Source organism: Enterobacter sp. 5-4, assembly GCF_000612205.1.
Taxonomy (GTDB): Bacteria; Pseudomonadota; Gammaproteobacteria; order Enterobacterales; family Enterobacteriaceae; genus Enterobacter; species Enterobacter roggenkampii.
This window is the reverse complement of record NZ_JFHW01000001.1, coordinates 1-56918: the sequence shown is the minus strand read 5'-3', so window position 1 is coordinate 56918 and position 56918 is coordinate 1. Positions and strand designations below refer to the sequence as shown.

Sequence of the window (56918 nt, the reverse complement as noted above, 5' to 3'; positions counted from 1 at the left end):
AGATGGAGCGTGGAGAAGTCCAACTGCTGGAACTCTTTGTTATTAAGCAGCGCGTTAAACAGGGTATTTACCCCGGTCATGGCGGTGAACGGGTATTTTGCCAGCTCTTTCACCAGCCCCGGTATATCACGCGGGTTAGTAATCAGCACGTTTTGACCGCCGAGCTCAATAAACAGCAGGCAGTTCATGGTCAGTGCGAAAATGTGGTACAGCGGCAGCGCCGTAATGACCAGCTCTTTGCCGGGATGCAGCAGCGGCCCGTAGGTGGCATTGACCTGCTCAAGGTTCGCCAGCATGTTGCGGTGGGTCAGCATTGCGCCTTTCGCCACGCCGGTGGTACCGCCGGTATACTGCAGGAACGCGAGATCTTCTGAGACCACTTCCGGCTTAACGTACTGCATACGATAGCCCGCATGCAGCGCGCGGCGGAAGGAGATAGCGTCCGGCAGATGGTATTTTGGCACCAGACGTTTGACGTATTTGACGACAAAGTTAACCAGCGTGCCTTTGGCGGTGGAGAGCTGGTCCCCCATGCGCGTCAGGATGACGTGTTTCACCTGGGTTTTGTCGACCACTTTTTCCAGCGTATGGGCAAAGTTGGACACAATGACGATCGCAACCGCGCCGCTGTCGTTCAGCTGATGCTCCAGCTCGCGCGGGGTGTACAGCGGGTTGACGTTAACGACAATCATCCCGGCACGCAGGATACCGAACAGCGCCACCGGGTATTGCAGCAGGTTCGGCATCATTAGCGCGACGCGGTCCCCTTTTTGCAGCCCCAGCCCTTCCTGCAGGTACGCCGCAAACGCCCGGCTGCGCTCCTCCAGCTTACGGAACGTCATCACCTCGCCCATATTCACAAATGCGGGCTGGTCCGCGTAGCGCCTTACCGAGTGTTCAAATAATTCCACCAGGGATTGATAACGGTCAGGATTGATCTCAGCAGGAACATCTGCGGGATAACGGTTAAGCCAAACCTTCTTCAATGCATCACCTCTGAAATGAGTGTTCGTCGTCATCACAACCCCGATAATAAACAGTTTGTTAACATTATATTAACTCAGCGTACCAGTTTATTAATTGTTCAGATTTAAGGTTGCGAAGCGCGTCACTCTTTTTTTTCGTTTTATCCGTAAAAAAACAGAGACAGCGGCTGAGCCGCTGTCTCTTTTCTAGCAATAACAGTAAGTTACTCAGTAACGATCGTCTGTACCTGTGCAGGCCCCGGGTTATACCAGCCCCAGCCCGGGTAGCCGTAACGATAAGGATGTGGACCCCACATCCACGGATCGATCGGCTGAGGCGGCATGATCACCTGCTGTGCCAGCCGCCAGCGCTTGTAGCCGTTCACCTGCATGGTCATAAATTTATACGGCGTGCTGCCGATTTTGCCCTGTACGGCGCCGATAATCGGCCCGACGACGGTCACCAGCTGTCCGCGAAAATCGACCGGATCGAGGAACCCGCTGACGTCCGCATAGATACGTCCCCGGGAGGCCTCGCCCAGTACAGGCCGCGCGCCGCTGTCCAGCGGAACGGTGGCGATCTCCAGACGGGTTTTCCCCTGCTGGTTTTGTACGTCTATGACCTTACCGCCGAAGCGCGCTTCCTGGCCGACGTACAGCTCAGGTGCATTCATCACCCGAACCAGATCCTGCTGTGGCGTCGGGCTGCTGCCCTTAATCGCATCAGGAACGGAAACGCATCCGCTCAGTGCTATGGCAACCGCGCCTGCCATAATAAGGCGTACTACTTTAGTCTGAACCGCCATGATGCGACTCCTTTTTCTCAGTTCCTGTTACTGAGATTCACTCGCGGCCCGGAAGTTTCTTCCACGCGACGGTGTTTCGCAAATAAACCGGTTCCGCGTGTTCAACGGCCACGGTTTTGCCTGCTGCGAGCAGCTGGCTGGCAATCGGAAGCATATCTTCCGCAGTTGGCAGAAGCATGTTGCCGTCCACCAGCGTCAGCCCGGTGCCGTTCGCCATCTCAGGCCACGCTGGCCAGCCCGTACCGACGGTCGCCCACTCGCCGGACAGCTGCTTCAGCCGTTCCGTCACCGCTTCCGGCTTAAGCACGGCTTCCGTCTCTTCACCGTGCCACACGCCCTGCTCGTCGCGGGTGTATTCGGCCCAGTAAACTTCGCCCATGCGGGCATCTATTGCGGCCAGGACGCGCGTTGCCCCGGTCATGCGCCATGCGCCCTGCGCCATGGTGGCGAGGGTTGAGACGCCGATCATCGGCAGTTCGGCGCCCAGCGCCAGCCCTTGCGCAATGCCAATCCCGATGCGTACGCCCGTAAAGCTGCCGGGGCCGCGGCCAAAGGCCAGCGCGTCGAGGTCGGTTAAGGAGGTGTTGCCCTGGGTTAAAATGGCTTTTACCAGGGGGAGAATGCGTTGGGTGTGTTCCCGTGGGCACTCTTCGAAATGGGCAGAAACAGCACCGTCGTTCAACAGAGCAACAGAGCAAGCCTCTGTCGCGGTATCAATAGCCAGAATTCGCATCAGTCGTCGCGCTCTCGCAAGGGTCAGTCACAAAATGGCGCGCATCTTAGCACACTCCGGGGTAAATTACTCCGCCGTTGGGTTTGCCAGGAAACGCACCGCGCGTTTTATGTCCCGCGTCCGCGGTGCGGGCGGCAGGCTTGCAAGGAAGGTTGCCCCGTAAGGACGCATCACCAGCCGGTTATCGCAGATGACCAGCACGCCGCGATCGGTGACGTCACGGATTAAGCGCCCTACCCCTTGCTTAAGCGTAATGACCGCATCCGGCAGCTGAACCTCGTCAAACGGATCGCCGCCGCGCAGGCGGCAGTCTTCCATCCGCGCCTTCAGCAGCGGATCGTCCGGGGAGGTAAACGGCAGCTTATCAATGATCACCAGCGAAAGCGTGTCGCCGCGCACGTCCACCCCTTCCCAGAAGCTGCTGGTTGCGACCAGCAGGGCGTTACCGGCGCTAACGAACTGCTGCAGCAGCTGGCCTTTGCTGGTTTCGCCCTGCAGCAGCACCGGTAGCGTCATGGTGGCGCGGAACTGTTCGGCGAGGTCGCGCATCATGGCGTGGGAGGTGCAGAGCATAAAGCAGCGGCCGTTATTGGCCTCGATCATCGGCTTCAGCATCGCCGCCAGCAGCCGGGCCGCACCCGGCTGGTTGGGAAGCGGCAGATTGCGCGGCACGCAGAGCAGCGCCTGCTTTTCGTAATCGAACGGGCTGGGCAGAAGCAGCGATTCCGCCTGCTCAATACCGAGGCGCTCGGTGAAGTGGTGCAGGTCGTCATTCACCGACAGGGTTGCCGACGTGAAGATCCAGCTGCCCGGCTTTTGCGCCATCACCTCTTTAAATTTATCCGCCACCGTCAGCGGCGTGAGCGCCAGGGTAAAGTGGCGCGAGGTGCATTCATACCAGTAGCTGTAACCCGGCTGGTTAATCTCTTTCAGCCGTTTCAGCCGCCCGCGATAGAGCGTGGCGCGCTCGAAGGCCGCGTCGAGCAGCGCGGAGCGGCCGAGCGACAGTTTCGCCACGTCATAGCAGAGCTCAAGCGCATCATCAAGCAGCAGCAGCGCGCGCTGGATGTTTTTGTCCGCCAGCAGCTCGCGCAGGTTTCCGCGATAGCCCGGCTCGCCAAGCTGTAAACGAAAATCCTGCGCGCTCTGCGCCAGACGGTCGGCGCACTTCTGCAGCTGCTGGGTATCTTTGAGTTCGGTCCGGTATGCAATGGTGAAATCTTTCGCCAGATCCTGCAGCTGGCGGCTGGAGAGCGACTGCCCAAAATACTGGCTGGCGATATCCGGCAGCTGGTGGGCTTCGTCGAAGATCATCACGTCCGCCTCCGGGATCAGCTCACCAAAGCCGCTGTCCTTAACCACCATATCCGCGAGGAACAGATGGTGGTTCACCACCACCACATCCGCATCCATCGCCGTTTTGCGCGCTTTCACCACGAAGCAGTCTTTATACAGCGGGCAGTCGCTGCCGAGGCAGTTGTCGTTGGTGCTGGTCACCAGCGGCCAGGCGGGAGAGTCTTCCGGCACGCTCGCGCAGGTGCTGATATCGCCCTCTTCGGTCTGGTTCGCCCAGGCGCGAAGGATAATGACGTCGCTCAGGGTTTGCACCGGCAGGTCGCCGCCCGCCAGCGCCTGCTGCTCAAGGCGTTCCAGGCAGAGATAGTTGGAGCGCCCCTTCAGCAGGGCCAGACGGCCTTTGTATTTCAGCGCCTTTGCCACCGTGGGCAAATCGCGGCTGTAGAGCTGGTCTTGCAGGGCTTTCGAACCGGTGGAGATAATCACCTTTTTTTTCGCCCGCAGCGCTGGCGCAAGGTAAGCATAGGTTTTACCCGTGCCGGTACCCGCTTCGACCACCAGCGGCTGAGCCTTATCGATGGCGCGTGCAACGGCATGCGCCATCTGTCGCTGAGGCTCACGGGGTTTGAAGCCGGGGATAGCCTGCGCTAATTGACCTTCAGGGGAAAAATCGTCTGCCACGGTGCTCTCTCACTGTATTTTTGCACAGGGATTATGTCAGCCCATCCTCTCCTGTGCCACCCCAAATAGTGACGACACGAGAACAATATGGCAGTCTTGCCGCCTGATGACGAAAAATAACGAGGAAACGTTTATGACAATTGTGCGCATTGATGCCGAAGCCCGCTGGTCTGATGTGGTGATCCACAACCAGACGCTCTACTACACCGGCGTCCCGGCGAACCTTGACGCGGATGCGTTTGAGCAGACGGCCAATACCCTGGCGCAGATTGACGCGGTGCTGGAAAAACAGGGCAGCGACAAATCCCGCATTCTGGATGCGACGATTTTCCTGGCGAACAAAGATCACTTCGCGGCGATGAACAAAGCCTGGGACGCGTGGGTGGTGGCGGGTCACGCGCCTGTACGTTGCACCGTACAGGCCACGCTGATGAAGCCGGAATACAAGGTTGAGATTAAGATTATCGCGGCGGTTTAAGCCCGATCACTCTTCATCTTCATCCTCGAAACGCGCCACGATCCGCTCGCCGGTATGCGTGGCGCGCAGCTCTTCCGCCACCTGGGAAATCGCCTGTCCGCTGCTCATCCCCTGGGACATCAGCTCCTGAATTCGCTCAACCGCTTTCTGCTGCTGTTCATGGCTCAGAGAAGGTAAACCTGCAAACATCGTCAACTCCTGCTAAATTATTCGCGCTAATTATTTCACGCTGCCCGGTAGTATGCCACACATGAACATGCGCTTCCCCACTGTTATTACCCTGCCCTGGCGGACAGACGCCGCTGAATACTGGTTTTCCCGCCTGAGCCATCTTCCGTTTGCGATGCTGCTGCACTCCGGCCATGCGGACCATCCCTACAGCCGCTTTGATATTCTGGTCGCCGATCCGCTGAAGACGCTGACAACCGATGACCTGTCGCTGACGGACGATCCGCTGGCGCAGCTTCAGCACGATATTAACGCGCTGGGCTTATCCGCTACGCCAAACCCGGACCTTCCCTTTCAGGGAGGCGCGCTGGGCCTGTTTGGTTACGACCTGGGCCGCCGTTTCGAAACGCTGCCCGAGCGTGCGCAGGCTGATATTTCTCTGCCAGACATGGCCGTGGGGCTGTATGACTGGGCGTTAATCGTCGATCACCAGAAAAAAACGGTTTCCCTGCTGAGCCATCGTGACGTCCAGGCGCGTCTGGACTGGCTTGAGGCGCAACAGGCTGCACCGGCACAGACGTTCACGCTCACCTCCGGCTGGCGCTCAAATATGAGCGCTGCGGAATATGGCGAAAAATTCTCGCGCGTTCAGGCGTATCTGCAAAGCGGCGACTGCTACCAGGTTAACCTCGCTCAGCGCTTCCAGGCGACCTATCGGGGAGATGAGTGGCAGGCGTTTACCCGCCTAAATGCCAGCAATAAGGCGCCGTTCAGCGCATTTGTCCGTCTGGAACAGGGGGCGATCCTCAGCCTGTCGCCCGAGCGCTTTATTCACCTGGCGGAGGGGACCATTCAAACCCGCCCGATTAAGGGCACGCTTCCACGCCTTGCCGATCCCGACGCCGACCGTCAGCAGGCGGAAAAGCTGGCCGCCTCGCCGAAAGACCGCGCCGAAAACCTGATGATTGTCGATCTGATGCGCAACGACATTGGCCGGGTGGCCGTGCCGGGCAGCGTCCGCGTGCCGGAACTGTTTGTCGTCGAGCCTTTCCCTGCGGTGCATCATCTGGTCAGCACCATTACCGCGCAGTTGCCAGACTCGCGCACGGCCTGCGACCTGCTGCGCGCCGCGTTCCCGGGCGGCTCCATCACCGGTGCGCCGAAGGTGCGGGCAATGGAGATCATTGATGAACTGGAGCCCCACCGGCGCAATGCCTGGTGCGGCAGCATCGGCTATATCAGCCTGTGCGGCACGCTGGATACCAGCATTACCATCCGCACGCTGACCGCCTGCAACGGAAACCTTTACTGTTCGGCCGGGGGCGGGATTGTTGCCGATAGTCAGGTCGATGCGGAATATCAGGAAACCTTTGATAAAGTTAACCGTATCCTGAAACTACTGGAGTAATCACGGGTGGAAAAAGAGAACCTGACGCTGGATGACTTTTTATCGCGTTTTCAGCTACTAAGACCGCAGGTGAGCCGCGAGGCGCTGAATCAGCGTCAGGCGGCCGTGCTGATCCCGGTCGTGCGTCGCGCGAAGCCGGGCCTGCTGCTCACCCAGCGTTCCGCCCATTTACGTAAGCATGCCGGTCAGGTCGCTTTTCCGGGGGGCGCGGTAGACAGCTCCGACGCCTCGCTGATTGCCGCCGCGCTGCGCGAAGCGCAGGAAGAGGTGGCCATTCCGCCGGAGGCCGTTGAGATCATCGGCGTGCTGCCGCCCGTCGACAGCGTTACCGGTTTCCAGGTCACGCCGGTGGTGGGCATTATCCCGCCGGGTCTGCAGTATCACGCCAGCGTTGATGAAGTCTCTGCGGTGTTTGAAATGCCGCTGGATGAAGCCCTTCGACTGAGTCGTTACCACCCGCTGGATATTCAGCGTCGTGGGCATGACCATCGGGTCTGGTTGTCCTGGTATCAGCATTATTTTGTCTGGGGCATGACGGCGGGCATCATTCGTGAACTGGCGCTGCAGATCGGCCTGAAACCTTGACTATACTTTACATTCCGCCCTCTTCTGCCAGGTTTGCGATCTGCGTCGCGCTATTAGCAAAACCCATCGTTAACCATTAGTTTAATTCATGTGAATAGTTAAGCCGAGGTCGGTGTTCCCTCTTACACTATGCGCAGTTATAACATCGTTACTGGAACCCCGGTAACCCTGTCAGGAGTGTGAAAGTGATTAGTATATTCGACATGTTCAAAGTGGGAATTGGCCCTTCGTCTTCCCATACTGTTGGCCCGATGAAGGCCGGTAAACAGTTCGTCGATGATCTGGTCGAAAAAGGATTACTGGAAAGCGTTACCCGTGTCGCCGTGGATGTTTACGGCTCGCTGTCATTAACGGGTAAAGGCCACCACACCGATATCGCCATTATTATGGGTCTGGCAGGCAATATGCCGGATACCGTTGATATTGATGCCATTCCGGCATTCATCCGCGACGTGGAAACACGTGGCCGCCTGCTGCTGGCAAACGGCCAGCAGGAAGTCGATTTCCCGCAGGATGACGGCATGCGTTTTCGCAGCGACAACCTGCCGCTGCATGAAAACGGCATGACCATTCACGCTTATAGCGGTGAAAAAGAGATCTACAGCAAAACGTACTACTCCATCGGCGGTGGTTTCATCGTGGATGAAGAGCATTTTGGCAAAGACAGCGTCGGCGACGTCAGCGTGCCGTACCCGTTCAAATCGGCGACCGAGATGCTGGGCTACTGCAAACAGACCGGTCTTTCCCTCTCCGGCATGGTGATGCAGAACGAACTGGCCCTGCACAGCAAACAAGAGATTGAAGACTATTTTGCCAACGTCTGGCAAACCATGCGCGCCTGTATCGATCGCGGGATGAACACCGAAGGCGTTCTGCCGGGTCCACTGCGCGTGCCGCGTCGTGCCTCTGCTCTGCGCCGTATGCTGGTAACCACGGACAAATTCTCCAACGACCCGATGAACGTGGTCGACTGGGTGAATATGTTTGCGCTTGCGGTTAACGAAGAGAACGCCGCCGGGGGCCGCGTCGTGACGGCGCCAACCAACGGCGCGTGCGGCATTGTTCCTGCGGTGCTGGCGTATTACGACCACTTTATTGAGCCCGTGACGCCGGACATCTATATCCGTTATTTCCTGGCGGCAGGTGCCATCGGCGCGCTGTACAAGATGAATGCCTCCATCTCCGGTGCGGAAGTGGGCTGTCAGGGTGAAGTCGGCGTGGCCTGCTCCATGGCGGCGGCGGGTCTGGCAGAGCTGTTGGGTGCAAGCCCTGAGCAGGTCTGCGTGGCGGCTGAAATCGGTATGGAACATAACCTCGGTCTGACCTGCGACCCGGTCGCGGGCCAGGTGCAGGTGCCGTGCATTGAGCGTAACGCGATTGCCTCGGTGAAAGCCATCAACGCCTCTCGTATGGCGATGCGCCGTACCAGCGAACCTCGCGTATCGCTGGATAAGGTGATTGAAACCATGTACGAAACGGGCAAAGACATGAACGCGAAATACCGCGAGACGTCCCGTGGTGGCCTGGCCATTAAGGTGCAGTGCGACTAATACTGCCTTTCGCCCATCTGCAACGGATGGGCGAATTTCCCTCTTCTTCCTCGTCTCCTTCTGCTTTCCCCACTACACTTTTACTGTTGCGTCCGGCTTTTGTGGCTGGTGGCTTATCAGGCGACCGTTCATGCAAACTGCACAAACGATCATTAAAAATTATCGCCGAAAACGCGTTATCGTCTGCGTGACGGTTGCGCTCCTCACGCTCATCCTGACGCTAGGCATTCGCTTTATCTCCCAGCGCAACGTTAACCAACAGCGGATCCTCGATTTTACCAGCCATACCGTTCGCGCCCTTGATAACGTTCTGCTTTCCCTGGAAAACCACCGCAACGTGCTGCAGCCGCTGGTGGGGCAGCCCTGCCTGCAGGTGCAACTGGCACTGCGGCAGCAGGCAGCCATTTTGCAGACGGTACGCTCCATTGCCCTGATCGAAGACGGTATCCTGTACTGTTCGAGTATTTTCGGCAGCCGCAGCGAGCCTGTGCGTGACGTCCTTCAGGAGCTCCCTGCCAGCACGGCGAAGCTGATTTTATCGACCGACCAGTGGCTGCTTAAGGGTAGCCCTGTTTTGATCCAGTGGTATCCCGTCTCTCAGGACGGTGAAGATGGCGTCGTCGAGATTATCAATATCGACCTGATCGCCAGAATGATCCTCGAGCCCCAGCGTCCGCTCATCAATGACGTGGTGCTGACAGTCGGCAATCGCTTTTTACGCTACGGTCAACGCGTCACCGACAGCCTGACGTTTGATGAGGAGAGCGCCCTTTTCCAGCAGTCTTCAACCCAAAATCCTTTCACGATTACGGTCGGCGGACCTGGCCCCGGAGAGTTAGCCTTAAAAAGCCTGCCCGCCCAGCTGCCGCTGGGACTGATGCTCAGCCTGCTGCTGGGCTATCTCGCCTGGCTGGCGACGGCAAACCGGATGAGCTTTACGTGGGAGATCGATATGGGCATTGCGGCGCGGGAATTTGAGCTTTTCTGCCAGCCGCTGGTGAATGCCCGCACCCAGGCGTGCACTGGCGTGGAGATCCTGCTGCGCTGGAATAACCCCCGTCAGGGTTGGATCACCCCGGAGGTGTTTATCCCTCTGGCAGAAGAACATAACCAGATTGTCCCCCTGACCCGCTACGTCATCGCCGAAACGGTGCGCCAGATAGGCTACTTCCCGTCCAGCCCCGGTTTTCACATCGGCATTAACGTCGCCGCCAGCCATTTCCGCCACGCAGTATTGATACAGGATCTGAACCGTCTCTGGTTCAGCGCCTGTCCGCGCCAACAGCTGGTAATTGAACTCACGGAACGGGATGCGCTGCTGGACGCGGATTATCGCATCGTGCGTGAACTGCATCGCAAAGGCGTGAAGCTTGCTATCGACGATTTCGGCACCGGGAACAGCTCCCTCTCCTGGCTTGAAAAGCTGCACCCGGACGTTCTGAAGATTGACCAGTCTTTTACGACCGCCATCGGCACCGACGCCGTGAATTCAACGGTGACGGATATGATTATTGCGCTGGGCCAGCGGCTGAATATCGAGCTGGTGGCGGAAGGGGTTGAGACTGAGGAGCAGGCGCGCTATTTACGCCGTCACGGCGTACCTGTGCTGCAGGGATTTTTCTATGCGCGGCCGATGCCGCTGCGGGACTTTCCAGACTGGCTGGCGGGAAGTGCTCCCCCGCCAGCGCGTCATAACGGGCACATCGTGCCCTTAATGCCGCTGCGTTAAGCAGACTTACTCATCTTCATCGTGGGCAGATTGTTCTTTAACAATGCGGACCATATCAACACGATAGTCGTTGGCTTCGACAATGGTAATGTGCAGCGGCGGCAGCTCAATCACATCGCCGACGCGCGGGATCTGCCCGTTCACGGCGATAACCAGACCGGCAACGGTCGCGATGTCTTCTTCATCGTTGACCACGTTTTCCAGCCCCAGCGTGTGCGAGAGCGCGTGCAGGTCGGTCGTACCTTTAACCAGCCAGCCTTCGCCGTCGGCAACAATTTCCGGCGTTTCGTCTTCATCCGGGAATTCACCGGCAATCGCTTCCAGCACGTCCAGCGGCGTCACCAGCCCCTGCACCACGCCAAACTCGTTGGTGACGATAACAAAGCTACCGCGCGCGCGGCGCAGCACACCGAGCAGGTTGATCGGATCCAGCGTTTCCGGCACCACAATCGCAGGCGATGCGGCAGCAACGGCTTCGACGTTAACGCCTTCTTCCAGAGCGACCAGCATCTCTTTTGCCCTGACCACGCCGATGATCTCATCCAGCTCGCCGCGACACACCGGGAACAGGCTGTGCGGTGAAGAGAGCAGCTGCTGGCGAATTTCATCCACGCTCAGGTTAGCATCGACCCAGCTGATCTCCCCGCGCGGCGTCATGATGCCGCGCAGCGAACGGGAGGCCAGAGAGAGCACGCCGTTAATCATGTAGCGTTCCTGTTCCACAAACGCCCCTTCCGGCACCGGAACCGGGTTGTGGTTTTCGGAATCAGACTGAACGTTCACCTGACGACGACCGCCCATCAGGCGAAGAATGGCATCCGCGGTACGGGCGCGCAGCGGCTGATTTGACTGCTGCTTAATAAAGTTACGACGCGCAATCTGGTTGAACAGCTCGATCAGGATCGAGAAGCCAATCGCAGCGTACAGGTAGCCTTTCGGAATATGGAAGCCAAAGCCTTCCGCCACCAGGCTCAGACCAATCATCAGCAGGAAGCTCAGACACAGCACCACCACCGTCGGATGCTGGTTCACGAAACGCGTCAGCGGTTTCGACGCCAGCAGCATGACCGCCATCGCAATAACCACCGCCGCCATCATGACCGGCAGGTGGTTCACCATGCCGACCGCCGTGATCACCGCATCCAGCGAGAAGACCGCATCCAGCACCACGATCTGCAGCACCACTACCCAGAAGCTGGCATACCCTTTACCGTGACCATCATCGTGCTGCCGGTTTTCCAGCCGCTCATGGAGCTCTGTCGTCGCTTTGAAGAGCAGGAATATCCCCCCGATCAGCATGATCAAATCACGGCCGGAGAAGGTGTAATCCATGACGGAGAATAACGGTTTGGTCAGCGTGACCATCCACGAGATAACGGAGAGCAGACCCAGTCGCATGACCAGCGCCAGCGAGAGACCAATCAGACGCGCTTTATCACGCTGTTTTGGGGGCAGCTTATCCGCAAGGATGGCGATAAACACCAGGTTATCGATGCCGAGAACAATCTCCAGCACCACCAGCGTGAGCAATCCTACCCAGATTGACGGGTCCATTAAGAATTCCATGACAAGCTCCTGCTAAAGGAATGACGAAACGGTGCCCCACTCAACGTGGGCAAAACAGAGGCAGACAGAGTCGATACGTGGCGAGGATCGCCGGTGAAAAAGGCGCGAAATGGCCTGAAAGATGACTGACGTCGGTGACGGTCCATATAGTGGGCTGTAGCCCTATACTCCTGAACAATTAAACGGAGGCTAAACATATCAGACACAATGCATTTTTAGCAAAGATTTACGTTCCTTTGCAAAGATCTGTAACACAGTGGCTGTAACCTTAAGATAATTCTGTCGCGCGTGGCTAAATTACGGATCTTCATCACATAAATTATTTTTTCACTATCTAAAATAATTCGCGGAAGTCTTAGTTTTTTGAACTCTAACCCTTATCTGAATCGATTCGGTTCGCCAATACGATTCTCAGTACGACTGCCCGGCAGGCGTATTAATGATAATAAAAGGAGGTAGCAAGTGACCATTGCTATTGTCATAGGCACACATGGTTGGGCTGCTGAGCAGCTACTCAAAACGGCAGAGATGCTGTTGGGCGAGCAGGAAAACGTCGGCTGGATCGATTTCGTTCCCGGTGAAAACGCCGAGACGCTGATTGAGAAGTACAACGCTCAACTCGCGAAGCTGGATACCAGCAAGGGCGTGCTGTTTCTCGTTGATACATGGGGCGGCAGCCCGTTCAATGCTGCCAGCCGCATTGTCGTCGATAAAGAGCACTATGAAGTTGTCGCCGGGGTCAATATCCCCATGCTGGTGGAAACCTTCATGGCGCGCGACGACAATCCGTCTTTCGACGAGCTGGTGGCCCTGGCCGTTGAAACGGGCCGTGAAGGGGTGAAAGCCCTGAAAGCACAGCCGGTGGAAAAACCTGCCCCTGCGCCCGCAGCGGCACCGAAAGCGGCAGCGCCGGCAAAACCGATGGGTCCGAATGATTACATGGTGATTGGCCTTGCGCGTATTGATGACCGCCTCATCCACGGTCAGGTTGCCACGCGCTGGACCAAAGAGACCAACGTTCAACGCATTATCGTGGTCAGCGACGAAGTGGCCGCCGACACCGTTCGTAAAACCCTTCTGACACAGGTTGCTCCGCCTGGCGTTACCGCGCACGTCGTGGATGTCGCCAAGATGATCCGCGTTTACAACAACCCGAAATATGCGGGCGAACGCGTAATGCTCCTGTTCACTAACCCGACAGACGTTGAGCGCATTGTTGAAGGCGGCGTGAAAATCACCTCCGTTAACATTGGTGGTATGGCCTTCCGTCAGGGCAAAACGCAGGTCAACAACGCCATTTCAGTTGATGCGAAAGATATCGAGGCATTCAACAAGCTGAATGCGCGCGGTATTGAGCTGGAAGCCCGTAAGGTTTCCACGGATCAAAAACTGAAAATGATGGATTTGATCGGCAAAGTTGGGAAATAAGCCCGCGCCGGTTCTCACATAAAGTTTATGTAATAGGAGAAGTGCAATGGAGATTACCACTCTTCAGATTGTACTGGTGTTCGTCGTCGCATGTATTGCGGGTATGGAATCCGTACTTGATGAATTTCAGTTCCACCGCCCTCTGGTGGCCTGTACGCTGATTGGGGCCGTTCTGGGTGACATGAAAACCGGTATCATCATCGGTGGTACCCTGGAAATGATCGCCCTGGGCTGGATGAACATCGGTGCGGCAGTTGCGCCTGATGCCGCGCTGGCCTCTATCATTTCGACCGTTCTGGTTATTGCCGGTCACCAGAGTATTGGTGCAGGTATCGCCCTGGCGATCCCGCTGGCTGCCGCAGGCCAGGTTCTGACCATCATTGTTCGTACTATCACCGTAGCCTTCCAGCACGCAGCGGATAAGGCCGCCGAAAACGGCAACCTCACGGCACTGTCGTGGATCCACGTTTCTTCCCTGTTCCTGCAGGCGATGCGTATCGCGATCCCGGCGGTTATCGTGGCGATCTCCGTCGGTACCAGTGAAGTCCAGAGCATGCTGAACGCCATTCCTGAAGTGGTCACCGGCGGTCTGAACATCGCGGGCGGCATGATCGTGGTCGTTGGTTATGCGATGGTCATCAACATGATGCGCGCAGGCTACCTGATGCCGTTCTTCTACCTCGGCTTCGTGACCGCTGCCTTCACCAACTTCAACCTGGTTGCACTGGGTGTGATTGGTGCGGTAATGGCGATTCTCTACATCCAGCTCAGCCCGAAATATAACCGCGTCGCGGGTGCCCCAGCGCAGGCTGCTGGTAACAACGATCTCGATAACGAACTGGACTAACAGGTGAGCGACATGGTTGATATGACAAAAACTACCACCGAGAAAAAACTCACTCCGGGTGATATTCGTGGCGTGTTCATCCGTTCTAACCTGTTTCAGGGTTCATGGAACTTCGAACGTATGCAGGCGCTGGGTTTCTGCTTCTCCATGGTTCCGGCGATCAAACGCCTGTATCCGGAAAACAACGAAGCGCGCCGTCAGGCCATCAAGCGTCACCTGGAATTCTTTAACACCCATCCTTACGTTGCGGCGCCCGTTCTGGGCGTAACGCTGGCGATGGAAGAGCAGCGTGCGAACGGTGCAGAGATTGACGACGGTGCCATCAACGGTATCAAAGTCGGCCTGATGGGCCCGCTGGCCGGCGTTGGTGACCCTATCTTCTGGGGTACCGTTCGTCCGGTCTTCGCCGCACTGGGCGCCGGTATCGCGATGAGCGGCAGCCTGCTTGGTCCTCTGCTGTTCTTCATCCTGTTCAACGCCGTGCGTCTGCTGACCCGTTACTACGGCGTGGCCTACGGCTACCGTAAAGGGGTGGACATCGTTAAGGACATGGGCGGCGGCTTCCTGCAGAAACTGACTGAGGGGGCGTCAATCCTCGGCCTGTTTGTCATGGGGGCACTGGTTAACAAGTGGACGCACGTGAACATCCCGCTGGTGGTATCGACCATCACCGGACAGGATGGTCAGACCCGCGTCACCACCGTGCAGACGATTCTGGACCAGCTGATGCCGGGCCTGGTCCCGCTGCTGTTGACCTTCGCCTGTATGTGGCTGCTGCGTAAGAAAGTGAACCCGCTGTGGATCATCGTTGGCTTCTTCGTCATCGGTATCGCGGGTTACGCCGTCGGCCTGCTGGGTCTGTAATGCAATAACGTTAGACGCCGGGGGCTTGCCCCCGGTTTTTTATTGGTTATCTGGAGGAAGAATGACTGCCACGGACATCGTACTGGTTTTATTTATTATTGCCCTTCTGGCTTATGCGATCTATGACGAGTTCATCATGCCGCGCCGTCACGGCGAGACGCTGCTCTCCCTTCCCCTGCTACGACGCGGGCGCGTGGATGCCTTTATCTTCGTGGGCCTCATCGCCATTCTTATTTACAATAACGTCACCAGCCATGGTGCATTATTAACCACATGGTTATTATGTGCGCTGGCATTAATGGCGATTTATCTGTTCTGGATCCGCATACCAAAAATCATTTTTAAATCCCACGGATTCTTCTTCGCCAATGTATGGATAGAATATAACCGTATTAAAGAGATGAATTTATCCGAGGACGGCGTGCTGGTGATGCAATTAGAACAACGCCGCCTGCTTATTCGGGTGAAGAATATTGATGACCTGGAAAAGATATACAAATTACTCGTTAAGACTCAATGAGTTAGATATATAGCAATGGCTATAACTTGTCTTTATTTTGCGCAGGAAATATAGCCAAAGCTATATCCACACCGTTAATTTTATCTCTATTTGTTAACGATATTTTCACGCTTAAAGACAAATGAAAATCGTTATCAACAAACGATTTAAATAATGCCTCTTCATTGTTGTTTTATATTCTCAAAATATGTTAAGGTTGCGCCCGTCGTTGGGGAGTAGCCGATTTCCTGTTCGCAGGAAATGTACGTGTCAACATACTCGTTGAAAAACGTGGCACGTACGGATCGCTTACCGCATGTCTTATGTGCGTTGCGATCAGGCGAGACCATAGATACATCAACTGCTGTTTACTGGGGGCAGTGATGTGTCATATGGATATCCCCGGTCTGGACGCTGTTATGAATATCTCCGCTACGATCCTTCTCGCTTTTGGCATGTCCATGGACGCATTCGCTGCTTCCATCGGGAAAGGCGCCACGCTCCACAAACCTAAATTCTCAGAAGCCCTGCGTACCGGCCTGATTTTTGGCGCTATCGAAACGCTGACCCCGCTTCTCGGCTGGGGACTTGGCATGCTCGCCAGCCAGTTCGTGCTGGAGTGGAACCACTGGATTGCCTTCGTCCTGCTGGTGTTTCTCGGTGGCCGAATGGTCATTGAAGGTTTTCGCGGCGGCGATGATGAAGACGAGGAGCCGCAGCACCGCCACGGCTTCTGGCTGCTGGTCACCACGGCCATTGCCACCAGCCTTGATGCGATGGCCGTCGGCGTCGGTCTGGCTTTTTTGCAGGTCAATATTATCGCCACCGCGCTGGCTATTGGCTGTGCAACCCTGATTATGTCCACGCTGGGCATGATGGTCGGACGGTTTATCGGCCCGCTGCTGGGTAAACGCGCCGAGATCCTCGGGGGAATTGTGCTGATTGGCATTGGTGCCCAGATCCTCTGGGCACACTTCGCCGGTTAATCTTCGCGCTGCCAGACGTGGATGCTGAAGTCCGTCTGGCAGCGAAATGTTGAGTGTGCCGCTAACGTTTCCCATACCTCAGGTTTTGCCCGCCACGCGAACGGCGTCATCTGCAATAACGCGACGGCCTCTTCCCCTTTCAGCATCATTTCGTACGCCACCGATTCCGCCTGCTTCAGGGTAAAACCGGCCAGCTTTTCAGAATGAGGGGCATGGAGACGCACTTCGTCGTAGATCAGCCCTTTCAGCTCCATCAGATGACGCGGACCTGGCGTCACGGTGACCACCCATCCGCCCGGTTTCACGACGCGCGCCAGCTCCTCCGCCTTACACGGCGCGTAGATGCGGATAACAGCGTCCATGCTGGCATCGTCAAACGGCAGCCGGTGGCTGGACGCCACGCAGAACGTCACGTCGGTATAACGTTTTGCCGCCGCGCGAATGGCCACTTTCGACACGTCCAGACCGAATGTCTGTGCGCCCTTCTCACGAGCAACCTCCGCAAACCGTGCGGTGTAGTACCCTTCCCCACAGCCGATATCGAGCATGGCGGTGGCGGAAGCCGACAGAATGTCATTCAGCCTCTGCGCGACGGTCTCCCGCAGCGGCAGATAATGCCCGGCATCGAGAAACGCGCGGCGCGCCCGCATCATCTCTGCACTGTCGCCAGGATCGCGCGAGCGCTTATGCTGCACCGGCAGAAGATTCACGTAGCCTTCTTTTGCCTGGTCAAACTGATGCCCCTGCGGACAGGTATAACGTTTATCTGAGTAGGTCAGGGGGGCGTGACAAAGGGGACAGCTGAAGGACATGGCTACTCCGGAGCATAATCAAAGGGCGAAGTGTACCGCTATTCGCCCCTGTTATAAACGCCCGGTTAGCGCATGACGATAAGGTGTTCGGACCCCGCCGGTAATCCGTCAGGTTTGATATTCTCCAGACGCAGCACGTTACCCATAATCTCGCTGAAGACTGGCGCGGAGACGGCACCGCCGTAGTAGGCCCCGTTTTGCGGATCGTTAATCACCACCACCAGAGCAAAACGCGGATTGCTGGCAGGCGCAACGCCCGCGGTGTAGGCGACGTATTTATCGACATACTTCCCGCTATCGTCAATTTTCTTCGCCGTGCCGGTTTTCACCGCCACCCGGTAATCACGCACGGCAGCCTTGACGCCACCGCCGCCCGGCAGCGCAACGCTCTCCATCATGTGCTCCACTTCGTGCGCAATCTCTTCCGGCATGACGCGGTGCCCGATAACGGGGGGATCGATGCGGGTGATGGAGAGAGGACGCTCAAGCCCGAACCCGCCAATCGTGGCGTAGACGTGGGCCAGCTGGAGCGGCGTGACCATCAGCCCGTAGCCGAAGGCAAAGGTCGCGCGATCGAGCTGGCTCCAGTATTTACGCTGTGGCAACAGCCCTGAACTTTCCCCCGTTAAGCCAAGCCCCGTATTGGTGCCAAAACCAAAGTTTCGATAGGTATCAATAAGGTGCTGAACGGGCATCGCCAGAGAAAGCCGGGAAACGCCGGTGTCGCTCGATTTTTGCAGGATCCCGGTCATCGTCAGCTCAGGGTAATAGCCCACGTCGCGAATGCGATGCCCGTCAAGGGTATACGGATGGGTGTCAATCACGCTGTCCGGCTGGACCAGGCCCTGCTGCAGGGCCGTCATCAGCACCAGCGGCTTGACGGTCGAACCGGGTTCGAACGTATCGCTGATCGCGCGGTTGCGGAAATCATTTATCGTCGCGCCTTCCCGATTATTGGGATTGAAATCCGGATAGCTCGCCATCGCGAGTATTTCCCCGGTTGGGATATTAATTAATACCGATGCCCCCGACTCGGCCTTGTTCCAGGCCACAGCATTGTCGAGCGCATCTTCGGTGATGGTTTGCAGCCGCTCGTCAATACTTAACTGAATGTTATGCGCCGGTGAGGGCGCGATTTCAGTCAGGTTTTCAACCACGCGCCCGTAGCGATCTTCCCTCACCTGACGCACGCCCGGCTTGCCGGTGAGTTGGGCGTTGAAGCTCTTTTCCACACCTTCAATGCCCTGCCCGTCAATATTGGTGAAACCAATCAGGTTCGCTGCCACATGGCCAGCAGGATAAAAACGGCGGGACTCGTCGCGTAAATTGATGCCGGGCAGATTCAGTTTATCGATCCACTTTGCCTGTGCCGGATCGACCTGGCGGGCAAGGTAAATAAAACGACCCTGCGGGTTGGCGTTGATGCGTGCCGAGAGCGTGCCGAGGGAGAGATGCAGCGCGCTGGCCAGCGCCTGCCAGCGCTCATCAAGGTTGACGCCCCCTTTTGCCAGCACCGTCTTAGGATCGGCCCAGACGGCCTGGACAGGCACGCTCACCGCCAGAGGGCGGCCCTCGCGATCCATTATCATGCCGCGCGGCGCATCAATCGCCAGCTGGCGGAGGGATCGCATATCTTCCTGCTTCACCAGATTGTCAGGCTTAATGATTTGCAGCCAGGCAACGCGGCCCAGCAGAAAAGCCAGACTACAAAAAATAGCTAAACAGAGCAGCACAAAACGCGCCGGCGTGAAATTTCCGACGGTCGCTATCGATTTCTTCTTCACCTGAACCCCAGGACTGTAAAACAACGCACTGATTTAACGGGAAAAGATGGGTTTAGGGTGGCAAAACAGTGCTACTAACCTCGCAGCTTTGCAACAAGTTACTAACAAGACCGTGGATGGTAATATTTTGAAAGATAAGGGACATAAAAAAGCCCCGCGACAAGCGAGGCTTTATGTCTGAGAGTGAAGTGCAGGGCACTTCAGTCAGCAGCGGTTCGATCAGATAGCAGTTACGTTAACTGCAGCTGGGCCTTTCTGGCCGTCCTGAATTTCGAACTCAACGTTCTGGCCTTCAGCCAGAGTTTTGAAGCCGTTACCCTGGATTGCAGAGAAGTGTACGAACACGTCTTTGCTGCCGTCAGCAGGAGTAATGAAACCAAAACCTTTAGACTCGTTGAACCACTTAACTTGACCTTTAATCTTTGCCATTTTGCAAAATTCCTTAGAGTGTTTTCTTAGCCCGCAGGCATTAACTGAGATAAAACTGAGACATTACTGCATGAGGCACTAATATAAGGTTCGGCAGAGAAGCGGTATTCAACGACAACGTGTTTACTCAGGACTTCTTTACTGAAAATGCCACACATAAACAGAACTGTACCTCGTTTGACCCAAAACGTGTTATCACACACTATGTTTAATATGGCAAGCCATTTTTAAACATGTCTCGATCCGCCGCACAAATTCGAACAGTGCCTGTCAGGTTTTGCACAATTATGCGCATCGCGTACAGACAGCCCTGCTGCGTAACAAAGACCCAGCATTGCTTGCACAACCGCTGTAATCTAAGACTTTTTTAACATAGCTCATTCATTACGAACCGTCCAGCAACCAGGAAAAGAAATCTTTCGTCCTGATTGAGTTAGAACAATTTGTGAAAAGTTATGCTTAAATCATTGTAACGCGACCAAATTGTTTCAGAGAAAAAACACTGTTAAAAACCCGCGCCCAGCTGTATTAAAATGCACCAGCGAATAAACAGCGTTATGCACCAAAATAATGAAATTTTTATGACTCTGCATCAAAAGAAGGCAAGCAAAACGTTTCGATAAAAATAAAACATTCCTGCGCGCGTTTACATCAAGAATATATGCAACAATTTATCGCTTCGTTTAGAAGGATAAATATTCACCAATTTTCAGTATCCTGAAAGAATGATTAACTGGTGCTAAATTATCGAGCGCGTCAGTTAACTCCTGCACAGGTTCATCTAAAGCTTCATCTGCCAGTTCAAACACGCCCCAGTGAATGGGAAACGCCAGAGGGCAACCCAACTGCTGCCACAATGCCACCGCTGATTGCGGATCCATATGATGAACAGCCATGAACCATCGTGGGGCATAGGCACCAATCGGCAACGCGGCGGCATCTATCTGGCCCAGGCGTTCAGGAATCAACAACAGCTCAGGCGAATAGCCGGTATCACCGCTGAACCAGAAACGATGATGCCGTCCTTCCATCACCCAGCCGCACCATAAGGAACGATTGCGGTTCCATGGCGTGCGCATGCTCCAGTGCTGCGCCGGCACGGCGGTCAGCGTCATCCCCTGCCAGGTGAAACTCTGCCACCAGTCGAGTTCGACCACGCGTTTTGCTCCCCGGCGACGAAACCAGTCGGCCAGGCCCAACGGAACGAAACAACAGACGTCGGGAAAGCGCTTGAGGATTCTGCGAATGGTTGCGTCATCAAGATGATCGTAATGATTATGGGAGATGACAACCGCATCAAGCTGATGAAGTTGGTCGACAGACAGTACGGGAGGCGTTTTGCGCTGGGGTCCCAGGAAAGGCAGCGGAGAAGCACGTCGTGAAAACACCGGATCGGTAAGGATGATATTGCCGTCCAGCTGCAGCAACACGCTCGCGTGTCCGAGCCACCACACCCCATCTTCATGAGATGCCGCAAGCTCAACGGGTTGCCACCACTGGCGGATGAAATCGTCATAACCCAGCGCGGGCGGCTTCGGTAAACCGGCCTCTTTGCGCGCTTTACGCCAACGTTCAAGGTCACCGGGTTGATGTCCGACAGGAAGGGTATTACGAAAACCGTTCGGGGTATGATGTTTCAGGGAGGGGTCATACCAGGGATTTTTCCAGACCACAGCCACCTCCCAGGACTAAAAAGATTAACGCTCAGCCACCAGGCGGATAAAGTCGTCTTCGTCTTTGTTATCTTCAGCGACCGCGTCTTTCGGCGCGTCTTTCTCTTCCGGTTCGTTAGCCTCGCAAAGACGGCGTAGCAATGCATTCTGGCGTTTTTGCTGATCGAGCAGCGCTTCCAGCAGTTCGATCTGCTCATTTGTACGCGAACTGGCCCGATTCACGAAAAACCAGATGACCAGCCCCACAAGCAGAACCACCAAAGAAATCATCAGGGATGCCATATTCAGCAACCCTGAATTCAGTAACTCACCCATTTCACCACCTCAATAAAAACGTCTATTTTACCACTGGCGTGAAGGAAGGAAATCACGTTGAGAAAAAATGTGTATTACCACGGAATAAATTTGTTGATTGCGCAAACGCCGCTAAAAAACTGTACATCCTGATCGCACATCACATTGATCGTCTGCGTCCATAACACCACGCACGCTATCAGTACGATAATCAGAATTACCCAGCGTATTTTTTTCACTCCACACTCCGTCTAAGGACCTGATGTAACGAGATTATCACGCTTATCTTAAACAAGGGCTAACTGCGCCTCCATCGCGGTTTTTAAGAATGCTGCACTTGTTTCATTGCGTAAACACGTTACGCTAGCATTACGATAACAACGATAAAAGAGGTAATAATGCGATTCATCATTCGAACAATTATTGCACTGGCCCTTGTCTGGATTGGCCTTCTGTTAACGGGCTATGGTGTGCTTGTGGGGAGCACAGAAAACGCAGCCGGGTTAGGCATTCAGTGTAAATACCTAACCGCACAAGGAATGAGCACCACCCAGTATCTGCATACTGACAGCGGGATCATTGGCTTAACCCAATGTCCTGTACTGCGTAAAACCTCCGTCGTGATTGATAACGGCTAATCAGCCAGGTTCATGAGGCATAAAAAACGCCGCATCAGATGCGGCGTTTTATCATTTCAGCAGGGATTAAAACGGGTAGTCGTGATAGCCCATCTGTTCAGAAATTTTACGTGCGGCAGTGTGCAGAATAGACACATACTCATGAAGACGCTCTTCGGAGAAACGTAAGGTTGGGAAAGAGATACTTAAGCCCGCAATCACCACCCCAAAGCGGTCAAATACCGGGACGCCGATACAGCGCAGCCCCTCTTCCTGCTCTTCGTTATCTTCGCCATACCCTTGCTCGCGCACGCGGTCGAGCACCGTCAGCAGCGCTTCCGTACTGGTAATGGTTCGTTCCGTGCTGCGTTTGTATTCCACGCCGTCGAGGATCTGCTCCACTTCCTCGCGATCGCGCCACGCCAGCAGAACTTTACCAATCGCGGTACTGTAGAGCGGGTTGCGGCGCCCAATGCGCGAATACATGCGCAGATTGTACATGGAGTCGATTTTATGGATGTAAACGATGCTGTCTTCATCCAGCGCACCGAGATGAATGGTCTCTTTGGTCAGGCGAGAGATTTCACGCATCTGAATGTCCGCGCTGCGGATCAGGTCAACATTTTGTAGCGCACGCGCACCTAATTCAAACAGCTTCAGCGTCAGAGAATATTTTTCAGATTCGCCTTCCTGCGCAACGTAACCCAATGATTTCATGGTTTGCAAAAAGCGATAAACGGTGCTTTTTGACATCATCACGCGCTGTGACAGCTCTGTAATACCTATTTCACGCTCTTCTCCAAGCGCCTGTAAGATGCCAAACACCTTCAGCACGGAAGAAACAGAATCTGGTTGTTTATCCAAATCCGCAATAGCCATTTACCACCTCATAGCGAGTGTTTTATAAAAATCAGAACTGGTTTTTATTATAAGTTCCCGTCATGTCAGCTGCAATCAATCCGCGTTTACTTCGTTACAAATCTGCGACATATCGCGGCTGTAACAATGCTAAAATAGTTACCCTGAGAATAATATCACGCTGAGCTTTTTACTCCTGATGGAAAAGAATCTTTCCGATGGCCTGCCATTACCCCAGCGGTATGGCGCAATAGCGACCATCATTATCGGTATCTCCATGGCCGTCCTTGACGGCGCGATTGCGAACGTTGCCCTGCCAACCATCGCCAGCGACCTGCATGCCTCACCCGCCAGTTCGATTTGGATTGTTAACGCCTACCAGATTGCGATTGTGGTTTCACTGCTCTCGTTCTCTTTCCTGGGCGATATGTTCGGTTACCGCCGGGTGTATCAGTGTGGCCTGGTGGTTTTCACGTTTACCTCCCTGTTCTGCGCCCTTTCAGATTCACTGCATACCCTGACGCTTGCGCGCATCGCCCAGGGTTTTGGCGGCGCGGCGTTGATGAGCGTAAACACGGCGCTGATCCGCTTGATTTATCCCCAGCGCCATCTGGGGCGCGGGATGGGTATAAACTCGTTTATTGTGGCCGTCTCTTCAGCCGCCGGGCCAACCATTGCGGCGGCGATCCTTTCCGTCGCGTCATGGCAATGGCTGTTCGCCATTAACGTGCCGCTGGGTATCGTCGCCATCTTCTTTGCCCTGCGCTTTCTTCCCGCTAACGGTCCCAAAATCAGCATGCCGCGCTTCGACGTGGCGAGTGCGGTGATGAATGCCCTGACCTTCGGCCTGCTGATTACAGCGCTGAGCGGCTTTGCGCAAGGACAATCGCTGATGCTTACCGGCGCGGAGCTCATCGCCCTGCTGGCGATCGGCTTCTTCTTTGTTCGCCGCCAGCTCACCCTCCCCGCGCCTTTGCTGCCCGTTGATCTGCTGCGTATTCCTCTCTTTTCACTCTCCATTTGCACGTCCGTCTGCTCGTTCTGCGCCCAGATGCTGGCTCTGGTTTCTCTGCCCTTCTTTCTGCAGAGCGTGGTAGGCCGGTCAGAAGTGGAGACCGGACTGCTGCTCACCCCCTGGCCGCTGGCGACCATGGTGATGGCCCCGCTGGCAGGTTACTTAATTGAACGCGTTCATGCCGGTTTACTCGGGGCGCTGGGGCTGGCGGTGATGGCGACAGGCCTTTTCGCACTGGCATTGCTGCCCTCGTCGCCTTCCGATCTGGACATTATCTGGCGCATGATCCTCTGCGGCGCGGGGTTTGGGCTGTTCCAGTCCCCCAATAACCACACCATTATTACCTCAGCGCCGCGCCATCGTAGCGGAGGGGCCAGCGGCATGTTGGGAACCGCGCGTCTCCTTGGGCAAAGCACCGGTGCGGCGCTGGTCGCCCTGATGTTTAACCTCGCAGGCCAGAACGGCAACCATGTTGCCCTCCTCACCGCCGGTATACTTGCCACACTCGCGGCTATCGTCAGCGGCCTGCGGGTGACCCAGCCCAGGGTTCAGGCATAAAAAAAGCCGGGCGGAGTGTTCTCCTGCCCGGCTTATTGTGTTTTGTTGCGTTACTTCAGGTATTCCCCACTGCGCAGCGCTTCAATACGTTTATCCAGCGGCGGGTGAGACATAAACAGCTCGCTCAGCGATTTGGATTTACCGTTAATGCAGAAGGCCATCATGCTGTTCGCTTCCTGCGGCTCGTAGGAGGTTTTCAGACGCTGCAGCGCGGCAATCATCTTCTCGCGACCAACAAGCTTCGCAGAACCGGCATCCGCGTGGAATTCACGGTGGCGGGAGAACCACATCGTGATGATGCTCGCCAGAATACCGAATACCAGTTCCAGCACCATCGACACGGCAAAATAGATCAGCGGGTTGCCGTTGCTCTCTTCGCCTTCGTCACGGTTGCCGCCCATGAAGCCAGCGGCAATCTGCGCCAGAATGCGGGAGATAAAGATCACGAAGGTGTTTACCACGCCCTGAATCAGGGTCATGGTCACCATGTCACCGTTTGCGATATGGCTGATTTCGTGGGCGATAACCGCTTCGGCTTCGTCACGGCTCATGTTCTGCAACAGTCCGGTGCTAACAGCGACCAGTGACGCATCGCGGCGGGCACCCGTGGCGAACGCGTTGATGTCCGGAGCATGGTAAATGGCCACCTGCGGCATGGCGATCCCGGCCTGACGGGACTGCTGAGCCACCGTATTCATCAGCCACTGTTCCATATCGTTACGCGGCTGTTCAATAACCTCACCCCCTACCGATTTCAATGCCATCCACTTCGACATCAGCAGGGAGATGAACGAGCCACCAAAACCAAACAGCAGCGCCATAATCAACAGACCCTGAACGCTACTCGACTGAATTCCTGTCAGGCTTAGCACGAGCCCGAAAACCACCATCACCGCCAGGTTGGTGAGCAGGAAGAGCGCGATTCGCATCATAATTTTCTTTTTACCTCAGTTTAACAAAACGCACTATGCGATTACCCACATCGTATGGGTATTGCGGCTATTTTCAAGCATCCGGCGGGCGTAAGTCACCAGAAAGACACAACTTTACACAATTGAAAATCTGGCTGACGGAAGGATGAAGAACAAAAAGAAACAGGCACAATCTCTTGTGCCTGTTGGGAGGTTATTTTGCCGGAGCGGGCTGTACGGCAGGTTTCTCTTTTTCCTGATTCGCCAGGTCGAGAGCGATATGCACCGTCTCGTCGAGATACGGATCCGGCTCCTGGTAATCTTTTGGCAGATCGTCCAGTTTCTTGAGCAGAGGCTTGCCTTCACGCTTGAAGCGATCGTTGATACGCGCCAGGCGGGTTGCATCGTCTTCGTTGTTCTCTTTTTCACGCTGAGCGTAGTTCAGAGAAACAATATTCCGCTTATCCTTCAGAGCATTGAATCGCGCAATATCCTTCATGATGTACTGGAACTCCGGATCTTTCGCGATGCGGTCGTTATGCGCCTTCAGCAGCTCAGGGCCAAATTGCGTCATATCACCCGCTTTCACGTAGGTCGCGGCATTGATGCTGTCCCACGGCAACGCGTTATCTTCAAACTTCTCGCCGGTTTCCGTCTCCTGGGTGCCTGTCGGCATGATGATGTCCGGCGTGACACCCTTACGCTGCGTACTGCCGCCGTTTACGCGGTAGAATTTCTGAATGGTGTACTGAACCGAGCCCAGTGCAGGCCATTCCGGACGCAGCATTTGATCGTAAATCCGATTCAGAGAGCGGTACTGCTGAACGGTGCCTTTACCGAAGGTTGGCTCACCGACGATCAGCGCGCGGCCGTAGTCCTGCATGGCAGCGGCGAAGATCTCAGATGCAGATGCACTGAAGCGGTCAACCAGAACCACCAGCGGGCCTTTGTAGTAGACCACACCGTCATTGTCCGCATCTTCTCGCACTTTACCGTTGTTATCGCGCACCTGAACCACCGGGCCAGATGGGATGAACAGGCCAGAGAGTGAAACCGCTTCCGTCAGCGCCCCGCCGCCGTTACTGCGCAGGTCGATGATGATGCTGCTGACGTTCTGCTTTTCAAGTTTCTGCAGCTGAACTTTCACATCGTCAGTCAACCCGACGTAGAAGCCAGGAATATCCAGGACGCCCACCTTCTCTTTACCCACGGTTTTCACCGACATTTTCACCGCGCGATCTTCCAGACGGATACGCTCACGGGTCAGGGTAACGATACGGGTTTTGGTGCCTTTTCCGGCTGGCAGAATTTCCAGACGAACCTTGCTGCCCTTCGGACCTTTGATCAGCGCAACCACGTCATCAAGACGCCAGCCGATCACATCGACCATGTTCTGGCCGGTTTGTCCCACACCCACAATGCGATCGCCTACGCTAATGGCTTTGCTTTTGGATGCCGGACCACCCGCGACCATCGAATTGATCACCGTATAATCATCGTCCATCTGCAGCACCGCGCCGATACCTTCCAGAGACAGGCTCATTTCGGTATTAAACTGCTCGGTGTTGCGAGGTGAGAGATAGTTGGTGTGCGGATCAATTTCGTGCGCAAAGGCCGTCATGGCCAGTGAGAAAACATCCTCACTGTTGGTCTGTGCCAGGCGACGAATGGCAAATTTGTAACGACGCGTCAGCGTGTCACGGATCTCTTTTTCGTCTTTGCCGGTGAGCTTAAGGCTCAGCTCGTCGTATTTCACTTTGCCGTCCCACAGCGCATTCAGCTCGGCTTCATCTTTTGGCCAGGGCGCTTTGCTGCGGTCCAGATTGAAGGTGTCGTTGCCGGTGAAGTCCATCGGACGTTCCAGCACTTTCAGCGCGTACTGATAGCGTTCGAAGCGGCGCTTTTGCGACAGGTTGTAGAGATCGTAGAAGAGATCCAGCTTGCCTGAACGCAACTCGTCACCCACCTCGGATTTCCGCTTAGCGAACTGCTCGACATCGCTGGCGAGCAAAACGTTATGGCTGTAATCCAGCAAGTTCAGATAGCGGTCAAAGATTTTGGCCGAAAAGGCCTGATCGAGATCGAACTGACGATAGTGCGAACGGGTGAAACGTGAGGTCACGCGCTCGCTCACCGTCGCGTGCTGCGTCTCTTCCTTGAGTACCGGAATTTGATCAACACGCGTGATATCGTCCACTGCAAAGGCGTGACCTGTTATAGCAAACAGGCCCGCCAGCGCGGTGAGCTTAAAAAAAGTGTTCATGCCAGGCTTGGCCTCCGTTTCAGAACAACAAGTGTTCTGCGCGTACAATCATTGACATACCAGAAGTCAGCTGTACACGAACGCCATCTTTGGTGATTTCCAGTACGGTGGCGTCCATAGCATTGTTACCCGCTTTTACCTTCAGTGCCTGACCCACGCTCAGGGCGTTAATGTCAGAAACCGGCGTATGGCGCGGCTCTTCACGAGGCGCACGCGGGGCTTTTGCTGCTGGTTTGTCTGCACGCGGTTTGCGATCGTTATTATCGTGACGACGCGGCGCAGGGCGTGGTTTACGCTCACGACGAGGCGCTTCTTCCTGGCCGTTTGCCGCGGCGGCTTCGCGTTTTTTCGCTTGCTGTTCCGCACGTTGTGCCTGAACGCGTGCTTTGGCTTCTTCCAGCTGCTTGCGCGCGTGCTCAACGTGCTGCTCGTCCAGCTCACCGCAAGGGTTGCCGTCGAGATCCACGCGGGTCGCGCCAGGTTTGATACCGTACAGGTAACGCCAGCTCGAAGTATAAAGACGTAAGGCGGAACGCAGCTGAGTTTTGCTGAGGTTCATTTCCCCTTCAACACGCGCCACCAGATCCTGAAAAATACCGACTTTCAGGGGACGAGCTTCGCCTTCCGCGCTGAAGCACTGCGGGAAACGCTCGGCCAGAAATGCGATAACTTCTTTACTGCTATTCAACTTAGGTTGATTTTCCATGAAATTTCCTGATTACAACGGACGTTGCCAACAAGCGCAGGCATGAACAGGCGTCATTATAATGACGCTATCAGTAAATGCTACGTTATCCGTTGATTATCCTGCGACGCTCGCAAAGAATTTTTGATAATCGGTTGCTGCGAGTACGTTTTCCAGATTCGCCACCAGCTCGCGCAGCCCCTGTTCGTCCTCGGTTGTAAAGCGACTGAAGACCGTACTGTCGATGTCCAGAACGCCAATAATCTGATTTTTGACCACCAGCGGCAGAACGATTTCAGAATTACTGGCGGCATCACAGGCGATGTGCCCGTCAAACGCATGAACGTCTTCCACACGCTGGACCTGATTCTCGGCCACCGCCGTGCCGCATACGCCACGCCCTACCGGAATACGCACGCAGGCCAGTTTGCCCTGGAACGGACCGAGCACCAGCGTTTCACCTTCCAGAAGGTAAAAGCCCGCCCAGTTCACGTCAGAGAGACGTTCAAACAGCAATGCGCTAGTATTTGCCAGAGTGGCTAAGAAGCTGGTCTCACCCGCCATCAATGCCTTAAAATCGCGGTTCAGATCCGCGTAGAATTCTGTTTTGTTCATTATTCAATCACTTAGTTGTCTTACAAAATTACCGCATAGCCTATTAAAATAAGCATTAAATGCGCTCATGCTCAAGATGAATCCGTTCATGAGTTATTATAACTTTCAACAATACTTATTTGTGCGCAGCTGATGGCCTTAAAAACAACCAAAATTACGCCGACGAGAAAGATAACTGTCCATACGGTAAGCGAAGCTTTGCCTCGTGCACATTATCAGCGTTGCCCCCAGTGCGATACGCTTTTTATGTTGCCGAAGATGAAATCGCACCAAAGTGCCTTCTGCCCCCGCTGTGACGCCAAAATTCGCGATGGCCGCGACTGGTCGTTGACCCGCCTCGCCGCCATGGCCGTTACCATGCTGCTGCTGATGCCCTTCGCCTGGAGTGAGCCGCTGCTAAAACTCTACCTGCTCGGCGTGCGCATTGACGCCAACGTGCTGCAGGGCATCTGGCAGATGACCCGTCAGGGCGATCCCATCACCGCCGCGATGGTGCTGTTCTGCACCGTCGGCGCACCCCTGGTGCTGGTTGCCGCCATTGCCTATCTCTGGTTTGGCAACATTCTTGGCATGAACCTTCGCCCGGTGCTGCTGATGCTGGACAAGCTCAAAGAGTGGGTGATGCTGGATATTTATCTGGTAGGCGTGGGGGTTGCGTCAATAAAGGTGCAGGACTACGCCTTTTTGCAGCCCGGCGTCGGACTCTTTGCCTTCATCTGTCTGGTATTGCTGAGCATCCTGACGCTGATCCACCTGAACGTTGAGCAGCTCTGGGAGCGATTCTACCCTCAGCGCCCCGCCACGCGTCCCGATGAAAATCTGCGCGTCTGTCTGGGTTGCCACTATACCGGGTTACCCGACACGCGCGGACGCTGCCCGCGGTGCCACATTCCGTTGAGACTGCGGCGCAATAACAGCCTGCAAAAATGCTGGGCGGCGCTGATCGCCTCCCTGGTGTTTCTGATCCCCGCCAATATGCTGCCGATTTCCATCATTTACGTGAATGGTGGACGTCAGGAGGATACTATCCTCTCCGGGATTATCTCCCTTGCGCACAGCAATGTCGGGGTGGCGGCAATCGTCTTTATTGCCAGTATCCTGGTTCCCTTTACCAAAGTGGTGGTGATGATTACCCTGCTCATCAGCATTCACTTAAAGTGTGAACAAGGTTTACGGACCCGCATTTTGCTTCTGCGATTCGTCACCTGGATTGGCCGCTGGTCAATGTTAGATCTGTTCGTGATTTCGCTGATGAGGTCGCTCATCAATCGCGATCAGTTACTTGCTTTTACAATGGGACCCGCGGCTTTTTATTTCGGCTCTGCGGTGATATTGACTATTCTTGCTGTGGAATGGCTGGATAGCCGCTTACTTTGGGATGCACATGAGTCAGGAAACCCCCGCTTCGCCGACTGAAGCGAGAATTAAAACAAAACGCCGCATTTCGCCATTCTGGTTGCTGCCCGTCATCGCCCTGATGATTGCAGGCTGGCTTATCTGGACAAGCTATGAGGATCGCGGCAGTACCGTCACCATTGATTTCCAGACCGCCGACGGCATCGTCGCCGGGCGAACCCCCGTTCGCTTCCAGGGGGTTGAAGTGGGTACGGTTCAGGATATCTCCCTTGGAAAAGGGCTGAACAAGATTCAGGTGCGGGTCAGCATTAAATCTGACATGCAGGATGCCCTGCGCAGCGAAACGCAGTTCTGGCTGGTGACGCCAAAAGCCTCGCTGGCCGGCGTTTCCGGTCTGGATGCGCTCGTCGGCGGTAACTATATCGGCATGATGCCCGGCAAAGGTGAGCCGCAGGATCACTTTGTTGCTCTGGATACGCAGCCCAAATACCGCCTCAATAACGGCGATTTGATGATTCATCTCCAGGCGCCGGACCTCGGTTCCCTGAACAGCGGCTCCCTGGTCTATTTCCGTAAGATCCCGGTTGGCCGCGTGTACGATTACGCGATTAACCCGAATAAACAGGGCGTCACCATTGATGTGCTGATCGAGCGCCGCTTCACCAATCTGGTGAAAAAGGGCAGCCGCTTCTGGAACGTGTCCGGCGTGGATGCCGACCTCAGCCTGAGCGGTGCGAAAGTGAAGCTGGAGAGTTTGGCCGCACTGGTGAACGGCGCCATCGCCTTTGACTCCCCGGAAAACTCAAGCCCTGCCACGGCTGATGACACGTTCGGATTGTACGCCGATCTGGCGCACAGCCAGCGCGGCGTGATCGTCAAACTCGCCCTTCCCGATGCTAAAGGACTAAAAGCGGGTTCAACGCCACTGATGTATCAGGGTCTGCAGGTCGGCCAGCTCACCAAAATGACGCTCAACCCGGGCGGATCGGTCACCGGCGAAATGACGGTCGATCCGAGCGTGGTCGATCTCCTGCGCGAGAAAACACGCATCGAAATGCGCAGTCCAAAGCTCTCTCTTAACGATGCCAGCCTCAGCACGCTGCTGACCGGCAATACCTTTGAGCTGATCCCCGGGGAAGGTCAGCCCAGCAATAGCTTCGTGATTGCCCCGGCGGATAAAGCCCTGCTGCAAAAGCCGGGCGTCGTGACGGTTACGCTCAATGCGCCAGAAAGCTATGGCATTGAAGCCGGTCAGCCGTTGATTTTACACGGCGTGCAGGTGGGACAGGTGCTGGAGCGCAAGCTCTCCGCGGATGGGGTGCAATTCTCCGTTGCCATCGACCCGCAATACAGAGACCTGGTACATGGCGACAGTAAATTCGTGGTGAACAGTCGCGTCGACGTGAAGGTAGGACTGGACGGCGTGGAGTTTCTCGGCGCCAGCGCCAGCGAATGGGTGAACGGCGGCATCCGTATTTTGCCGGGGGATAAAGGTCCCGTGCGCGACAGCTACCCGCTGTATGCCAACCTTGAGAAAGCAATTGAAAACAGCCTGAGCGATCTTCCTACCACCACGCTGACGTTAAGCGCCGAGACCCTGCCGGACGTTCAGGCGGGCTCCGTGGTGCTGTATCGCAAGTTTGAAGTCGGGGAAGTGATCACCGTTCGCCCGCGTGCCGACGCCTTTGATATCGAACTGCACATCAAGCCGGAGTACCGTAAGCTGCTGACGCCGAACAGCGTCTTCTGGGCCGAAGGCGGCGCGAAAGTGCAGCTGAACGGTAACGGACTGACCGTACAGGCCTCTCCGCTGTCACGCGCGCTGCGCGGGGCGATTAGCTTCGATAACCTCAGCGGAGCGGGCGCGAACCTGCGTAAAGGCGATAAGCGTATTCTCTTCCCGTCCGAGACCGCCGCACGCGCCGTGGGCGGGCAGATTACCCTGCACGCGTTTGATGCCGGTAAGCTGGCGGAAGGCATGCCCATCCGCTACCTGGGCATTGATATCGGGCAGATCCAGAAGCTGACGCTGATCACCTCGCGTAACGAGGTGCAGGCTACCGCCGTGCTCTACCCGGAATATGTGCAGACCTTTGCGCGCGCGGGTTCGCGCTTCTCGGTGGTGACACCGCAGATCTCGGCCGCAGGCGTTGAGCATCTCGACACCATTTTGCAGCCGTACATCAACGTTGAGCCCGGCCAGGGCAATGCCCGTCGTGATTTCGAGCTGCAGGAAGCCACGATCACCGACTCGCGCTACCTTGGCGGCCTGAGCATCGTGGTGGAAGTGCCGGAAGCCGGCTCGCTGAGCATCGGCACCCCTGTGCTGTTCCGCGGCATTGAGGTCGGTACGGTCACGGGCCTGACGCTCGGGACGCTCTCCGACCGCGTGATGGTGGCGCTACGCATCAGCGAACGCTACCAGCACCTGGTGCGTAATAACTCGGTGTTCTGGCTGGCATCCGGCTACTCGCTGGACTTCGGCCTGACGGGAGGCGTGGTGAAAACCGGGACCTTCAACCAGTTCATTCGCGGCGGTATTGCGTTTGCCACACCGCCGGGGACGCCGCTGGCGCCGAAAGCGCAGCCGGGTAAACATTTCCTGCTGCTCGAAAGCGAACCGAAAGAGTGGCGCGAATGGGGAACCGCCCTGCCGCGTTAATCTCCAAGGCTCCGGTGTCAACGCACCGGAGCCTTTATGTTACACTGCGCACCTGAACTTTTCCCTGTGGTGTGCCCGTGGCTCAAAACTCCGTATTTCTTCCTGAACAATTCCTGGCGCAGATGCGCGAGGCGCTTCCTTCTCACCTGTCGTTAGACGATTTTATCGCCGCCTGCCAACGTCCGTTACGCCGCAGTATTCGCGTCAACACGCTGAAAATCAGCGTCGAGGATTTTCTGGCGCTGGTCGCGCCCTACAGCTGGCAGCTTACGCCGGTACCGTGGTGCGCTGAGGGGTTCTGGATCGAGCGCGATGACGAAGACGCCGTGCCGCTGGGAAGCACCGCTGAACATCTGAGCGGCCTGTTCTATATCCAGGAAGCCAGCTCGATGCTGCCGGTGGCAGCCCTGTTCGCCGATGGCAATTCGCCTGAACGCGTAATGGATGTGGCCGCGGCGCCCGGCTCAAAAACCACGCAGATTGCCGCCCGTATGGGTAACCGGGGCGCGATCCTCGCCAACGAGTTTTCCGCCAGCCGCGTGAAGGTATTGCATGCCAACATCAGCCGCTGCGGTATTCATAACGTTGCCCTGACGCACTTCGACGGCCGCGTGTTTGGCGCCGCCCTGCCGGAAGCCTTCGACGCCATTCTGCTGGACGCTCCCTGCTCCGGCGAAGGGGTGGTGCGTAAAGATCCCGATGCGTTAAAGAACTGGTCCGTGGAAAGCAACATTGAGATCGCCGCCACGCAGCGGGAGCTGATCGAGAGCGCATTCCATGCCCTTCGCCCAGGCGGCACGCTGGTCTATTCAACGTGCACCTTAAACCGCGATGAAAACGAAGACGTCTGCCTGTGGCTGAAAGCGCAATACCCGGATGCGGTCGAATTCCTGCCGCTTAACGATCTGTTCGCCTCGGCACAGGAGGCGATTACGCCGGAGGGTTTCCTCCACGTATTCCCGCAGATTTACGACTGCGAAGGCTTCTTTGTGGCACGTCTGCGTAAAACGCAGGCGGTTGCTCCCCTGCCCGCCCCCAAATTCAAGGTCGGCAACTTCCCGTTTGCCCCCCTCAAAGGTCGCGATGCAGCACAGCTTGTCGCCGCCGCCGAAAAAATTGGCCTGGTCTGGGATGAGAGCCTGCACCTCTGGATCCGTGATAAAGAGGTATGGCTGTTCCCGGCTGAGATCGAACCGCTCATCGGAAAGGTCCGTTTTTCCCGAATCGGGATCCGCCTGGCGGAAGTGCATAATAAAGGCTATCGCTGGCAGCATGAGGCCGTCATCGCCCTTGCCGGGCACGAGAATGCCTTTGCCCTGACGCATCAGGAAGCCGAAGAGTGGTACCGTGGTCGCGATGTCTATCCTGACAGCACGCCATCAGGCGATGAAGTGATCGTGACGTATCAGGGATACCCGCTCGGGCTGGCAAAAAAAGTCGGTTCACGACTGAAAAACAGCTATCCGCGCGAGCTGGTCCGGGATGGACGACTGTTTACCGGTAACGATCGCACGGCCTGAAAAAAAGCGCATTTTTTTACTGGCGATTTTGCTCTCCTTGTCTACGATCAAAAATGGGTGGCCGTACTGGTCATACCAGATTTTGACAACCGACCCGGAGAGCACTATGACGAAAACCAGCGTGCGTATTGGCGCTTTTGAGATCGACGACGCAGAACTGCGCGGCGAAGCGCAAGGCGATCGAACGTTAAGTATTCCCTGCAAATCCGACCCGGATTTGTGCATGCAGCTCGATGCATGGGATGCAGACACCAGCGTCCCGGCAATACTTGATGGCGAACATTCTGTCCTTTACCGTGAGCATTACGATAGTAAAACCGATGCCTGGGTCATGCGTCTTGCCTGACCTAAAGAGAACCCGCCCGAAGGCGGGTTATTTATTACTGCAGCTGCGCCAGCGTGAAGTAACCGTCAAATACGGCGCCCGTATCAATGTAGTGGAGATTGTCAAAATCATACCTTCTGTCGACGGGCGTATGTCCGAACCAGAAATGATCCGCACCGCTGATGCCCTGCCCTTTACCCACCATAAACCCCATCAACCGATCGCGATCCCATAAAACGCGCTGGGCGCTCACCGGTTTTTGCCAGCGGTATTCCGCTGCCGGATAATCCGCATGGGCAATCACGTTCAGACCGTTCGCACAGGTTACCTCGATGATATGCGGTAAATCGCGACAGGCTTCGAGCAACGACAGCGCAAGCTGTTGCTGGTCCCGTTCAAGTTGCCTGAACCATATTCCGCCATTCATTGTCCAGAGTGAAAAATCGTTATTATCCAGACTGTCGAGCGCCATTTGCTCATGGTTGCCCCGGACGGCACGAAACCATTTTTCATTGATAAGCTGTAATGATTTAACGCTGTCCGGACCGCGATCGATCATATCCCCAACGGAAATAAGCAAATCCTCATACGGATTAAAATGACGGCGTTTAAGCTCATCCATAAGCCGCTGATAACAGCCATGTATATCGCTGACCACCCAGACGTGACGCCACTTTCGACCATCTATTCGCTCATACATAGAACCTCCCACAAGAGAGTGTAGCTGCAGCTAGCATATGCGCAGGGAAGCTCCGCTGGAGCGCTTTTCATAAAGTTAAACAAACAGTAAACTAAGGATAAATAAATATTTCACCAGTATTAATACACTTTTGCATGCCCCTAAAATATGCATTGCATAAACTTTGAGGTCTTTCCGTGTCAAATAAGCGCCTGCAAGAAGATGCGCCACATTCGCATCGTACCCATATCATTTCCGAACTGGTGAAAGGTAAACTCGTTCCAGGTCCTATCTGGCAAAAACGCGAGTACCGTCTCAAATTTCTGTTACGTTCACTGCTGTTCTGGTCTTCCACGCATCGCATGCTCGATGCACTGGCTCGCCGCAACGATTTCGACCAGCTGCTGGCTTCGCAAATCACCCTGCCGAGCAAAACGCATCGCCAGTATCTCATGCGGGGGATGAATGCCAACGCACGGGCCAATGCCATCATCACCCATTATCAGTGGATTGACTCCCTGAGAGATGCCGGGCTAATCGCCGCCTTAACCGGGCCGCAAGAACAATCCATTGTTGAGTTTCATGCTAAAGATGGCGTGAGCTATAACGTTAATGCCATGAACGCCAGTAAAGCAGAGCGTGAGGGCGAGTGTACGCTGTGGCTGCGTGATAACGAAAATACCCTGCTTGCGAGCGTGACGTTTTGCGTTACGCGTGAAAACGGAGAATATGCGCTGGTGATTGGGGGTCTTCAGGGCCCGCGCCGCAGCGTATCCCGCGATGTGATCAAACAGGCGACCCGTGCCTGCCATGGTCTTTTCCCGAAACGCGTGTTGATGGAAGTGCTTTTCCAGCTTGCAACCCTCTCCGGCATGAAAGCCATTTACGCAGTCAGCGATGAAGGGCATATCTTCCGCGCGCTGCGCTATCGTCTGAGTAAAGGTCGTCATTTCCATGCCAGCTACGACGAGTTTTGGGCTTCTATTGACGGTCAAAAACGCTCGACCTTCAGTTGGCAGCTCCCGCTGCATATGGAGCGCAAATCCCTTGAAGAAATTGCCAGTAAAAAACGCGCTGAATACCGCCGTCGCTTTGAGCTGCTTGATGAAATCGAGGCGTCGGTTAGGTCGTACTTTTAGACCCCGCACGCGCTTTACTGAATTGCACACGAAAATTTAACAAAACAGGCAAAAAGGGCTGGACTACAGCATGCCGTAATGTGTTATGTTTTAACCAGACGTACAGAACGTGCGCTGCAGAACTGAGACAACGAAAGGATTAGTCTTTTACTTTCATGCAGATAAAAAGAGACCGAATACGATTCCTGTATTCGGTCCAGGGAAATGGCTCTTGGGAGAGAGCCGTGCGCTAAAAGTTGGCATTAATGCAGGCTAAGTCGCCTTGCCTTTTAAGAATAGATGACGACGCCAGGTTTTCCAGTCCACAGCTAAAGCGGTCGGAAAAAAAGCGCCAGAGCATCATAAAATGTGAAAAACCGCAGTGCTTTCGCAAGCATCTGCGGTTTTTTATTGGGAACCTGAACGTTAGCAGAGCTTGTCGGCGCGCTCGATAAACGGGGCCAGACTCATTTTCTGTCCCGGATTCGCCGGGTCAGCGATCTGAATGATGCTAATCGGCTGGCCGCTGTTCTTTCCGCTGGCCACCTGCTGCTCGGCGGTTTCATTTAACGGGTATTGCACCAGCGTGCTCGGGTTGATGGCATACAGCGCATGGCCCGGACGGCAGGTCAGCATCACCTCTTCACGGTTGAAGGCCCATTTGTCCTTACCCACTTCAAAACGGCTGACGGTGATAACCTGCGGTGCGGCAAACGCGCTCCCCGTGCAGGCCAGCAATATGAGAGAAAGTACTGTCTTTTTCATATGATATTTAACCTTGTCAGAAGGGTTCCCAGGTGGCGAACAGACTGACCGTTGCCAGTACCAGCGCCCCCAGCACCACTTCTGCCTGTGTCATCCTGATAAAAATCTGTTGTGCTCGCCCGGTCTCCGGACGAAACCGTGGCACCAGAAAATACCGATTTGCCAGCGCAATTACCACCATCAACGCCACCAGCGCACATTTGAACAACAAAAACTGCACGTAGTCAGCCTGCCAGGGAATATGGACGCCCAGTATCATGAGTGCATTGATCGCTCCGCTGAGCAGCACGCCCGCGACCGCATAATGGCCCACGCGCGAGAAGCGCATCATGGTATAGATGGCGGCATTCTGCCAGCGCCCGTTCGCCAGACGCATGCAGAACAGCAGGGGCAGTAATCCGCCAAGCCAGGTAGCAGCACAGATCAGGTGAAAAGCGTGATTAAGGCGCTGCAGCGCCCCCATCGGACCGTCGTTCATCGCCGCGTGCCCTACCCCCGCCAGCAGGATAAGCTGCCCCATGGCGAGCAGCAGCAGCCGCGAACCCTTCAGCGGCGCGAGCCATGCTGCAGCGACCGTCATCGCAGCGAGAATCATTTGCCAAAGCCAGACGCCGCCAAACTGTGTCCTCATTACGCCGGACCAGACCTGTGGGGCAAATACGTCGCCCCAACCGTTACCCATCTGCCCGCCCTGAAGCATAAACATCAGGAGTGCAGCCGCCAGGCTCACAAAAGCCGCCACTTTCTGCTGCAGCTGGAAACGTCGGGACATCAGCCGCTGGAGAGAGGAAGGCGCAAACCAGACGCTGTAAAGCGCGTTGCCAAAAATCAGCATCAGCGCCCCGAAATGGATAAAGCGCAACCCGATATAACACAGCGCCAGCATGCTATTTCACGCTAAAGTGATAGCTACCTTTGGTTTTATGACCGTCTACAGAGACGACATGCCAGTCTACCTGGTACGTCCCTGGCGTCAGCGTTTGGTCCAGCGGAACGGTGAGCTGCGCCTTGTTCTTTTCGTCGCGCGTGGCGGTTCCCGTTTTGATGACCTGCTTTTGCGCATCCGTCACCACCACACCGCTAAATTCCGGTTCGATGCCTTCTGAAAAATTCAGCGTCAGTGCCTGCGGAGCGCTCACCACGCTGTCCGCTGCCGGGATCGGCTGCTTAAGGTGCGCATGCGCCAGCACGGAGGGGGTCATCATTGTAGAGGCCAGAAAAACCAGTGCGCATACCGCGCGGGAAGCGGAGAAACACATAGCAATCATTCCTTTTTGTTATGTCTGTATGCTAAAGAATAACGCTGTATAATAAACGAGTCGAGGATCATCCTGCCTCCGCTTGTCATCGTCGTGCAATCGCGGTAACGTTGCCGCCGCATAAAAAGGAGAAGGTAATGAAGATCAATCTGGCCGCCCTTCCACAGGACGAGATGGATAAAGTGAATGTCGATCTCGCTGCCGCTGGCGTCGCGTTTAAAGAGCGTTACAACATGCCTGTCGTGGCTGAAGTCGTTGAACGGGAACAGCCCGCCCATCTGCGCGACTGGTTTCGCGAAAGACTCATCGCCCACCGTCTCGCCTCGGTCAACCTCTCCCGTTTACCGTACGAACCTAAAGTTAAATAAGCTTAACGAGCCGTTACACTTCCTTACGCTGAATCTGGCAGGATAAGAAAACCCTGATAAATTTAGGTGTATTCTTAAATCCCTGCGACTCAGTGTATAAGGAAGTCACGATGTCACATTGGAATATAGCGGCGGCCCAGTATAGCGGGCAGCATCAGAGTGTCGATGACCATATCACGCACCACCTGCGCTTCATCGCCGAAGCAGCACGGCAGGGGTGCGATCTGCTGGTGTTTCCTGAACTGTCATTAACAGGCTCGGGAACGACGACGTTACCTCTCCCACCCGGCGACGCCCAGCTTGAACCGCTGCTCGACGCGGCGCATCGTTACCGAATAACCGTAATTGCCGGGCTCCCCGTGGAGCGGGATGGTCAGCGCCAGAAAGGTCTCGCGCTCTTCACCCCCGCTCGTCAACGCATCCTTCGCTACCCGCAAGGTGGCGGAGCCAGCCTGGTGCCGGGAGAGAAACAGCTCAGCATTATTGATGCGCATGCCGATTCCCCCAATCTCGATCCCAGAGCGTCGCTGTTTACCAGCTGTCAGTCAGTGGAGGATAACCGCTGGCGGCAGTCCATCAGTACCCTGCAGCGCTTCGCGCATAAATATGCCATAGCGGTGTTGATGGCGAACGCCTGCGGCGGTAGCGCGCTGTGGGATGAAAAAGGCCAGCTGATCGTTCGCGCGGATAAGGGCGAGCTGCTGTTGACCGGCACGCTCGGCGGAGAGGGTTGGCAAGGCGATATCATTCCTTTAGGCTAGGCGTTTTAAGCTCAGGAGTGTTCAATGCTGCGCGTCATCGATACCGAAACTTGCGATCTTCAGGGCGGAATTGTGGAAGTGGCCTCTGTCGACGTGGTTGATGGTAAAATCGTCAACCCAATGAGCCATCTGGTGCGTCCTGACCGCCCCATCAGCCCTCAGGCGATGGCTATCCATCGCATTACCGAATCGATGGTGGCGGACAAGCCGTGGATCGAAGAGATCATTCCCCACTATTACGGTAGCCCCTGGTACGTCGCGCATAACGCCAGTTTTGACCGCCGGGTGCTCCCTGAAATGCCGGGGGAATGGATTTGTACCATGAAGCTGGCGCGTCGCCTCTGGCCGGGCATTAAATACAGCAACATGGCGCTGTACAAGTCCCGCAAGCTCAGCGTCCGCACGCCTGAGGGGCTTCATCATCACCGCGCCCTGTACGACTGCTATATCACCGCCGCGCTACTCATCGATATTATGAACACCTCGGGCTGGACGCCGGACGATATGGCAACGATTACCGGACGCCCCGCACTGCTGACCACGTTTACCTTTGGTAAATACCGGGGCAGAGCGGTGTCGGATATTGCGGATAAAGACCCGGGCTATTTGCGCTGGCTGTATAACAACCTTGACAAAATGAGCCCGGAACTGCGCCTGACGCTGAAGCACTATCTGGGCGAAGCTTAACGCTCTGCACGGCCTGGCAGCGTCTCCTGCGCCAGGCCAATCAGGAAGGCATACTCCAGCGCCACCCCTTCATACGATTTAAATCGTCCCGATTTCCCGCCGTGTCCGGAATCCATGTCGGTACACAGCAGCAGCAGGTTATCGTCGGTTTTCAGCTCCCGCAGTTTCGCCACCCATTTTGCCGGCTCCCAGTACTGCACCTGAGAGTCATGCAGACCGGTGGTGACCAGCATGTGGGGATAGGCTTTCGCCTCGACGTTATCGTAAGGGCTGTACGTTTTCATATAGCGGTAGTAAATCTCATCCTGCGGATTCCCCCACTCTTCAAACTCCCCGGTCGTCAGCGGAATGGATTCATCGAGCATGGTCGTCACCACATCGACAAACGGCACCTGCGCGACAATCCCCTTAAAGCGTTCGGGACGCTGGTTGATCACCGCCCCCATCAGCATGCCTCCCGCGCTGCCGCCCATGCCAAAGCAGAGTTTCGGATCGCCATAGCCCTGATCAATCAGCGCATCGCAGACGTCGAGGTAGTCATTGAAGGTGTTTTTCTTTTTCAGGAATTTCCCGTCCTCATACCAGTGCTGCCCCAGCTCACCGCCGCCGCGAATATGGGCGATGGCGAAAACAAAGCCGCGGTCGAGCAGGCTTAAACGGCTGCTGCTGAAATCAGCATCCATGCTGGAGCCGTAGGAGCCGTAGCCGTACACCAGGATCGGGTTTTTGCCTTTCTGGAAATGGGCTTTGTGATAGACGAGCGAGACGGGGACCTCGACGCCATCCCGGGCGGTGACCCACAGGTGCTCGCTGCGGTAGTTTTCGGACTCAAACCCTTTAACCTCGGTCTGCTTTATCACCTGACGCTGCCCGGTATCCATGTCCAGCTCAAACAGGGTGTCCGGTGTGGTCATGGATGAATAGCCGTAGCGCAGCCGCGATGATTCGGGTTCGGGATTGAACCCAATCCACGTCACATAGGCCGGGTCGTCGAACGCGATCCCCACCACTTCCCGCGTTTTACGGTTGATTTGCCGGATGCTGGTCAGCCCGCGCTGGCGCTCCTCCACCACCAGCCAGTCGGTGAACAGGGTAAACCCTTCCAGCATCACCTGATCCCGCGCGGGGATAAGCACCTCCCACTTGCGCTCATCGCGTACTTTGGTTTTATAGAGGCCAAAGTTTTTACCCTCGCGATTCGAGCGCAGATAAAAGCTGTGCTGGAAGTGATCCAGGCTGTATTCATGATCCTTTCGGCGCGGCAGGAAACAGAGCGGCTGGGCGTCGGGCAGTTCGGCATCCAGCAGCAGGACTTCCGACGTCGTGGCGCTGGCCAGGAAGATAATCACATAATGGCGCGAAGAGGTTTTATGCAGGCTGACATAGAACGTTTCGTCTTTCTCTTCATAGACCAGCTCGTCGTCTGCGGAGTCCGTTCCGATGGTATGCCGCCATACCTGATAGGGCAGCAGCGTAGAGGCGTGCTTTTTGACGTAGTACACCGTCTCGGAATCATTCGCCCAGACAAAATCCGGGGAGACGTTTTCCAGCATTTCCGGATACCAGTTGCCGGTGTCCAGATTGCGAAAACGCAGGCCGTACTGGCGACGGGAGAGATAATCCTCCGCCAGCGCCATCACCGCGTTATCCGGCGAAATGGACATGCCGCCCAGAGTATAAAACTCGCTGTGGGCCGCGCGCTGATTGGCATCCAGCAGAATATCCCACGCATCCCATTCGGCGCTCAGGACCGACTGACGCTGGTAGATGGGATACTCGTTGCCGGGCTCATAAATATGGCGATAGCGATAGCCATTTTTGGTCCAGGGCGCGGAGATATCGCGCTGAGGAATACGCTGCACCATTTCATTCAGCAGCTGGTCCTGAAGCGTCTGCTGGCTGGACATGACCTTGCGGCCATAGTCGTTTTCCTCGTGCAGGTAGTCGAGCACCTCTGGCCGGGAGCGCGAATCGTCCCGTAGCCAGTAATAGTTGTCTATACGCGTATCGCCATGCGTGGTGATCGCATAAGGTATACGTCGGGCTTTCGGTGGCATGTCATCATTCTTTTTCGTTTTACACCCTATAAGGTTGGCAAAACCCACGCATGATGCAAGCGAAACAGGGTCGCAACGGCGAGAACTATCCCTGTAACGCCTGTTTTTGTTCCCGAATATCCCGCTCAATGCCCTCACGCACGTCCTGCGGGATCTTCAGCGCGTCGCCAAGCGCATTCAGGTAGCTGCGCTCCATAAAGTGATCGATATCGATGGCGGCACAGCTGAGGAAATAGAGTTCAAGCGCCTCTTCCTCATTTTTCACGCTTTGCGCCAGACGCTGCGGATCCAGGGGCTGTTCGATGGCCTGCGCCACCAGCGCTCTGCCCTTCTCTTCGACGCCGGCTTCGCGCAGCTGCTGTTCGATCGCCAGCCGTTCCTTATCGTCGATATGTCCGTCACTTTTCGCGGCAAAAACCAGCGCAAGAATGAGCCTTTCGGTGCGCAGATCCAGCGGCGAGGTGTGCTCGCCGTAGTGCGGTTCATCGCTATGCGCGGTCCGGACCCTGTCCTTGTATTTATTCCACAGGACGGTGCCCGCAATGGCGCCCCCACCGGCGAGCAGCGCGCCTGTCCCGTACTTTGCCAGCAGCTTGCGCGAGGATTTATTCGCGACCAGCAGGCCTGCCAGCCCGCCGAGCGCCCCGGGCACCAGCAGTTTGCTGAGATCCCGCTCGCCGGAAGACGACGTTTTCTGCCCTAACAGTGATTGCAATTGATTTAGCCAGCCAGACATGATTTTCCTCACTTAACGGTGAACATGTTCCACAGCGTAAGCGAGCAGGCGTCAGGAAATGTCTGGGCGGGCTAAAGAAGCGCAAATTTCTTCTCCCCTCACCTGACCGTGCACAAGACAGACGCAAACGTTTTCGTTTATACTGCCCGCAACTTTTTCAGGGGGATTGTTATGATTCGTTTAGGAACCGCGCTGCGACCTGCGGCGACGCGAGTGATGCTGTTGGGATCGGGCGAGCTGGGAAAAGAGGTCGCCATTGAGTGCCAGCGTTTAGGCGTGGAAGTCATTGCCGTAGACCGCTACGCCGATGCACCCGCCATGCACGTCGCCCATCGTTCTTATGTGATTAACATGCTGGACGGCGATGCCCTTCGTGAGCTGATTTCACGCGAGAAGCCTGATTTCGTTGTACCGGAAATTGAAGCCATCGCCACCGATACGCTGATTGCGCTTGAGCAGGAAGGCCAGCGCGTGGTGCCCTGCGCGAAAGCCGCAAAGCTGACCATGAACCGCGAAGGCATTCGTCGTCTGGCGGCAGAAGAGCTCGGGTTGCCCACGTCGAGCTATCGTTTTGCTGGCGATAAGGCCGCATTCCTGCAGGCCGTAGAGGAGATTGGTTACCCGTGCATCGTTAAGCCGGTGATGAGCTCCTCCGGTAAAGGACAGAGCTTTATCCGCGGCAGCAGCACGGTGGACAAGGCGTGGGAGTACGCCCAGCAGGGTGGCCGCGCAGGCGCCGGTCGCGTGATCGTTGAAGGGGTGGTGAAGTTTGATTTCGAGATCACCCTGCTGACCGTCAGCGCCGTTGACGGCGTCCATTTCTGCGACCCGATTGGCCACCGCCAGGAAGATGGCGATTACCGCGAATCCTGGCAGCCGCAGCAGATGAGCGCCCTGGCGCTGGAGCGTGCGCAGGCGATCGCCCGTAAAACCGTCCTGGCGCTGGGCGGCTATGGCCTGTTTGGCGTGGAGCTGTTTGTGTGCGGCGATGAGGTGATCTTCAGCGAAGTCTCCCCTCGCCCGCATGACACCGGCATGGTCACGCTGATTTCGCAGGATCTCTCCGAGTTCGCCCTGCACGTGCGCGCCTTCCTCGGCCTGCCCGTCGGCGGTATCCGTCAGTACGGCCCGGCCGCCTCGGCGGTGATCCTGCCGCAGCTAACCAGCCAGAACGTTACGTTTGATAACGTCGACGCGGCGGTGGGTGCCGGGTTGCAGGTCCGTTTGTTCGGCAAGCCGGAGATCGACGGAACCCGTCGTCTTGGCGTGGCGTTAGCCACCGGAGATAACGTTGATGACGCCGTGGCGAGAGCGAAAGCGGCCGCAGCAAGCGTTAAGGTAACGGGATAAAAAAACGGGCCGAAAGGCCCGTTTTTCATGCGGCGAATGACTTACTGCTTCGCGCCTTCTACCGCTTCGCGAGCCAGTTTGGTGATGCGATCCCAGTCGCCCGCTTCCAGCGCATCCGCCGGAACCAGCCATGAGCCACCGATGCACAGCACGCTTTTCAGCGCCAGGTAGTCACGGTAGTTGGCAGGAGAGATACCGCCCGTCGGGCAGAAGCGTACCTGAGAGAATGGACCGGCAATGGCCTGCAGCGCTTTGGTGCCGCCGTTCGCTTCCGCCGGGAAGAATTTAAACTCTTTCAGACCGTAGTCCATGCCCAGCATCAGTTCAGAAACGGTGCTGATGCCCGGGATCAGCGGAATGGTACCTTCGGTGGCGGCTTTCAGCAGCGACTCGGTCAGGCCCGGGCTGATGGCAAACTGTGCGCCCGCTTCGGTCACTTCAGCCAGCTGTTTTGCGTTCGTTACGGTACCCGCACCGATAATGGCATCCGGCACTTCTTTGGCAATCGCGCGAATGGCATCCATCGCGCAGGCGGTACGCAGGGTCACTTCCAGAACGCGAACGCCGCCCGCAACCAGCGCTTTCGCCATCGGTACAGCGTGCTCCAGCTTGTTTACCACGATAACCGGCACGACAGGGCCAGTGGTCAGGATTGCTTCTGCACTTGTTTTCCAGTTTTTCATCAGAGTCTTCTCTCGCCAGATCGTTAAAATCAAGTCGTCTTAAAACGTAATACAGGTTGCGCCCTGCTCAGCACCGGAGAGGTTCTCACGCAGTGCGCCAAACATTTCGCGTCCTGTTCCCACGCGCGACGCGCTCAGGTCAGGAATATGGGGCTGACGTGCCGCCAGCTCGGCGTCATCCACCAGCAGGGTTAACTCGCCTGTCTGACCGTTAACGCGGATCATGTCACCGTCACGCACTTTCGCCAGCAGGCCGCCGTCGTACGCTTCCGGCGTCACGTGGATAGCTGATGGCACTTTACCTGAGGCGCCAGAGAGGCGTCCATCGGTCACCAGTGCAATTTTGAAACGGCGGTCCAATAATACACCAAGTGGTGGCATAAGTTTATGTAATTCTGGCATCCCGTTGGCTTTAGGCCCCTGATGACGCACCACTACCACGCAGTCTTTGTCGAGCAGACCGGCGTCAAAGGCAGGTAATACGTCGTGCTGGCTTTCAAATACCACCGCTGGCGCTTCGATAATCTGATTCTCTTCCGGTACGGCAGAGGTCTTCATTACCGCGCGACCGAGGTTACCGCTCAGCACCTTTGTGCCACCGTGAGGAGAGAAAGGTTTGTCGATGGTGGCGATAACCTGCGCATCAAGAGATGCGGTCGCCCCTTCGCGCCAGTCCAGCTCGCCGTTGTTCAGCCATGGCTCCTGGGTGTAGCGCTGCAGGCCAAAGCCCGCTACGGTGTTAACATCTTCATGCAGCAGACCGCCCTTCAGCAGCTCGCGCATGAGCAGCGGTACGCCGCCTGCGGCCTGGAAGTGGTTGATGTCCGCCGGACCGTTCGGATACAGGCGCGCCATCAACGGCACCACGGAAGAGATCTCGGAGAAGTCATCCCAGTTAATCAGAATGCCCGCCGCACGCGCCATGGCCACCAGGTGCATGGTGTGGTTGGTCGAACCGCCGGTGGCCAGCAGCGCGACAATCCCGTTGACGATAACTTTTTCGTCGACCATTTTGCCCATCGGCATCCATTCGTTGCCGTTTCCGGTCAGACGCGTGACCTGACGGGCCGCAGCCTCGGTCAGCGCCTTGCGCAGCGGTGCATCCGGCTGGATAAAGGACGAGCCCGGAAGCTGCATCCCCATAAACTCCACCACCATCTGGTTCGTGTTCGCGGTACCGTAGAACGTACAGGTGCCCGGCGCGTGGTAGGATGCAGCTTCCGCTTCCAGCAGCGCCTGACGATCTGCTTTTCCTTCCGCGTACAGCTGGCGAATGCGCACTTTTTCTTTGTTCGGCAGGCCGCTTGCCATTGGGCCCGACGGCACGAAGATCGCAGGCAGATGACCAAACGACAGCGCGGCCATCACCAGGCCCGGAACAATCTTGTCGCATACGCCGAGATAGAGCGCGCCATCAAACATGTTGTGTGACAGGCCCACCGCCGCGGACATGGCAATGACTTCACGGCTCAGCAGGGAGAGCTCCATACCGTCCTGACCCTGCGTCACGCCGTCGCACATGGCGGGTACCCCACCCGCCACCTGGCCGACCGCATTCACGCTGTGCAGCGCTTTACGGATGATGTCCGGGTAAACCTCATAGGGCTGATGCGCGGAGAGCATATCGTTATAGGCGGTAATGATGGCGATATTGTTACGCAACATGCTTTTCAGCGACGCTTTATCGTCAGGCTGGCAGGCGGCGAAGCCGTGCGCCAGGTTACCGCAGGCCAGCTGGGAACGGTGAACGGTGTTGCTCTTCGCCTGTTCAATCCGGGCGAGGTAGGCCGAACGGGTCTCTTTCGAGCGCTCAATAATGCGCTGTGTTACGCGTAACAATGTCGGATTCATAAAAGCTCCTCTCATTTATCTGTCCGGGCTCGGGAGTTTACAAAGTCGCTGGCAGTTGTTAACAACGCTGAAGCGCTTGCTGTCCGGAGCTCAGGGGCAAAATCACTTCCGGCAGTGTAATAAAAAAAGCTCCGCGGGTGAATCCACGCGGAGCTTAAAAGTTGAAAATTGTGCCACGAGCTGTGTTAGATCATGTTACCGGTAAAATAACACTTTCGGGCTAGCGGATTATCTTACTCAAACTCGTTCCAGGAGCGGCCATCACGGGTGATCATTGCCACCGACGCGACAGGTCCCCATGTGCCCGCCTGATACGGTTTTGGCGCATCCTGATCGGCAGCCCAGGCTTCGGTGATGGAGTCGACCCATTTCCACGCCTCTTCCACCTCATCGCGACGCACGAACAGCGCCTGGATACCGCGCATGGTTTCCAGCAGCAGACGTTCGTAAGCATCGGCCAGGTGCGTCTGGTTGAAGGTTTCGGAGTAGCTCAGATCGAGCTTGGTGGTCTGCAGGTTGTGTTTGTGATCCAGGCCCGGCACTTTGTTCAGGATCTGGATGTCCACGCCCTCGTCCGGCTGCAGACGAATGGTCAGTTTGTTCTGCGGCAGCTCCTGCCAGGACTCTTTGAACAGGTTCAGTTCCGGGTTCTTAAAGTAGACAACCACTTCGGAACATTTCGCAGGCAGACGCTTACCGGTGCGCAGGTAGAACGGAACACCCGCCCAGCGCCAGTCGTCGATGTCCACGCGGATGGCCACGAACGTCTCGGTGTTGCTGGACTTGTTCGCGCCCTCTTCTTCCAGGTAGCCAGGCACCTTTTTGCCTTGCGCAAACCCGGCGGTGTACTGGCCGCGAACGGTCTTCTCGCGCACGTTGGAGCGGTCGATGCGGCGCAGCGACTTCAGCACTTTCACTTTGGCGTCACGGATGCTGTCCGCCGTCAGGTCAGACGGTGGAGACATGGCAATCATGCACAGAATCTGCAGCAGGTGGTTCTGAATCATGTCGCGCATCTGACCGGCCTGGTCAAAGTAACCCCAGCGACCTTCAATCCCCACCTCTTCCGCCACGGTGATTTCCACGTGGTCGATGGTGCGGTTGTCCCAGTTGTTCACAAACAGGGAGTTAGCAAAACGCAGCGCCAGCAGGTTCAGCACCGTCTCTTTACCGAGATAATGGTCAATACGGTAGACCTGGCACTCTTCAAAGAACTCGCCCACCTGGTCGTTGATTTCACGCGAGGTTGCCAGGGACGTACCCAACGGCTTCTCCATCACGACGCGCGCCGGTTTAGCGTTCAGTTTGGCTTCGCCCAGGCCTTTGCAGATGGCGCCGAAGGTGCTTGGCGGCATGGCGAAATAGTTAATGGTGACACGGTTTTTCTGATCCAGCATCGCGCCCAAGCGAGCGAACGCGCTGACGTCATTCACGTCAAGGTTGCAGAAATCGAGACGACCGCTCAGGGTATCCCACAAACTTTCATCAATTTTTTCCTTCATGAAAGTTTCGAGCGCCTCGCGGACGACTTTGGTATAAGCGTCCTTGTCCCAGTCGGCGCGCCCAACACCCAGGATACGGGTATCCGGATGAATTTGGCCCGCTTTCTCCAGTTGATACAGGGAAGGCAGCAATTTTCGGCGTGCAAGATCGCCTTTCGCGCCGAAAATGACCAGGTCACATGCCTGGGCTGTTTGCGTTACCGCCATGTCATTCTCCTCAGTTGGATCACCTGGTACTTCTGCCAGGTATCGTTGTAATTTTATTACAATGCACTGTACTGCTTTTACGTCATTCCCGAAACCATTAGCGCTTATCGTCGCGTGCGATACCGCGATTTTTCACCCATCGGATGATTTCGACGGCTTAATGACGCAACAACCGTCGTTTCTTTGCGCAACAGGGTCATAGCAAAACCCGACATCGATCAAGTAATGAAAAAAAACAACAACATTATCTCGTCGATTGTTACCCTTAATGGAAGCCACAGGGGTAATATCGGCTAAATCGAATCACGATTTCATCAATTAATGAAATCGTTTACACCCATGAGCGTCCTGTTAACATGAACATGCTGGAAAAAATCCAGTTTCAACTGGAACACCTTAGCAAATCCGAGCGAAAAGTGGCCGAGGTCATTCTCGCCTCTCCCGCTCAGGCGATTCATTCAAGCATCGCCGCTCTGGCACAGGAAGCGGGTGTTAGCGAACCCACGGTCAATCGCTTCTGCCGCAGCCTGGAAACGCGCGGCTTTCCTGATTTTAAACTGCATCTGGCACAAAGTCTGGCTAACGGCACCCCTTATGTTAATCGTAATGTGGATGAAGACGACAGCGTTGATGCCTATACCGCGAAAATTTTTGAGTCGGCCATGGCTTCGCTTGACCACGTCCGTCAGTCTCTGGACATGAGTTCCGTGAATCGCGCAGTGGATTTACTCACCCAGGCCAAGCGAATTGCCTTCTTTGGGCTCGGGTCGTCGGCGGCCGTCGCGCATGACGCCATGAACAAATTTTTCCGCTTTAACGTCCCGGTGATTTATTCCGATGACATTGTCCTGCAACGCATGAGCTGTATGAATTGCAGTGAAGATGACGTCGTGGTACTGATTTCGCATACTGGCCGCACTAAGAGTCAGGTAGAACTGGCGCAGCTGGCCCGTGAAAACGATGCCATGGTGATTGCGCTGACCACGGCGGGCACACCGCTGGCCCGTGAGGCGACGCTGGCGATCACTCTCGACGTGCCGGAAGACACCGACATTTATATGCCAATGGTCTCCCGACTGGCCCAGCTCACCGTGATTGACGTGCTGGCGACCGGTTTTACCTTACGCCGGGGGGCAAAATTCCGGGATAACTTGAAGCGGGTCAAGGAAGCGCTGAAGGAATCGCGTTTTGATAAAGAATTGCTTATAAAGAGCGATGTTCGATAGTTGATAACGAAGACGTCACGAATAATGACGAAGTACCGATTTACGGCATTCGGTCCCCTCTCCACTGCCTTGCAGCAGATGAAGGCCGATTCAATGTTCACGCAACACCAAAGTTGTTTCAGTCAACGGAGTATTACATGTCCAGAAGGCTTCGCAGAACCAAGATCGTAACCACCTTAGGCCCGGCCACCGATCGCGATAATAATCTCGAGAAAATTATCGCCGCTGGCGCCAACGTGGTGCGTATGAACTTCTCTCACGGTACGCCAGAAGACCATAAATTACGTGCCGATAAAGTGCGTGAAATCGCAGCTAAACTGGGCCGTCACGTTGCGATCCTCGGCGATTTGCAGGGTCCTAAAATCCGCGTTTCGACCTTTAAAGAGGGTAAAGTTTTCCTCAATATCGGCGACAAATTCCTGCTGGATGCCAACCTGGGCAAAGGCGAAGGCGATAAAGAGAAAGTCGGTATCGACTATAAAGGCCTCCCGGCTGACGTCGTACCTGGCGATATCCTGCTGCTTGACGACGGTCGCGTGCAGCTGAAAGTGCTGGAAGTTCAGGGCATGAAAGTGTTCACCGAAGTCACCGTCGGCGGCCCACTCTCCAACAATAAAGGCATCAACAAGCTGGGCGGCGGCCTCTCTGCAGAAGCGCTTACTGATAAAGATAAAGCGGATATTGTGACTGCTGCGCTGATCGGTGTTGACTACCTGGCTGTCTCCTTCCCGCGCTGCGGCGAAGATCTGAACTATGCGCGTCGTCTGGCGCGTGATGCAGGCTGCGATGCCAAAATCGTCGCCAAAGTTGAGCGTGCGGAAGCCGTTTGCGATCAGGATGCTATGGACGACGTGATCCTTGCCTCTGACGTGGTGATGGTTGCGCGTGGCGACCTGGGTGTGGAAATCGGCGACCCTGAGCTGGTGGGGATTCAGAAAGCCCTGATTCGTCGCGCACGTCAGCTGAACCGCGCGGTGATTACCGCCACTCAGATGATGGAATCGATGATCACCAACCCGATGCCAACCCGTGCAGAAGTGATGGACGTGGCCAACGCCGTGCTGGACGGTACCGATGCGGTAATGCTCTCTGCGGAAACCGCTGCGGGCCAGTATCCGGCAGAAACCGTGGCCGCCATGGCACGTGTTTGCCTGGGTGCTGAAAAGATCCCAAGCATCAACGTCTCTAAACACCGTCTGGACGTGCAGTTCGACAACGTTGAAGAAGCGATTGCGATGTCTGCAATGTATGCGGCAAACCATCTGAAGGGCGTTACCGCGATCATCACTATGACCGAATCTGGCCGCACCGCGCTAATGACCTCTCGTATCAGCTCGGGTCTGCCGATCTTCGCCATGTCCCGTCACGAACGTACGCTGAACCTGACGGCGCTGTACCGCGGCGTGACGCCGGTACACTTCGACAGCACCAATGACGGCGTGGCCGCGGCGCACGATGCCGTAAACCTGCTGCGCGACAAAGGCTATCTGGTCTCTGGTGATATCGTCATTGTGACCCAGGGCGATGTGATGAGCACCATCGGCTCAACCAACACCACGCGCGTTATGACCGTCGAGTAATAACGTCTCTGTTAAAAAGCCCTCTCCAGATGGAGAGGGCTTTTTTTATTTCGTTGGATAAAGCTCTTTGCGTTTATACGGCTCTTTTTCACCCGGCTTACGCGTTTTAAGCAGCTTCAGGATCCACGTGTATTGCTCGGCATGCGGCCCTACCAGGATCTCCACCTCTTCGTTCATCCGACGGGCAATGGTGTGGTCGTCAGCGGTCAGCAGATCGTCCATCGGCGGACGAACCTCAATGCTCAGGCGATGCGTTTTGCCGTCATAGACCGGGAATAGCGGAATCACGCGGGCACGACACACTTTCATCAGGCGGCCAATCGCAGGGAGCGTCGCTTTATAGGTCGCAAAGAAATCGACAAACTCGCTGTGCTCGGGACCGTGGTCCTGATCCGGCAGATAGTAGCCCCAGTACCCCTGGCGTACCGACTGAATGAACGGCTTAATGCCATCGTTGCGCGCATGCAGGCGTCCGCCAAAACGACGACGCACCGTATTCCAGACAAAATCGAAGATTTTATTGCCCTGGTTATGGAACATTGCCGCCATCTTCTGGCCCTGAGAGGCCATCAGCATCGCCGGAATATCAACGCCCCAGCCGTGTGGGACAAGGAAAATGACTTTCTCGTCATTGCGGCGCATCTCCTGAATGATATCCAGCCCTTTCCAGTCAACGCGATCGACAATTTTCTCCGGCCCTTTCAGCGCCAGCTCCGCCATCATCGCCATGGCCTGCGGTGCGGTGGTATACATCTCATCAATGATTGCCTCGCGCTCGGCGTCGCTCTTTTCAGGAAAACAGTAATAGAGATTGATCTGCGCGCGACGGCGGGCACTCTTGCCTAAGCGCCCGGCAAGACGGCCAATTTTACCCAGAACAGGATCGCGGACGGAAGCCGGCAGCAACGCTATCCCCGCAAAGGCGTAGACACCGAGCCAGGCGCCCCAGTTGCGCGGATGGCGGAAGGATTTTTCAAACTCAGGAATGTATTCAATATTGTTTTTTTGGGTTTCCATGCTGGATCCAGGGTCTGATGACGCAAAATTAATTCAGATAGTGTAGCGAGGCAGTCGTCCGCGCACAAAAGAAAAAGCCGGCGTCAGGGTGCGCCGGCTTTTTTAACAAAAACAGAGGGCTTAGTCTAAGCTCAGCTGCGGCAACACCTCTTTCACCTGCGCCAGGTAATCCGTACGATCTTTACCCGTCAGGCCTTCGGTGCGCGGCAGTTTCGCCGTCAGCGGGTTCACGGCTTGCTGGTTGATCCACACTTCGTAGTGCAGGTGCGGGCCGGTAGAGCGACCGGTATTACCGGAGATCGCAATGCGGTCACCACGCTTCACCTTCTGTCCTGGTTTAACCAGCAGCTTACGCAGGTGCATATAGCGGGTCGTATACGTGCGACCATGACGTACCGCAACATAATATCCGGCTGCGCCGCTACGTTTGGCCACCACCACTTCGCCATCCCCAACCGCGAGTACCGGTGTACCCTGTGGCATAGCAAAGTCAACGCCACGGTGCGGTGCGACGCGTCCGGTGACAGGGTTCAGACGACGCGGGTTAAAGTTGGAGGAGACGCGGAACTGTTTCGCCGTCGGGAAGCGCAGGAAGCCTTTCGCAAGGCCCGTACCGGTGCGGTCGTAGAACTTGCCGTCTTCGGCACGGATCGCGTAGTAATCTTTGCCTTCGGAGCGCAGACGCACGCCCAGCAGCTGGCTTTGCTCGCGCTTGCCGTCCAGCATTTCGCGGGACATCAGGACGGAAAACTCATCGCCTTTTTTCAGCTTGCGGAAATCCATCTGCCACTGCATGGCTTTGATCACCGAACTGATTTCAGCGCTGGTCAACCCTGCGTCGCGCGCACTGGAGACAAAGCTTGCGCCCACGGTGCCTTTGAGAACGCTGTTGACCCAGTCGCCCTTCTGCATTTCGCTGGTCATTTTGAAACCGGTTGCCGTGCGATCGTAGGTGCGGGTTTCACGGCGGGACATTTCCCAGGTCAGACGCTGGAGATCGCCATCGGCCGTTAACGTCCAGGAGAGCTGTTGCCCAATTTTCAGGTTGCGAAGATCTTTATCTGCCGCCGCCAGCTGGCTGATATTGCCCATGTCGATGCCGTACTGGTTCAGCACGCTGCTCAGCGTGTCCCCGGTAGAAACTACATATTCGTGGATACCCGCTTCATTCTCGGTTTTATCGTCCAGTTCATCCTGTGGAATGGCTTCATCTTCCTGAGCCGACTGGTCGATAGGCTCACTGGCTTCAGGCAGCAAAGAGCGGATTTCGCTCTTTTCAAGCTCGATGGTTTTGATGATAGGGGCAGAACTCGGGTGGTAAACATAGGGCCGCCAGACGGCGACCGCTAAGGTGAGTACTGTAAGCGACCCCAGCATGACGCGGTGGGGTCGAGGCAGATTGTTAAATGCCAGGGCGACAGAGCGGGCTATCTGTTGCACGTATTCACTTCCTCGTTAATCTCCTTTCAGGCAGCTCGCATACTGGTTCGCCAGTTGGCTGAGGAACTGCGAATAGCTCGCTTTGCTCAACTGGATATTCGTTCCTAGCGGGTCAAGGGTCCCCATGCGCACGGATGTCCCCCTGGCCACGGCTTCTACGACCGCTGGCCTGAACTGTGGCTCAGCAAAAACGCATGTCGCTTTTTGCTCAACCAGCTGTGTTCTGATTTCATGTAAACGCTGCGCACCAGGTTGAATTTCAGGGTTGACGGTAAAGTGACCCAACGGGGTCAAACCGTAGTGTTTTTCGTAATAGCCGTAGGCGTCATGAAAAACGAAATACCCTTTTCCTTTCAACGGTGCGAGCTCATTACCTACCTGCTTATCGGTTGCGGCTAATTGTGCCTCAAAATCTTTCAGGTTGGCGTCTAGTTTGGCTCGACTTTGCGGCATAAGTTCCACTAATTTGTCATGGATTGCAACCGCTGAAAGCCGCGCTATCTCTGGGGATAACCAAAGATGCATGTTGTACTCGCCGTGATGGTGATCTCCATCACCTTTTTCACCGTCGGCAGCATGATGGTCATGTTCATCGCCGTCGTCATCCGTGCCTTTCATGAGTAACGGTTTCACGCCTGGGAGGGCGGCAATCGCGACCTGTTTTTCGCCCGCCACCTGTTTTGCTGACTTCTGCATAAACGCTTCCATTTCCGGACCAATCCAGACAACTAAGTCCGCGTTTTGTAAGCGTTTTACGTCTGAAGGGCGCAGGGAGTAGTCATGCTCGGATGCACCATCCGGGAGCAGAACCTGAGTTTCTGTTACCCCGTCAGCAATGGCTGACGCGATAAACCCGAGTGGTTTAAGCGAAGCGACAACCGCAGCGTTAACATCTTGTGCGGTTGTGCCCCAAAGGGCAGCGGATAATGCTGCGAAAAGAAGCGTATTTTTATGTAACATAATGCGACTAATCATCGTAGTGAATGCGTGGAATGTGATATTATAACATTCGTTGACTTCTTCAAGCTTAAAATGACATGACGACATTGGTTTCTCTTGAAAATATTTCGGTCTCATTTGGCCAGCGCCGCGTCCTCTCTGACGTGTCGCTCGATCTGAAGCCCGGCAAAATTCTGACGCTGCTCGGCCCCAATGGCGCAGGCAAATCCACCCTGGTTCGCGTGGTGCTGGGTCTGGTCGCACCCGATGAAGGCGTGATCAAGCGTGAGGAAAAATTGCGTATCGGCTATGTGCCGCAAAAGCTTCACCTTGACGCCACGCTGCCGCTGACGGTGAGCCGTTTCCTGCGCCTGCGTCCCGGTACGCGTAAAGCCGATATTCTCCCGGCGCTGAAGCGCGTGCAGGCAGGCCATCTTGTCGATGCGCCGCTGCAAAAACTGTCCGGCGGTGAAACACAGCGCGTATTACTTGCCCGTGCGTTGCTCAGCAGCCCGCAGCTGCTGGTGCTGGATGAGCCGACTCAGGGGGTCGACGTCAACGGCCAGGTAGCGCTGTACGATCTTATTGACCAGCTGCGTCAGGAACTGAACTGCGCGGTACTGATGGTATCCCACGACCTGCATCTGGTGATGGCAAAGACTGACGAAGTGCTGTGTCTTAACCACCACATCTGCTGCTCCGGCACGCCAGAAGTGGTCTCCATGCACCCGGAATTTATCTCCATGTTCGGCCCTCGCGGCGCTGAACAGCTCGGCATCTATCGCCATCATCATAATCACCGCCATGATTTGCAGGGACGAATCGTTCTGCGTCGGGGAAATGGACACTCATGATTGAACTGTTACTGCCCGGCTGGCTGGCCGGGATTATGCTTGCCTGCGCCGCGGGTCCACTCGGCTCGTTTGTGGTGTGGCGCAGAATGTCTTACTTCGGCGATACCCTGGCGCACGCGTCCCTGCTGGGCGTGGCTTTTGGCCTGCTGCTGAACGTCAACCCGTTCTACGCGGTGATTGTGGTCACGCTGCTGCTGGCGGCCGGTCTGGTCTGGCTGGAAAAACGCCCTCACCTCGCCATTGATACGCTGCTTGGCATCATGGCGCACAGCGCCCTGTCGCTGGGTCTGGTGGTGGTCAGCCTGATGTCCAATATCCGCGTGGATCTGATGGCTTACCTGTTCGGTGACCTGCTGGCCGTCACGCCAGACGATCTCATCGCTATCGCGATTGGCGTTGTGGTGGTCCTCGGCATTCTGCTCTGGCAATGGCGTAACCTGCTGGCCATGACCGTCAGCCCGGACCTGGCGTTTGTCGACGGCGTGAAGCTGCAGCGCGTTAAGCTGCTGCTGATGCTGGTAACGGCGTTAACCATTGGCGTGGCGATGAAGTTTGTCGGCGCGCTGATTATTACGTCGCTGCTGATCATCCCTGCGGCTACGGCGCGTCGTTTTGCCCGTACGCCGGAGCAGATGGCCGGTGTCGCCGTAATTATCGGGATGATTGCGGTAACGGGTGGGCTAACCTTCTCGGCGTTCTATGACACGCCTGCCGGGCCGTCCGTGGTGCTGAGTGCGGCGGTGCTGTTTATCTTCAGTATGATGAAGAAGACCGCGCAGTAGTGGACATGTCCCCGGTGGCGCTTCGGTATGAACCGGAAACATGGGTAACACTTTAGACCGGATACATGGGTAACAGTTATAACTGGCATAG

The 56918-nt window shown here is 55.8% G+C and carries 55 protein-coding genes, 1 pseudogene and 1 riboswitch (1 of these 57 running past the window's edge); of the genes and pseudogenes, 25 read left to right on the top strand and 31 right to left on the bottom strand.

Annotated elements, in window-relative coordinates; translation table 11 throughout:
* From fadD to AA74_RS0100255, 4 genes are all read right to left on the bottom strand, one after another.
* On the bottom strand, positions 1-986 hold the 5' portion of the coding sequence (gene fadD / locus AA74_RS0100270) for a long-chain-fatty-acid--CoA ligase FadD (RefSeq protein WP_014884268.1). It extends 700 nt beyond the left edge of the window; 986 of the gene's 1686 nt are visible here — the first part of the coding sequence; the start codon lies at positions 984-986; its stop codon lies off the left edge, out of view.
* Positions 987-1189: 203 nt separating this feature from the next.
* A complete protein-coding gene (locus AA74_RS0100265; RefSeq protein WP_025910143.1) occupies positions 1190-1771 on the bottom strand; it encodes a Slp family lipoprotein in 582 nt (193 codons plus the stop codon).
* A gap of 37 nt (positions 1772-1808) precedes the next feature.
* Positions 1809-2504: a tRNA (adenosine(37)-N6)-threonylcarbamoyltransferase complex dimerization subunit type 1 TsaB gene (tsaB, locus tag AA74_RS0100260; protein WP_025910140.1), complete on the bottom strand. Its 696-nt coding sequence runs from the start codon at positions 2502-2504 to the stop codon at positions 1809-1811.
* Between the two features lie 66 nt (positions 2505-2570).
* A complete protein-coding gene (locus AA74_RS0100255) occupies positions 2571-4481 on the bottom strand; it encodes an ATP-dependent DNA helicase (RefSeq protein ID WP_023325496.1) in 1911 nt (636 codons plus the stop codon).
* A 133-nt stretch (positions 4482-4614) separates the two neighbouring features.
* Between AA74_RS0100255 and AA74_RS0100250 the strand changes: the two genes are divergently transcribed.
* Entirely contained in the window at positions 4615-4959 is a 345-nt protein-coding gene (locus AA74_RS0100250; RefSeq protein ID WP_025910137.1) for a RidA family protein, read from the top strand.
* Positions 4960-4965: 6 nt separating this feature from the next.
* Here AA74_RS0100250 and AA74_RS0100245 read toward each other — a convergent pair whose 3' ends face one another.
* Entirely contained in the window at positions 4966-5148 is a 183-nt protein-coding gene (locus AA74_RS0100245; RefSeq protein WP_008500497.1) for a YoaH family protein, read from the bottom strand.
* A 61-nt stretch (positions 5149-5209) separates the two neighbouring features.
* Between AA74_RS0100245 and pabB the strand changes: the two genes are divergently transcribed.
* The 4 genes from pabB to AA74_RS0100225 all read left to right on the top strand — a co-directional run bounded on the left by pabB (position 5210) and on the right by AA74_RS0100225 (position 10399).
* Positions 5210-6535 (top strand): aminodeoxychorismate synthase component 1, encoded by a 1326-nt coding sequence (gene pabB, locus AA74_RS0100240; RefSeq protein WP_025910134.1) that lies wholly within the window; start codon positions 5210-5212, stop codon positions 6533-6535.
* Between the two features lie 6 nt (positions 6536-6541).
* Positions 6542-7120, top strand: a complete 579-nt coding sequence (locus tag AA74_RS0100235) for a CoA pyrophosphatase (RefSeq protein ID WP_025910133.1) — start codon at positions 6542-6544, stop codon at positions 7118-7120.
* A 185-nt stretch (positions 7121-7305) separates the two neighbouring features.
* Positions 7306-8670 (top strand): L-serine ammonia-lyase, encoded by a 1365-nt coding sequence (gene sdaA / locus AA74_RS0100230; RefSeq protein WP_008500494.1) that lies wholly within the window; start codon positions 7306-7308, stop codon positions 8668-8670.
* A gap of 130 nt (positions 8671-8800) precedes the next feature.
* Positions 8801-10399, top strand: coding sequence for a cyclic diguanylate phosphodiesterase (locus AA74_RS0100225; protein ID WP_025910130.1), 1599 nt, complete (start codon positions 8801-8803; stop codon positions 10397-10399).
* 6 nt (positions 10400-10405) lie between these two features.
* Here AA74_RS0100225 and yoaE read toward each other — a convergent pair whose 3' ends face one another.
* Positions 10406-11965, bottom strand: a complete 1560-nt coding sequence (gene yoaE, locus AA74_RS0100220) for a CNNM family cation transport protein YoaE (protein ID WP_008500492.1) — start codon at positions 11963-11965, stop codon at positions 10406-10408.
* On the bottom strand, positions 11953-12111 hold the full coding sequence (locus AA74_RS1000000123780) for a hypothetical protein (protein WP_371258203.1): 159 nt from the start codon (positions 12109-12111) through the stop codon (positions 11953-11955). The genes yoaE and AA74_RS1000000123780 overlap by 13 nt, the downstream gene beginning before the upstream one ends.
* 316 nt (positions 12112-12427) lie before the next feature.
* On the opposite strand from AA74_RS1000000123780, the gene manX reads away from it, so the two are divergent.
* The 5 genes from manX (at position 12428) to mntP (ending at position 16589) form a co-directional block, all read left to right on the top strand.
* Entirely contained in the window at positions 12428-13393 is a 966-nt protein-coding gene (gene manX / locus AA74_RS0100215; protein WP_008500491.1) for a PTS mannose transporter subunit IIAB, read from the top strand.
* 46 nt (positions 13394-13439) lie between these two features.
* A complete protein-coding gene (gene manY / locus AA74_RS0100210) occupies positions 13440-14240 on the top strand; it encodes a PTS mannose transporter subunit IIC (protein ID WP_008500490.1) in 801 nt (266 codons plus the stop codon).
* Positions 14241-14252: 12 nt separating this feature from the next.
* On the top strand, positions 14253-15104 hold the full coding sequence (locus AA74_RS0100205) for a PTS mannose transporter subunit IID (protein WP_006810994.1): 852 nt from the start codon (positions 14253-14255) through the stop codon (positions 15102-15104).
* Between the two features lie 61 nt (positions 15105-15165).
* Complete coding sequence (locus AA74_RS0100200) at positions 15166-15624, top strand: DUF986 family protein (RefSeq protein ID WP_023293940.1); 459 nt, start codon at positions 15166-15168, stop codon at positions 15622-15624.
* A 198-nt stretch (positions 15625-15822) separates the two neighbouring features.
* Positions 15823-16012, top strand: a riboswitch (yybP-ykoY riboswitch).
* 10 nt (positions 16013-16022) lie between these two features.
* Positions 16023-16589 (top strand): manganese efflux pump MntP, encoded by a 567-nt coding sequence (mntP, locus tag AA74_RS0100195; RefSeq protein ID WP_023293941.1) that lies wholly within the window; start codon positions 16023-16025, stop codon positions 16587-16589.
* On the opposite strand, the gene rlmA is transcribed toward mntP, so the two are convergent.
* From rlmA to mgrB, 7 genes and pseudogenes are all read right to left on the bottom strand, one after another.
* A complete protein-coding gene (gene rlmA / locus AA74_RS0100190; RefSeq protein ID WP_025910110.1) occupies positions 16586-17401 on the bottom strand; it encodes a 23S rRNA (guanine(745)-N(1))-methyltransferase in 816 nt (271 codons plus the stop codon). The genes mntP and rlmA overlap by 4 nt on opposite strands.
* 65 nt (positions 17402-17466) lie before the next feature.
* Complete coding sequence (gene ftsI, locus AA74_RS0100185; RefSeq protein WP_025910109.1) at positions 17467-19185, bottom strand: peptidoglycan glycosyltransferase FtsI; 1719 nt, start codon at positions 19183-19185, stop codon at positions 17467-17469.
* Between the two features lie 219 nt (positions 19186-19404).
* The gene (gene cspE, locus AA74_RS0100180) at positions 19405-19614 is read right to left on the bottom strand and encodes a transcription antiterminator/RNA stability regulator CspE (protein ID WP_001062678.1); all 210 of its coding nucleotides are present in this window, start codon (positions 19612-19614) and stop codon (positions 19405-19407) included.
* Positions 19615-19627: 13 nt separating this feature from the next.
* Positions 19628-19772: pseudogene (locus tag AA74_RS01000000121865) on the bottom strand (DUF2627 domain-containing protein).
* A gap of 525 nt (positions 19773-20297) precedes the next feature.
* The gene (locus tag AA74_RS0100175) at positions 20298-21287 is read right to left on the bottom strand and encodes an MBL fold metallo-hydrolase (RefSeq protein WP_025910105.1); all 990 of its coding nucleotides are present in this window, start codon (positions 21285-21287) and stop codon (positions 20298-20300) included.
* Positions 21288-21311: 24 nt separating this feature from the next.
* A complete protein-coding gene (locus AA74_RS0100170) occupies positions 21312-21602 on the bottom strand; it encodes a YebO family protein (RefSeq protein ID WP_008500484.1) in 291 nt (96 codons plus the stop codon).
* 74 nt (positions 21603-21676) lie between these two features.
* Positions 21677-21820 (bottom strand): PhoP/PhoQ regulator MgrB, encoded by a 144-nt coding sequence (gene mgrB, locus AA74_RS0100165; protein ID WP_006175995.1) that lies wholly within the window; start codon positions 21818-21820, stop codon positions 21677-21679.
* Between the two features lie 159 nt (positions 21821-21979).
* Between mgrB and AA74_RS0100160 the strand changes: the two genes are divergently transcribed.
* Positions 21980-22219, top strand: coding sequence for a YobH family protein (locus tag AA74_RS0100160; RefSeq protein ID WP_025910102.1), 240 nt, complete (start codon positions 21980-21982; stop codon positions 22217-22219).
* Positions 22220-22285: 66 nt separating this feature from the next.
* Here the strand turns inward: AA74_RS0100160 and kdgR are convergent, their stop codons facing one another.
* Positions 22286-23077, bottom strand: a complete 792-nt coding sequence (kdgR, locus tag AA74_RS0100155) for a DNA-binding transcriptional regulator KdgR (protein ID WP_025910101.1) — start codon at positions 23075-23077, stop codon at positions 22286-22288.
* Positions 23078-23255: 178 nt separating this feature from the next.
* Between kdgR and AA74_RS0100150 the strand changes: the two genes are divergently transcribed.
* Positions 23256-24629: an MFS transporter gene (locus AA74_RS0100150; RefSeq protein WP_025910099.1), complete on the top strand. Its 1374-nt coding sequence runs from the start codon at positions 23256-23258 to the stop codon at positions 24627-24629.
* Between the two features lie 50 nt (positions 24630-24679).
* Here AA74_RS0100150 and htpX read toward each other — a convergent pair whose 3' ends face one another.
* From htpX to AA74_RS0100130, 4 genes are all read right to left on the bottom strand, one after another.
* Entirely contained in the window at positions 24680-25561 is an 882-nt protein-coding gene (htpX, locus tag AA74_RS0100145; protein ID WP_014884290.1) for a protease HtpX, read from the bottom strand.
* A gap of 193 nt (positions 25562-25754) precedes the next feature.
* Positions 25755-27803: a carboxy terminal-processing peptidase gene (gene prc / locus AA74_RS0100140; RefSeq protein WP_025910096.1), complete on the bottom strand. Its 2049-nt coding sequence runs from the start codon at positions 27801-27803 to the stop codon at positions 25755-25757.
* Positions 27804-27822: 19 nt separating this feature from the next.
* Entirely contained in the window at positions 27823-28509 is a 687-nt protein-coding gene (proQ, locus tag AA74_RS0100135) for an RNA chaperone ProQ (protein WP_014884292.1), read from the bottom strand.
* Positions 28510-28605: 96 nt separating this feature from the next.
* Entirely contained in the window at positions 28606-29103 is a 498-nt protein-coding gene (locus tag AA74_RS0100130) for a GAF domain-containing protein (RefSeq protein WP_008500476.1), read from the bottom strand.
* A 132-nt stretch (positions 29104-29235) separates the two neighbouring features.
* On the opposite strand from AA74_RS0100130, the gene yebS reads away from it, so the two are divergent.
* From yebS to AA74_RS0100110, 4 genes are all read left to right on the top strand, one after another.
* The gene (gene yebS, locus AA74_RS0100125; RefSeq protein ID WP_025910090.1) at positions 29236-30519 is read left to right on the top strand and encodes a membrane integrity lipid transport subunit YebS; all 1284 of its coding nucleotides are present in this window, start codon (positions 29236-29238) and stop codon (positions 30517-30519) included.
* Positions 30488-33121, top strand: coding sequence for a PqiB family protein (locus AA74_RS0100120; RefSeq protein ID WP_025910088.1), 2634 nt, complete (start codon positions 30488-30490; stop codon positions 33119-33121). The genes yebS and AA74_RS0100120 overlap by 32 nt, the downstream gene beginning before the upstream one ends.
* Before the next feature lie 77 nt (positions 33122-33198).
* Positions 33199-34641, top strand: coding sequence for a 16S rRNA (cytosine(1407)-C(5))-methyltransferase RsmF (gene rsmF, locus AA74_RS0100115; RefSeq protein WP_025910085.1), 1443 nt, complete (start codon positions 33199-33201; stop codon positions 34639-34641).
* A 106-nt stretch (positions 34642-34747) separates the two neighbouring features.
* Entirely contained in the window at positions 34748-34987 is a 240-nt protein-coding gene (locus tag AA74_RS0100110; protein ID WP_008500472.1) for a YebV family protein, read from the top strand.
* 34 nt (positions 34988-35021) lie between these two features.
* Here the strand turns inward: AA74_RS0100110 and pphA are convergent, their stop codons facing one another.
* Entirely contained in the window at positions 35022-35666 is a 645-nt protein-coding gene (gene pphA, locus AA74_RS0100105) for a protein-serine/threonine phosphatase (RefSeq protein WP_025910082.1), read from the bottom strand.
* 176 nt (positions 35667-35842) lie between these two features.
* Between pphA and AA74_RS0100100 the strand changes: the two genes are divergently transcribed.
* Positions 35843-36784 (top strand): VirK/YbjX family protein, encoded by a 942-nt coding sequence (locus tag AA74_RS0100100; protein ID WP_025910080.1) that lies wholly within the window; start codon positions 35843-35845, stop codon positions 36782-36784.
* Between the two features lie 405 nt (positions 36785-37189).
* Here the strand turns inward: AA74_RS0100100 and AA74_RS0100095 are convergent, their stop codons facing one another.
* From AA74_RS0100095 to yobA, 3 genes are read right to left on the bottom strand one after another with little or no spacing between them, the layout of a single operon-like run.
* Entirely contained in the window at positions 37190-37528 is a 339-nt protein-coding gene (locus AA74_RS0100095; RefSeq protein ID WP_025910078.1) for a YebY family protein, read from the bottom strand.
* Positions 37529-37544: 16 nt separating this feature from the next.
* Entirely contained in the window at positions 37545-38414 is an 870-nt protein-coding gene (gene copD / locus AA74_RS0100090; protein WP_025910076.1) for a copper homeostasis membrane protein CopD, read from the bottom strand.
* A 1-nt stretch (position 38415) separates the two neighbouring features.
* Complete coding sequence (yobA, locus tag AA74_RS0100085) at positions 38416-38787, bottom strand: CopC domain-containing protein YobA (RefSeq protein WP_025910073.1); 372 nt, start codon at positions 38785-38787, stop codon at positions 38416-38418.
* Between the two features lie 137 nt (positions 38788-38924).
* On the opposite strand from yobA, the gene AA74_RS0100080 reads away from it, so the two are divergent.
* The 3 genes from AA74_RS0100080 (at position 38925) to exoX (ending at position 40603) form a co-directional block, all read left to right on the top strand.
* Positions 38925-39155, top strand: a complete 231-nt coding sequence (locus AA74_RS0100080) for a DNA polymerase III subunit theta (RefSeq protein ID WP_008500465.1) — start codon at positions 38925-38927, stop codon at positions 39153-39155.
* Between the two features lie 110 nt (positions 39156-39265).
* On the top strand, positions 39266-39916 hold the full coding sequence (locus tag AA74_RS0100075) for a carbon-nitrogen hydrolase family protein (RefSeq protein ID WP_008500464.1): 651 nt from the start codon (positions 39266-39268) through the stop codon (positions 39914-39916).
* 24 nt (positions 39917-39940) lie between these two features.
* Positions 39941-40603, top strand: coding sequence for an exodeoxyribonuclease X (gene exoX / locus AA74_RS0100070; RefSeq protein WP_008500463.1), 663 nt, complete (start codon positions 39941-39943; stop codon positions 40601-40603).
* Here the strand turns inward: exoX and ptrB are convergent.
* Positions 40600-42660: an oligopeptidase B gene (gene ptrB, locus AA74_RS0100065; RefSeq protein WP_023293953.1), complete on the bottom strand. Its 2061-nt coding sequence runs from the start codon at positions 42658-42660 to the stop codon at positions 40600-40602. The two genes, exoX and ptrB, sit on opposite strands and share 4 nt — an antisense overlap.
* A gap of 85 nt (positions 42661-42745) precedes the next feature.
* Positions 42746-43396, bottom strand: coding sequence for a tellurite resistance TerB family protein (locus AA74_RS0100060; RefSeq protein ID WP_021240435.1), 651 nt, complete (start codon positions 43394-43396; stop codon positions 42746-42748).
* 171 nt (positions 43397-43567) lie between these two features.
* Here AA74_RS0100060 and purT point away from each other — a divergent pair, with 171 nt between their 5' ends.
* On the top strand, positions 43568-44746 hold the full coding sequence (gene purT / locus AA74_RS0100055; protein ID WP_025910065.1) for a formate-dependent phosphoribosylglycinamide formyltransferase: 1179 nt from the start codon (positions 43568-43570) through the stop codon (positions 44744-44746).
* A 41-nt stretch (positions 44747-44787) separates the two neighbouring features.
* On the opposite strand, the gene kdgA is transcribed toward purT, so the two are convergent.
* The 3 genes from kdgA to zwf all read right to left on the bottom strand — a co-directional run bounded on the left by kdgA (position 44788) and on the right by zwf (position 48989).
* The gene (gene kdgA / locus AA74_RS0100050; protein ID WP_008500459.1) at positions 44788-45429 is read right to left on the bottom strand and encodes a bifunctional 4-hydroxy-2-oxoglutarate aldolase/2-dehydro-3-deoxy-phosphogluconate aldolase; all 642 of its coding nucleotides are present in this window, start codon (positions 45427-45429) and stop codon (positions 44788-44790) included.
* A gap of 39 nt (positions 45430-45468) precedes the next feature.
* Complete coding sequence (gene edd / locus AA74_RS0100045; protein WP_023325516.1) at positions 45469-47280, bottom strand: phosphogluconate dehydratase; 1812 nt, start codon at positions 47278-47280, stop codon at positions 45469-45471.
* Between the two features lie 233 nt (positions 47281-47513).
* Positions 47514-48989 carry a glucose-6-phosphate dehydrogenase gene (zwf, locus tag AA74_RS0100040; protein WP_008500457.1) on the bottom strand — a complete coding sequence of 492 codons (1476 nt, stop codon included), beginning with the start codon at positions 48987-48989 and terminating at the stop codon, positions 47514-47516.
* Positions 48990-49345: 356 nt separating this feature from the next.
* Between zwf and AA74_RS0100035 the strand changes: the two genes are divergently transcribed.
* On the top strand, positions 49346-50215 hold the full coding sequence (locus tag AA74_RS0100035; RefSeq protein WP_008500456.1) for a MurR/RpiR family transcriptional regulator: 870 nt from the start codon (positions 49346-49348) through the stop codon (positions 50213-50215).
* A gap of 137 nt (positions 50216-50352) precedes the next feature.
* Positions 50353-51795, top strand: a complete 1443-nt coding sequence (pyk, locus tag AA74_RS0100030) for a pyruvate kinase (protein ID WP_008500455.1) — start codon at positions 50353-50355, stop codon at positions 51793-51795.
* A gap of 45 nt (positions 51796-51840) precedes the next feature.
* Here pyk and lpxM read toward each other — a convergent pair whose 3' ends face one another.
* The 3 genes from lpxM to znuA all read right to left on the bottom strand — a co-directional run bounded on the left by lpxM (position 51841) and on the right by znuA (position 55212).
* Complete coding sequence (gene lpxM, locus AA74_RS0100025; RefSeq protein ID WP_025910055.1) at positions 51841-52812, bottom strand: lauroyl-Kdo(2)-lipid IV(A) myristoyltransferase; 972 nt, start codon at positions 52810-52812, stop codon at positions 51841-51843.
* Positions 52813-52932: 120 nt separating this feature from the next.
* Positions 52933-54252, bottom strand: a complete 1320-nt coding sequence (gene mepM / locus AA74_RS0100020; protein WP_008500453.1) for a murein DD-endopeptidase MepM — start codon at positions 54250-54252, stop codon at positions 52933-52935.
* A 15-nt stretch (positions 54253-54267) separates the two neighbouring features.
* Entirely contained in the window at positions 54268-55212 is a 945-nt protein-coding gene (znuA, locus tag AA74_RS0100015; RefSeq protein ID WP_025910050.1) for a zinc ABC transporter substrate-binding protein ZnuA, read from the bottom strand.
* A gap of 77 nt (positions 55213-55289) precedes the next feature.
* Here znuA and znuC point away from each other — a divergent pair, with 77 nt between their 5' ends.
* Together znuC and znuB are read left to right on the top strand one after the other, a co-directional pair.
* Positions 55290-56045: a zinc ABC transporter ATP-binding protein ZnuC gene (gene znuC, locus AA74_RS0100010; protein ID WP_008500451.1), complete on the top strand. Its 756-nt coding sequence runs from the start codon at positions 55290-55292 to the stop codon at positions 56043-56045.
* A complete protein-coding gene (znuB, locus tag AA74_RS0100005; protein ID WP_021240439.1) occupies positions 56042-56827 on the top strand; it encodes a zinc ABC transporter permease subunit ZnuB in 786 nt (261 codons plus the stop codon). The genes znuC and znuB overlap by 4 nt, the downstream gene beginning before the upstream one ends.
* Positions 56828-56918: the final 91 nt, after the last annotated feature.

Excerpts from the sequence above, each read along its gene's own strand:
- yebS (WP_025910090.1), top strand. The coding sequence starts at position 29,236 with ATGGCCTTAAAAACAACCAAAATTACGCCGACGAGAAAGATAACTGTC.
- manY (WP_008500490.1), top strand. The coding sequence starts at position 13,440 with ATGGAGATTACCACTCTTCAGATTGTACTGGTGTTCGTCGTCGCATGT.
- AA74_RS0100060 (WP_021240435.1), bottom strand. The coding sequence starts at position 43,396 with ATGTCTGGCTGGCTAAATCAATTGCAATCACTGTTAGGGCAGAAAACG.
- cspE (WP_001062678.1), bottom strand. The coding sequence starts at position 19,614 with ATGGCAAAGATTAAAGGTCAAGTTAAGTGGTTCAACGAGTCTAAAGGT.
- AA74_RS0100075 (WP_008500464.1), top strand. The coding sequence starts at position 39,266 with ATGTCACATTGGAATATAGCGGCGGCCCAGTATAGCGGGCAGCATCAG.
- kdgR (WP_025910101.1), bottom strand. The coding sequence starts at position 23,077 with ATGGCTATTGCGGATTTGGATAAACAACCAGATTCTGTTTCTTCCGTG.
- AA74_RS0100035 (WP_008500456.1), top strand. The coding sequence starts at position 49,346 with ATGAACATGCTGGAAAAAATCCAGTTTCAACTGGAACACCTTAGCAAA.
- purT (WP_025910065.1), top strand. The coding sequence starts at position 43,568 with ATGATTCGTTTAGGAACCGCGCTGCGACCTGCGGCGACGCGAGTGATG.
- mntP (WP_023293941.1), top strand. The coding sequence starts at position 16,023 with ATGAATATCTCCGCTACGATCCTTCTCGCTTTTGGCATGTCCATGGAC.
- znuB (WP_021240439.1), top strand. The coding sequence starts at position 56,042 with ATGATTGAACTGTTACTGCCCGGCTGGCTGGCCGGGATTATGCTTGCC.
- AA74_RS0100095 (WP_025910078.1), bottom strand. The coding sequence starts at position 37,528 with ATGAAAAAGACAGTACTTTCTCTCATATTGCTGGCCTGCACGGGGAGC.
- AA74_RS1000000123780 (WP_371258203.1), bottom strand. The coding sequence starts at position 12,111 with ATGGACCGTCACCGACGTCAGTCATCTTTCAGGCCATTTCGCGCCTTT.
- yobA (WP_025910073.1), bottom strand. The coding sequence starts at position 38,787 with ATGTGTTTCTCCGCTTCCCGCGCGGTATGCGCACTGGTTTTTCTGGCC.
- AA74_RS0100170 (WP_008500484.1), bottom strand. The coding sequence starts at position 21,602 with ATGGGTGAGTTACTGAATTCAGGGTTGCTGAATATGGCATCCCTGATG.
- AA74_RS0100205 (WP_006810994.1), top strand. The coding sequence starts at position 14,253 with ATGGTTGATATGACAAAAACTACCACCGAGAAAAAACTCACTCCGGGT.
- AA74_RS0100250 (WP_025910137.1), top strand. The coding sequence starts at position 4,615 with ATGACAATTGTGCGCATTGATGCCGAAGCCCGCTGGTCTGATGTGGTG.
- pabB (WP_025910134.1), top strand. The coding sequence starts at position 5,210 with ATGAACATGCGCTTCCCCACTGTTATTACCCTGCCCTGGCGGACAGAC.
- AA74_RS0100120 (WP_025910088.1), top strand. The coding sequence starts at position 30,488 with ATGAGTCAGGAAACCCCCGCTTCGCCGACTGAAGCGAGAATTAAAACA.
- proQ (WP_014884292.1), bottom strand. The coding sequence starts at position 28,509 with ATGGAAAATCAACCTAAGTTGAATAGCAGTAAAGAAGTTATCGCATTT.
- tsaB (WP_025910140.1), bottom strand. The coding sequence starts at position 2,504 with ATGCGAATTCTGGCTATTGATACCGCGACAGAGGCTTGCTCTGTTGCT.
- yoaE (WP_008500492.1), bottom strand. The coding sequence starts at position 11,965 with ATGGAATTCTTAATGGACCCGTCAATCTGGGTAGGATTGCTCACGCTG.
- lpxM (WP_025910055.1), bottom strand. The coding sequence starts at position 52,812 with ATGGAAACCCAAAAAAACAATATTGAATACATTCCTGAGTTTGAAAAA.
- pphA (WP_025910082.1), bottom strand. The coding sequence starts at position 35,666 with ATGTATGAGCGAATAGATGGTCGAAAGTGGCGTCACGTCTGGGTGGTC.
- htpX (WP_014884290.1), bottom strand. The coding sequence starts at position 25,561 with ATGATGCGAATCGCGCTCTTCCTGCTCACCAACCTGGCGGTGATGGTG.
- rlmA (WP_025910110.1), bottom strand. The coding sequence starts at position 17,401 with ATGTCCTTCAGCTGTCCCCTTTGTCACGCCCCCCTGACCTACTCAGAT.
- AA74_RS0100130 (WP_008500476.1), bottom strand. The coding sequence starts at position 29,103 with ATGAACAAAACAGAATTCTACGCGGATCTGAACCGCGATTTTAAGGCA.
- AA74_RS0100110 (WP_008500472.1), top strand. The coding sequence starts at position 34,748 with ATGACGAAAACCAGCGTGCGTATTGGCGCTTTTGAGATCGACGACGCA.
- copD (WP_025910076.1), bottom strand. The coding sequence starts at position 38,414 with ATGCTGGCGCTGTGTTATATCGGGTTGCGCTTTATCCATTTCGGGGCG.
- AA74_RS0100225 (WP_025910130.1), top strand. The coding sequence starts at position 8,801 with ATGCAAACTGCACAAACGATCATTAAAAATTATCGCCGAAAACGCGTT.
- AA74_RS0100200 (WP_023293940.1), top strand. The coding sequence starts at position 15,166 with ATGACTGCCACGGACATCGTACTGGTTTTATTTATTATTGCCCTTCTG.
- AA74_RS0100080 (WP_008500465.1), top strand. The coding sequence starts at position 38,925 with ATGAAGATCAATCTGGCCGCCCTTCCACAGGACGAGATGGATAAAGTG.
- znuA (WP_025910050.1), bottom strand. The coding sequence starts at position 55,212 with ATGTTACATAAAAATACGCTTCTTTTCGCAGCATTATCCGCTGCCCTT.
- kdgA (WP_008500459.1), bottom strand. The coding sequence starts at position 45,429 with ATGAAAAACTGGAAAACAAGTGCAGAAGCAATCCTGACCACTGGCCCT.
- AA74_RS0100150 (WP_025910099.1), top strand. The coding sequence starts at position 23,256 with ATGGAAAAGAATCTTTCCGATGGCCTGCCATTACCCCAGCGGTATGGC.
- prc (WP_025910096.1), bottom strand. The coding sequence starts at position 27,803 with ATGAACACTTTTTTTAAGCTCACCGCGCTGGCGGGCCTGTTTGCTATA.
- zwf (WP_008500457.1), bottom strand. The coding sequence starts at position 48,989 with ATGGCGGTAACGCAAACAGCCCAGGCATGTGACCTGGTCATTTTCGGC.
- exoX (WP_008500463.1), top strand. The coding sequence starts at position 39,941 with ATGCTGCGCGTCATCGATACCGAAACTTGCGATCTTCAGGGCGGAATT.
- znuC (WP_008500451.1), top strand. The coding sequence starts at position 55,290 with ATGACGACATTGGTTTCTCTTGAAAATATTTCGGTCTCATTTGGCCAG.
- AA74_RS0100265 (WP_025910143.1), bottom strand. The coding sequence starts at position 1,771 with ATGGCGGTTCAGACTAAAGTAGTACGCCTTATTATGGCAGGCGCGGTT.
- ptrB (WP_023293953.1), bottom strand. The coding sequence starts at position 42,660 with ATGCCACCGAAAGCCCGACGTATACCTTATGCGATCACCACGCATGGC.
- pyk (WP_008500455.1), top strand. The coding sequence starts at position 50,353 with ATGTCCAGAAGGCTTCGCAGAACCAAGATCGTAACCACCTTAGGCCCG.
- AA74_RS0100160 (WP_025910102.1), top strand. The coding sequence starts at position 21,980 with ATGCGATTCATCATTCGAACAATTATTGCACTGGCCCTTGTCTGGATT.
- edd (WP_023325516.1), bottom strand. The coding sequence starts at position 47,280 with ATGAATCCGACATTGTTACGCGTAACACAGCGCATTATTGAGCGCTCG.
- AA74_RS0100245 (WP_008500497.1), bottom strand. The coding sequence starts at position 5,148 with ATGTTTGCAGGTTTACCTTCTCTGAGCCATGAACAGCAGCAGAAAGCG.